Source organism: Brevundimonas sp. UYEF29 (assembly GCF_040546195.1).
Classification (GTDB): Bacteria; Pseudomonadota; Alphaproteobacteria; order Caulobacterales; family Caulobacteraceae; genus Brevundimonas; species Brevundimonas huaxiensis.
In genome coordinates this window covers 1-55,126 of the sequence record NZ_JBEPNH010000003.1, presented here as the reverse complement: position 1 = coordinate 55,126, position 55,126 = coordinate 1, and the positions used below count along the sequence as shown (strand labels likewise).

The window sequence follows — 55,126 nt, the reverse complement described above, 5'->3', positions numbered from 1 at the left end:
TGACAGCGGTTTAGCAAGCGTCGCCGCCGTCGTCGCCTGTGAAGACGCATCACGACGCCTTGATGGCGCCCGCGAAGCAGCAGAAAGAAAGGTTTCGTTCACCATAGTCGGTGAACCTTCGTTAACGACGTTGAGGTCGGAGCCGCCATGCAGACCCGCAATCCCATTCTGGACGAGTTCGCCAAGCTGACGACCGGCGCCATGGGCCTGGCCCAGGCCGCAGGCGAAGAGGCCAAGACCGCCTGGCGCGCCCAGGCCGACCGGATCGCCGCCGAAATGGACCTGGTCCGTCGCGACGAGTTCGATGTTCTGAAGGACGAGATCGCCGCTCTGCGCGCCGAGCTCGCAGAGCTGAAGGCCGTTCAAAAGCCGGCTGCAAAGCCCGTGAAGGGAACGTCCACAGATGGGACTCAACCCGGGGACGCAGCCGGTTGAGCCGAATCTGCGAACAGGCTTACCGTTCTGTTAACGCCCGCGATTCTCGCGGACGCAGCGTGAAAGACACTTGATGGACATCGCCCGGCCCGAGGAAGTGGACGTGCCCTTCGACCCGCTTGAGGTCGTCGAGCATGTGCTCACGGCCGAGAACCTTCCCTTTGACCGCACCGACGACGGCGACCTCGCCTTTGCGCTGGCCGGCGACTGGAAGGACTATGAGCTGTGGTTCGCCTGGCGTCCCGAGGGCGACTGTCTTCAGCTGTGCTGCGCGCTGGATCTGAAGGTGGCCAAGAGCCGCAAGACGGCCGCCTATGAACTGGTCGGCCTGATCAACCAGCGCACCTGGATGGGCCATTTCGAGGTCTGGGCCGAGGATGGCGAGATCGTCTTCCGCCATTCGCTGGCCTTGCCGATGGGCGAGCGCCCGACCCTGGCCCAGGCGGCGTCGATGATCGACGCGGCCATCGAGGCTTCGGATCGCTACTACCCCGCCTTCGACTTCATGGTGCGCGGGAACAAGAAGCCGCAGGAGGCGATCGATGCCTGCCTGTTCGAGACCGTCGGCACCGCTTGATGCCAAGCGCGGCATCTGTGCCGGGTGCCGTCGTCCTGGTCGGCTGCGGCCGACTGGGCTCCGCCATTCTGGAAGGCTGGCTGCTAACCGGGACGGTGGCGGCGTCTGACCTGATTATTCTCACCCCCTCTGAAAAGCCGGCGGCCGAAGTGGCGCGGGCCAAGGGCGCGCGGATCAATCCGCCGCTGGAGGCTCTGACCCAGGCGGCGGCCATTGTGCTGGCGGTGAAGCCGGCGCTGTGGCGCGAGGTCATGGCTCCGCTGGCGCCGTTCCTGAACGACCGGGCCGTCATCCTGTCGGTCATGGCGGGCGTGACGGAGCCGACCCTGGCGGAAGGCCTGGGAGGCTGGCCGATCGTGCGAGTGATGCCGACGACCGGCGTGTCGCGCGGGCGCGGCGTGGCCTCTGTCTGGTCGGCGGACCGGCGCGCTGAGGGCATCGGGCGGGCGTTGTTCGAGCCGATGGCCGAGACGGTCGTGCTGGCCGACGAGGCGCTGATGGATGCGGCGACGGCGGTGGCCGGCTCGGGCGCAGCCTATTTCTACGCCTTCACCGAAGCGCTGGCCCGGGCCGGGGAGGCGGCGGGTCTGGATGCGGCGACGGCGGACGTGCTGGCGCGCGCGACGTTGAGGTCCGCAGCCGACTCCATGGGCGACGATGCGCTGGACACCCTGATCGGGCGCATCGCTTCACCGGGCGGCTCGACCCGCGCCGGGCTTGACGCCATGGCGAAGGACGGCCGCCTGACGACGATGCTGGACGAGACGGTCGCGGCGGCGGTCAGACGCAACCGCGAGATGGGCGCTTAGAAGCGTCCGCGCTCGATCTGATCGCCGAAGCGCTCGAACGCTCGGTTGGCGTCACGCCAGACGCTGTAGCCCCAGACGTCGTTGATGCTGGGCGTGAAGTAGGAATAGTCCACGGGCCGCGTCACGCCGTCCGCCATCACGATCTCGCCCTTGATGGCCGCGCCGCCGACGGACACGCTGCGGATCGGGTCGAGGCCCGGCGTCTGACGGACCTGTTCGAAGGTCGGCCGGTTCGGCTTCAGATCGACCAGGACCAGATTGGCGGTCGCGCCTGGATAACGCTGGGCCAAGGCCTTGCCGACCTCGGCCTGAAGGCCGGCGATCTGTTCGTTGACCTCGCGGTCACCGAGCTTTTCGACCTCGCGCTGAAGCTGCGGCCCGACCGTGACGTTTACCGTCGGCGCCTGAGCCTGAGCCTGAGCCTGAGCCATGGCGGCGACGGCAAGGGTCGCGGCCAGGGGTGCAAAGAAGGCGAGTTTACGCATCGAAATCATCTCCAAGCCCTGTCGCCCTCAAGATGACCCTTGCAGCGCCGTTCCGCCAGACCCTGCCGACGAAAGCTTTCAAGCCTTAAGCGGACTCGGCGACGGTGACCGCGCCGGGGATGCGGATCGTCGCTTTCAACCCGCCCAGTTCGCTGCGATCCAGGGTGACGTCGCCGCCGTGGCCGCGCGCCACATCGCGCGCGATGGCGAGGCCCAGACCGACGCCCTTGCGGTTCTGATTGCGGGACTCGTCCAGGCGCGAGAAGGGCCGGAAGGCCTCATCATACATGGCTTCGGGAATGCCGGGCCCGTCGTCCTCGACGATGATCTCCAGCCCGCCGGACGCCAGGGCGCGGGCCGACAGGCGCACGTGGTCGCCGTGGGATGCGGCATTGCCGGCCAGGTTCACCATGGCGCGCTTGAAGGCGAGGGGGCGGACCGAGGCGGTCAGTCCCTCTGCAACCACCACCTCGACCTCGGCGCCGGCGCGTTTCGCATCCTCGCCGGCGGCGTTCAGTAGGTCGGAAATCGACACCGGCTTCGGCGGCTCTCCAGCTTCGCCGCGGGCGAAGTCGAGGTATTCGTCGATCATATGCTCCATCTCGTCCAGGTCGCCACGCATGGCCGACTGGCGCTTGAAGGGTGGAGCCAGGGCCAGTTCGAGGCGCAGACGGGTCAGGGGGGTGCGCAGGTCGTGGCTGACCGAGGCGAGCAGGGCGGTGCGCTGATCGATGTGGCGCTGAATGCGGTCGCGCATGGCCATGAAGGCCACGGCGGCGGCGCGGACCTCGCGCGCGCCATGCGGCTTGAACCGGGGCACGGTTTCGCCGCGCCCGAAGGCCTCTGCCGCGTCGGCCAGACGCTCGATGGCGCGGACTTGATTGCGGATGAACAGGATGGCGACGCCCATCAACAGGACGGTCGCCACCGCCAACCACAGGACGAAGATATGGGCCTGGGTCGCCACCGCGCGCTCGCGTGGGGCGATGATGCGCAGGACCCCTTGCGGCTCCTGCACCTGGATGTCGACGTAGGCGGGATAGCGGGTGGTGTCGAACCAGTAGGGGCGGTCTAGACGGGCATCCAGGGCCTTGTCCAGCACCCGGTCCACCACGCCGATGGCGCCGCGACGTTCTTCGGTCGGAAGGGTGCGCCCATCCTGAAGCACGATGGACAGGGACATCGACCGCTCGGCGCGATTGGCCAGCTTGTCCAGGTTCGCCGGGCTGGGGTCGTCCTCATAGCTTTCGACGGCCCAGGCGATGTCGCCGGCCAGGCCTTCGGACAGGCGCGCGGTCACGGTCTGCCAGTGGGCGTCGAAGAAGACCCAGGTCACCGCCATCTGCATGACCAGCACAGGCAGGACGATGATCAGCAGCGACCGGCCCCACAGCGAGGTCGGCAGGCGCCGCTTCAGGAAACGCGGCCACAGATAGGCGGGCAGAAGCCGCATCGGCTCAGTCGGGAGCCAGCATATAGCCGACGCCGCGCACCGTCTGGAGATAGCGCGGGTTTTTGGGATCGACCTCCAGCTTGCGGCGCAGGCGCGTCACCTGCACGTCCACGGCGCGGCCGGTGATGTCGGCGGTGTCGGGCGACAGGCTCATCCGCTCGACCGGGGCATGGGCGTGGAGCGCCAGGGTCTTGAGCAACTGGGCTTCGGCCTCGGTCAGACGCTGGGGCGCGCCGTCACGGCTCAGCTCCAGCCGTTCCATGTCGAAGACGGCGGTCCCCAACTTGATCTCCTTGGGACCGATCGGCTTGCCGCCGGTGCGACGCAGGATGGCGTCGATCCGCAGCACCAGTTCGCGCGGCTCGAAGGGCTTGGACATATAGTCGTCGGCGCCACGCGACAGACCCTCGATCCGGTCCTCGGCGTCTCCGCGCGCGGTCAGCAGAAGCACAGGCGTCTTGGACAATTCGGCCTTGTTGCGGACCCAGCTGGTCAGGTCCAGGCCGCTTTCTCCCGGCATCATGACGTCCAGCACGACCAGATCGAACTCGATCAACTCCATCATCCGCTTGGCGGCGGCGGCGTGGGCGGCGCCGGTCACGCGATAGCCCTCGCGCGCCAGGAATTCCTTCAGCAGTTCGCGGATGCGATCGTCGTCGTCGACGATCAGCAGATGGCGGCCGACGCCGGGGCCGGCGATGGGGCCTGAGCGGCCATGCGAACGCGATTCCGTCATGCTCATGCGACGTTTCCCCCGCTTGCGGCGTTGACCTGAGCGATTCGTGCGGCTCTAAGACCGTCAGTTTCGCGGGAGACGTATTTCAATGGCCTTCGTTCCTTTCGACGATCGTGACGGCTTCATCTGGGTGAATGGCGATTTCGTCCCCTGGAGGGAAGCGAAAACGCACGTTCTGACCCATGCCCTTCACTATGGCTCGTCGGTCTTTGAGGGTGAGCGTATGTACGGCGGCGAAATCTTCAAGCTGACGCAACATTCCGAGCGCCTGAAGCGGTCCGCCAACCTGCTCGATTTCGAGATACCCTACAGCGTCGCTGAAATCGACGCCTTCTGTAAGGAAACCTGCGCCAAGAACGGTCTGACGGACTGCTATGTGCGTCCCGTCGCCTACCTCGGCCCGGAACAGACCAGCGTTTCGGCCCTGAACAACAAGGTCCACCTGGCGATCGCCGTGTGGGACTGGCCCAGCTATTTCGACCCCGAGGTCAAGGCGCGCGGCCTGCGTCTGGAATGGTCCAAGTGGCGTCGTCCCGATCCGGCGACGGCGCCGACGACGGCCAAGGCGGCGGGGCTGTACATGATCTGCACCATGTCCAAGAACGCCGCTGAGCGCCGCGGTTTCGCCGACGCCCTGATGCTGGACTGGCGCGGCTATGTCGCCGAGGCGACCGGCGCCAACGTCTTCTTCGTCAAGGACGGCGTCATCCACACGCCGAACGTCGAGCACATCCTAGACGGCATCACCCGCCAGACCGTGATCGAGATCGCCCGCGAGAAAGGCATCGAGGTCGTGGTGCGCGAGATCAAGCCGGAAGAGCTGTCGGACTTCACCGAATGCTTCCTGACCGGCACGGCCGTCGAGGTTACCCCGGTCGCCGAGGTGGGCGAATATCGATTCACTCCCGGCGCCCTGTCGTTGGACCTGATGGATCACTACGGCAAGCTGGTGCGCGGCCAGCTGTAAGCCGAGGCGCGACGACAGGATGAGGGCGGTCCCTTAAGGGGCCGCCCTTTTTCGTTTCGCTTGCCAGCCGCGTCACTTTGTCCTTGAAGCGAATAAAAGCCGGCAGGCGCGCCGGGTGCGGGGATTGTTTTCCATGTTCAGCCTCCTGAACCTCCAGAGCCTTCTGGGTCTGGTCGTAATCGTCGCGGTCTGCTGGGCGATTTCGGAAAACCGCAAGGCCTTCCCCTGGCGGCTGACCATCGGCGCGATCCTGGTGCAGGCCGGGCTGGTGTTGGCCCTGTTCGCCATTCCGGGCTCGCAGGCGGTGCTGGCGGCGGTGACGGGCGCGGTGGATGGTCTGGCGGTGGCGACGACCGAGGGAACGAAGTTTGTCTTCGGCTATCTGGCCGGCGGGGACCAACCCTATACGGTCTCGAACCAGGGCGCGCTGTTCACCTTCGCGTTCCAGGTCCTGCCGCTGATCCTGGTGATTTCCGCCCTGTCGGCCCTGCTGTGGCACTGGAAGATCCTGAAGTGGATCACCCTGGGCTTCGGCTTCCTGTTCCAGAAGACGATGGGTCTGGGCGGCGCCTCGGCCCTGGCGGTCGCGGCCAACATCTTCCTGGGCATGATCGAAAGCCCGATCGTGATCCGCGCCTATCTGGACAAGCTGACGCGGTCCGAGATCTTCCTGATGATGGTGGTGGGCCTGGCGACGGTCGCCGGTTCGACCATGGTGGCCTATGCGACCATCCTGTCGCCGGTGCTGCCCAATGCGGCGGGCCACGTGCTGGTGGCCTCGATCGTGTCGGCACCGGCCGGCGTGCTGCTGGCGCGGATCATCATCCCCGAGAAAGAGGGTATGGGCGGCGCGGTCGCAGATTATGACTCGGCCCTGAAATACGACAGCGCCATCGACGCCATCGTCAAAGGCACGTCCGACGGCCTGATGGTCGTGCTGAACATCTCGGCGGTGCTGATCGTGTTCGTGGCCCTGGTCGCCCTGGTCAACGTGATGCTGGGCGGGTTTGTGGTGTTCGACGCACCCCTGACCGTCGAGCGGATGCTGGGCTGGATCTTCGCGCCGATCGCCTGGCTGATCGGGGTCGAGTGGAAGGACGCCGACGTCGCCGGCTGGCTGCTGGGCGTCAAACTGACCCTGACCGAGTTCGTCGCCTTCATCGACCTGGGCAAGGTGCCGGCCGCAGACATGACCGAGCGCACGCGCATGCTGATGACCTACGCCCTGTGCGGCTTCGCCAATATCGGTTCGGTCGGCATCACCGTCACCGGCCTGTCGGTCCTGATGCCCGAACGCCGCGAGGAGGTGCTGGGCATGGTCTGGAAGGGCCTGTTCGCCGGTTTCCTGGCCACACTGATGACTGCGGCCATCGTCGGCGCGATGCCCAGCGTCGTCTTCGGCTAGGACACGCTCACCGCGGCGTGAATTTGCGGATGACGCCGGAGAAGGTCATCAGCAGGCGCTCGCCGGTGTTGATCTGGCCGCGCACGAAGATCAGGCTCTTGCCCGCCTTGGTGACCTGACCGGTGGCCTCGATCAGTTCGTCGACATAGCCCCCGTCGATGAAGGTGGAGTCCAGCTGGACCGTTACGCCCGAGGCGCCTTCCATCTCCTGGTAGGCGATCTGGAACATGGCGATGTCGGCGAAGGTCATCAGGCAGCCGCCGTGCATCCGCCCGCCTGCGTTCATATGCTTCTGCTCGGCGCGGAAGGCGCAGCGCATGTGCCCGTCGGGGTCTGGCTTGCCGTAGAAAGGACCGACCACTGTGTCGAAGGTGTCGTGCAGATCATAGGTCTGCCAGCCGGCGAACTCGCCTTCGGTGATGGTGATTTTCTTGGGCATGCAGACTCGGCCTTACTTCTGGGCGTGCGTTGCAGCATATAGGCGCAATGAGCGACCCGATCGAAACCGCAATCCTGAACAAAATCGCCGCGCTTGAGCCCGGCAAGAGCATTGAGCCGGCGGAAGTGGCCAAAGAGCTACAGCCTGAGCAGTGGCAGCGCATGCTGCCCAAGGTTCGCGCGACCGCTCTGGGCCTGATGCGCCAGGGCAAGCTGACGATCACCAAGAAGGGCAAGGCGGTCGATCCGGACAATTTCCGTGGCGTCACACGCCTGCGTCAGGCGACCGAGGAAGAAACGGCTCTGGCGTTGAGCCGCCGTCCGCCGGTCGTCGAGGGCGATGACGACTGATCTTCAGGATATCCTGAACGACATCCGCGCCTGTCGCGCCTGCGCGGGCGTCCTGCCGCACACCCCGCGCCCGGTGGTGTGGGTCTTTCCCGAGACGCGGCTGCTGATCTGCGGCCAGGCGCCGGGGCGACGCGTCCATGAGAGCGGCCTGCCGTTCACGGATCCTTCAGGCGATCGTCTTCGTGACTGGATGGGCGTGGACTACGAGACCTTCTACGCCGACCCGCGCATCGGGGTCGCGGCCCAGGCCTTCTGCTATCCGGGAACCGCGCCGAAAGGCGGCGACTATCCGCCGCCGACACGCTGTGCGGAACTGTGGCGATCGCAGTTGCTGGGCGCCCTGCCGCAGATGGAGTTGACCTTGCTGGTCGGCGGCTATGCCCAGACGTGGGCTCTGGGCGACAGGGCCAAGCGGACCATGACCGACACCGTGCGGGCGTGGCGTGAGTATGCGCCGGATCTGCTGGTGCTGCCGCATCCGTCGTGGCGCAATACGGCTTGGCTGAAAAAGAATCCCTGGTTCGAGACGGAGGTGCTTCCCTATCTGCGGGAACGCGTTCGGCGCATTCTGACTTCTGCAAATCCGGCGGCCATTCGCTCCTGCGAGACGGACTTGCCGGTGGTATCGTGAGCGCCGCTTGGGACACATGGCCTTGATCGCCTCCAGACTTACGCCGCTGGCCGCCGCGCTCGTTCTATCAGCCTGCGCCGCACCCCATATTCAGCCGCCGTTGACGCCGCCGCCGGGTTTTGCCGGCGCCCATGTCGAGGATCGGACGCTGGTCATGTCGGATGGCGCGCGCCTGCCGTATCTGCATTGGGGTCCAAAGGATGGGGAGCCTTGGGCGGTGATCGTGGCCCTGCACGGCATGAACGATCACGACGCCAGCTTCCGTCTGGCCGGACCCTGGTGGGCCGAGCAGGGGATCGAGACTTGGTCTTACGATCAGCGTGGCTTCGGCGGGGCGCCGGGGCGGGGCGAATGGGCCGGGCAGCAGCGGATGACCGACGACCTGCGCGAGATCACCGCGATGGCGCGCGCCCGCTATCCCAATGCCGTCATCGCCGTGGTGGGCGAGAGCATGGGCGGGTCGGTGACGGCGGCGGCTTTCGGCTCCGACAATCCGCCGGATGCGGACCGGATCGTGCTGCTGGCGCCCGGCGTGTGGGGCTGGTCGACGCAAGGACCGTTGAACAGCACGGCGCTGAACATTGCGGCGCGGGCGCTGGGCGACGTGGCGCTGGAACCGCCGGAGTTCATCACGCGCGACATCCACGCCTCATCCAATACGCTGGAGCTGATCCGCAACGGGCGCGATCCGATGAGCATCCTCGCGACGCGGTTCGACAGCGTCTATGGGCTGGTCGATCTGATGGAGGCCTCATCGCGCAGCCTGGGCCGCATTAGGGGCGACGCCATCCTGATGTACGGCGCCCACGACGAGGTGGTGAAGAAAGGGCCGATGAAGGCGGCGCTTGAGCGGGCCGAGCGGGAGGGCGGAACGCTGCGGACCGCCTGGTATCCGAACGGCTGGCATCTGCTGAACCGCGATCTGGACGCCGAGATCGTCTATCGCGACGTCGTCTCGTGGTTGAGAGACCCGAAAGCTCCCTTGCCGTCCCGTGCGCCGGCGGTCTTGCCGCAGCTTCAGGCGGGCAGGGCGCGCCCTTAAGCGGGTCTTAACGCGACGTTTACCATCCAGGCGGCATTTTCTGCCTAGCGGGGCGTTCGTGTCTCCCGCGAGTAGGGGGCGGGGACGCGTGGGCGGCTTCACAGCGGCGTTGCAGAAGTTCGGGATCGGCCGTCTGGCTGCGGTCCTCGGCGTCGCCGCAGGCGTGGCCGCCGTGCTGGTCGCCATCATGCTGCGCATGGGCCAGGCGCCCGACGCGCTGCTCTATTCCAACCTGGATCTGCGCGAAGCCAGCGAGATCACCGCCGCCCTGGACCAGGCCGGCATCAAATATTCCTCCAAGGGCGATGGCTCGACCATCATGGTCAACCGCGACGAGGTCGGCACGGCGCGGATGCTGGTCGCGGGCAAGGGTTTGGTCACGTCCGGATCGGTCGGTTACGAGCTGTTCGACAGCCAGTCGGTCCTGGGTCAGACCGAGTTCCAGCAGCAGTTGAACGAACAGCGCGCCCTGCAGGGCGAACTGTCGCGCACCATCATGTCCATGCGCGGCATCACGGCCGCCCGCGTCCACATCACCATGCCGCGCCGCGAGATGTTCACCTCGGCCGCCGGCGAACCGACCGCCGCCGTTCTGGTGGGCCTGGGCGGGCGTGACCTGACGAGCGATCAGGTGCGGGCGATCCGCAACCTGGTGGCCTCGTCCGTGCCGAACCTGAAGCCCGACCGCGTCACCGTGGCGGACCAGACGAACCGCACCCTGGCGGCCGGCAGCGACGACGGAACCTTCACCTCGGCCTCCGCCGCCGAGGCCAAGGGCAATACCGAGAGCCAGCTTCAGGCCCGCATCAAGGACATCGTCGAAGGCGTCGTCGGCGCCGGCGCCGCCCGTGTCCAGGTGACGGCCGACATCGACCAGAGCCGCGCCACGACCCAGGAAGAAAAGTTCGATCCCGATGGTCAGGTCGTTCGCTCGACCACGACCAACGGCTCGCAATCCGCAGACAACAGCGCCCAGCCCGACGGCGGCGTGACCGCGACGAACAACATTCCTGGCGGGGCTGCGCCCGGCGCGACGCCGGCTGGTTCGACTAACTCGGAAAACGCCGAGACGACCAACTACGAAATCTCCAAGACCACCACGACCACGACCAAGGAGCCGGGCGAGGTGAAGAAACTGGCCGTCGCCGTCGCGGTCGACGGCAAATGGACGCCGGCCAAGGACGGCAAGGGCGAGCCGACCTATGCGCCGCGCACGGCCGAGGAGATCGCCCAGATCAAGTCGCTGGTCGCGGCCGCCGCCGGCATCGACGAGGCACGCGGCGACAAGATCGAGGTCATCAACGTCCGCTTCAACCACGACACCGGCATCGAGGGCGGTCTGGACGGCAAGTCGTCGCTGCTGGACTTCTCCAAGAACGACATCATGCGTTTCGTCGAGCTGGGCATTCTGACGGTCGTCGCCCTGCTGCTGATCTTCTTCGTGCTGCGTCCTCTGCTGAAGACGGCGGCGGGCGGCGGGGGCAATCTGCCGACGCTGGCGGGCGCCAACGGCGTGCCGGTCACGACCGTGGCGACCACGGTGATCGGCCCGGACGGCCAGCCTCAGCTGGTTCAGCTGCCGGCGCCCAGCGAGATGGAACAGAAGATCGACATCGCCCGCATCGAGGGTCAGGTGAAGGCGTCGTCGGTCAAGAAGGTCGCCGACTTCGTTCAGTCGCATCCCGATGACGCGGCCGGCATTCTGCGATCCTGGGTGGCCGAAGGCTGATGGCGAAGCTGGTCAACAAGAAGGCCTCGATCGACGATCCCAACAAGCTGTCGGGACCGGAGAAGGCCGCCGTCATCCTGCTGGCGCTGGGCGAAGAACATACCGCCCTGTGGGAGCGGCTGGACGACGACGAGGTCAAGGAAATCTCCCAGGCCATGGCGACCCTGGGCAACGTCAGCGCCGAGGCCGTCGAGGCCCTGATGATCGAGTTCGTCTCGGGCCTGTCCGGTTCGGGCTCGGTCATGGGCAGCTACGAGCAGACGCAAAAGCTGCTGGCCGCCTTCCTGCCCAAGGATCGCGTCGACGGCCTGATGGAGGAAATCCGGGGTCCGGCCGGTCGCACCATGTGGGACAAGCTGGGCAATGTGAACGAGGCCGTTCTCGCCAACTATCTGAAGAACGAATACCCCCAGACCGTCGCCGTGATCCTGTCCAAGGTGCGCTCGGACCACGCCGCCCGCGTCCTGACCAGCCTACCGGAAGACTTCGCCCTGGAATGCGTTCAGCGGATGCTGCGCATGGAGCCCGTGCAGCGCGAGATCCTGGACAAGATTGAGGCCACGCTGCGCACCGAGTTCATGTCCAACCTGGCGCGGACCTCCAAGCGCGACAGCCACGAGATGATGGCGGACATCTTCAACAGCTTCGACCGCCAGACTGAGGCCCGCTTCATCGGCGCCCTGGAAGAGCGCAATCGTGAATCGGCCGAACGCATCCGCGCCCTGATGTTCGTCTTCGAAGACCTGTCCAAGCTGGATCCGGGCGGGGTGCAGACCCTGCTGCGCGCCGTGGACAAGGATTCGCTGGGCCTGGCGATGAAGGGCGCATCCGAAGGTCTGCGCGAGATGTTCTTCTCCAACATGTCCGAACGCGCGTCCAAGATCATGCGCGAGGACATGGAGTCGATGGGGCCGGTGCGTCTGAAGGACGTGGACGCCGCCCAGATGGCCATGGTCCAGGTCGCCAAGGATCTGGCCGCCAAAGGCGACATCATGCTGGCCGGTCAGGGCGCCGACGACGAGTTGATCTACTGACATGACCCAGTCTCCTGAAATCCGGCGCCTCTTCGCCTTCGACACAGAGTTCGACGCGGACGGCACGGTCGTGCGTCCCGGCGCCTGGACGCCGGCCAAACGCTCCTATCTGCCGGCCGAGGTCGAGGCCCTGGTCGCGCAAGGGCGTCTGGAAGCGCGCGAACAGGCGCTCAGCGAGGTCGAAAACATCCGCGCCATGGCCCTGAGCAACATCGCCCAGGCTGTCGCCTCGGCCATCCCGACCCTGAAAGCTGTGGCCCAGGCGCACCGCGAACAGGCCGCTGACCTGGCCCTGGCTGCTGCGCGCACCATCGCCGGGGCCGCTCTAGACCGGTTTCCGCATGCGCCGCTGAAAGCTGCTTTGGAACTGTTGGCGCAGGAGATCGACGCCTCGCCGCGTCTGGTCGTTCGCGCCTCCGGCCTGGATGACGAGGCGCGCGGCCTGATCGAGCGCGCCTGCGCCGACAGCGGCTTTACCGGCGTGGTCGCCTTCCGCGATGAACCGGGCATGGCTCAGGCCGCCTTCCAGTTGGAATGGGCCGACGGGCGCGCCGATCACGATCCGCAAGGTTCGGCCGAGCGTGTCGCCGAGGCCCTGACCGCCGCCCTGGCCGCCGAGGCCGGACACGCCGAAACCCTTCCCGTCGAAAGGAGCATGTTCTGATGGCATCCGACGACCTGGCGCTGGAGGAATTCTCCGGCCTTTCGGGCCTGCCGCCCTTGGACGACGGCGGCGAGAAGAGCGCCGCCGACCTGGCTACCGTCTTCGACGTGCCGGTCAACATCTCGGCGGTTCTGGGCAAGTCCCACATGTCGGTGGCCCAGCTGCTGAAGCTGAACAAGGGCTCGGTGCTGGAGCTGGATCGCAAGGTCGGCGAGGCGATCGACATCTTCGTCAACAACCGCCTGATCGCGCGCGGCGAGGTCGTCGTCGTCGACGACCGGCTGGGCGTGACCATGACGGAAATCATCAAGACCGAGGACTCGGGCGCCTGATTGGCGACCGGCTTTAGAGATTAGAGGAGAAGAACGATGCGTCTTCTGGTGGTAGGCAGACTGAGCGGCCAGCTCGCTTCGGCGGTGAAGATGGCCATGGCGCACGGCGCCAAGGTCAATCACGTCGAGCGCGCCGACCAGGCGACCGAGCAACTGCGCCGGGGGCAGGGCGCCGACCTGCTGATGGTCGACTATCAGCTGGACATCGCCGCCCTGATCGCCGCCAACGAGGCCGAGCGGATCACCATTCCGGTCGTGGCCTTCGGCGTCGACGCCGATGCGCGAGAGGCGGCCGCCGCCATCAAGGCTGGCGCCAAGGAGTTCATTCCGCTTCCGCCCGACGCCGAACTGATCGCCGCCGTCCTGTCGGCCGTCGCCGACGACGAAAAGCCGATGATCTCGGCCGACCCGTCGATGAAGGCGGTGCTGCAACTGGCCGACCAGGTCGCGCGCTCGGAAGCCTCGATCCTGATCACCGGCGAAAGCGGCGTCGGCAAGGAGGTGATGGCGCGGTATCTGCACGAGCATTCGCGCCGGTCCGAGCGCCCCTTCATCAGCGTCAACTGCGCCGCCATTCCCGACAATCTGCTGGAATCCGAACTGTTCGGCCACGAGAAGGGCGCCTTCACCGGCGCCGTCGCGCGCCGCATCGGCAAGTTCGAGGAGGCCGACGGCGGCACGCTTCTGCTAGACGAAATCTCCGAGATGGACGCCCGGCTTCAGGCCAAGCTGCTGCGCGCCATCCAGGAGCGCGTCATCGACCGCGTCGGCGGCTCCAAGCCGGTCTCGGTCAACATCCGCATCATCGCCACCTCGAACCGCGATCTGGCCAAGGCCGTGGCGGAAGGCACATTCCGCGAGGACCTGCTGTATCGCCTGAACGTGGTGAACCTGCGCCTGCCGTCCTTGCGCGAGCGGCCCGGCGACATCGTGGTTCTGGCCGACCACTTCATCAAGAAATACGCCGCCGCCAACGGTGTGCCGGTGCGTCCGATCTCGGCCGCCGCGCGTCAGGCCATTTCGGCCCATCGCTGGCCGGGCAACGTTCGTGAGCTGGAAAACGCGATGCACCGCGCGGTGCTGCTGGCCACCGGCCCCGAGATCGACGTCGACGCCATCCGTTTGCCGGACGGTCAGCCGCTGGGCGGCATGGGCGCGGGCATGATGGCGGGACAGGCCTATGAGGCGCCGCAAGCCGGGGTGGCCGCCCGCGCCGCCCAGGCGGCCGACGCCGTGACCCGCAGCTTCGTGGGTCAGACCGTGGCGGCGATGGAAAAGACGCTTATCCTGGACACCCTGACCCACTGCCTGGGCAACCGCACCCACGCAGCTAATATCCTGGGCATCTCGATCCGCACCCTGCGCAACAAGCTGAACGAATACGCCGACGAGGGCACGGCCATTCCGGCGCCGATGAGCGGCGTCTCCGCATCGGGCTACGCGGCCTGAACCCATGCGCGCACCCGTGGAGCGCCGACGCGTCCTGACGGGGCTGGCCGCCTTGAGCGCGGTCGGCTGTTCGCCGCGCGCGGAATCACGCCCTGCGGCGCCCGCCTCTGTGTCAGACGAGGTCATTGACCTGTCCGACCTGGAAGCGCGCAATGGCGGCCGTCTCGGCTTCGTCGTTCAGGACGCGGCGACGGGCCGTAAGCTTGGTTGGCGCGGCGACGAACGCTTCGTCTATTGCTCGACCTTTAAGATGTATCTGGCCGCCGCGACCTTCCTGCGAGTGCAGGCGGGACAGGAGCGACTGGATCGTCGCATTCCCATCACCGCGGCGGACATGATCAATCATGCCCCGGTCACAGAGCCCGCCGTCGGCGCCAGCCTGACGGTCGAGCAGTTGATGAAGGGCGCGGTGGAGGTCAGCGACAACCCCGCCGCCAATCTGTTGCTGAAGGCCATGGGCGGGCCGTCGGCGATGCAGACCTTCTATCGCGGCATCGGCGACGACAGCACTCGCTCGGACCGCTTCGAACCGGAGATGAATCGTATGAACGGCGATAAGGACACGATCCTGCCGTCCCAGTCGGTCGCCAATCTCCAACGACTGTTCCTTGATCCGGCCTCGCCCCTGACCGCGGCGTCACGCGACCTGTTGCTGCAGTGGATGACCGATACGCCCACGGGTCAGAATCGTCTTAGGGCTGGGGCGCCTGCGGATTGGCGGGTGGCGCACAAGACGGGGACAGGGGGCTATGGGCCGACCAATGACATCGGCCTATTGTATCCGCCGAACGGCCAACCCGTGATCGTCGCCGCCTATTACCATGCGACCGGGGCGACGTCGGACGACGCCAATGCGGCCGTGATCGTCGAGGCGACTCGTCGCGCACTGAAGGTCTTGGGTCTTGGCTGATGCGCCGATCCTGATGAAGGACGGCATGGCGCGCCCGACGGGACGCGACGTGATCGGCTGGCTGAACCGCGGCGAAGTGCTGATGGCGGTGGGCGTGATCGGCGTGATCATGCTGCTGATCCTGCCGGTGCCCAAGTTTCTGCTGGATCTGCTGCTGGCCTTCTCGCTGGTGTCCAGCGTGCTGATCCTGATGACCGCCGTGATGATGAAGCGGCCTCTGGACTTTGCCATCTTCCCGACGGTGTTGCTGGTCTCGACCCTGTTCCGTCTCGGTCTGAACCTGGCCTCGACACGCCTGATCCTGACCCACGGCCAGGAAGGCCACGATGCGGCGGGTCAGGTCATCAACGCCTTCGGCCAGCTGATGATGGGCGGCAACTTCATCATCGGGGTGATCATCTTTGCGATCATTCTGGTGGTGAACTTCGTCGTCATCACCAAGGGCTCGACCCGGATTGCTGAAGTGTCCGCCCGCTTCACCCTGGACTCCATGCCGGGCAAGCAGATGGCCATCGACGCCGATCTGTCGTCGGGCCTGATCACCGAGGACCAGGCCAAGCTGCGTCGCAAGGAGCTGGAGCAGGAATCGACCTTCTTCGGCGCCATGGACGGCGCCTCCAAGTTCGTGCGCGGCGACGCCGTCGCCGGGCTGATCATCACCTTCATCAACGCCATCGGCGGCATACTGATCGGCACGCTGCAACACGGCATGCCGGCGATGGAGGCCGCCAACACCTATGTGCAACTGACCATCGGCGACGGTCTGGTGACGCAGGTGCCGGCTATCATCATCTCGATCGCCGCGGGTTTCCTGGTGTCCAAGGCGGGCGTCGAGGGCACGGCGGACAAGGCCATGGTCACCCAGCTGGCGACCAATCCCGTGTCGCTGGGCGTGGTGTCGGGCGCCGCCGGTCTGATCGGCCTGATCCCCGGGATGCCGCTGATCCCGTTCGCGGCCCTGGCCATCGGATCGGGCTTCATGGCCTGGCGGCTGGGTCGCAATCGCCTGAAGCCTCAGCCGACAGAGGCGGAGGTCGCGGCGGCGGCCGCGGCCGCAAAACCCAAGGAAGATGTCGAAGAGCCCATCGCCAATGTGCTCACCATCGACGAGGTGAAGATCGAACTCGGCTATTCGCTTCTCAGCCTGATCAACGATCTGGAGGGCCGCCGCCTGACCGACCAAATCCGCGCCCTGCGCCGATCGCTGGCCCAGGAATACGGCTTCGTCATTCCCCAGGTGCGCATCCTCGACAACATGCGCCTGCCGACCCAGGGCTACGCCATTCGCATCAAGGAGATGGAGACGGGCGCGGGCGAGGTGCGGCTGGGCCACCTGATGGCGATGGATCCGGCCGGTCGTCAGGTCGAGCTTCCGGGCGAGCATATGCGCGAACCCGCCTTCGGCCTGCCGGCGACCTGGATCGAGGAAGGTCTGCGCGAGGAGGCGACGTTCCGGGGCTATACGCTGGTCGATCCGTCGACGGTGCTGACGACCCATCTAACCGAGATCCTGAAAGACAATATGGCCGATCTGCTATCCTACGCAGAGGTGCAGAAGCTGCTGAAGGAACTGGGCGCCGAAGAGAAGAAGCTGGTCGAGGAACTGGTGCCCAGCGTGGTCACCGTCACGACGCTGCAACGGGTGTTGCAGTCTCTCCTGCGCGAGAAGGTGTCGATCCGCGACCTGCCGGCGATCCTGGAAGGCCTGGCCGAGGCTGCGCCGCACAGCTCCAGCGTCACGACCCTGGTCGAACACGTTCGTGCGCGCCTGGGCCGGCAACTGTGCTGGCAGAATAAGGACGCCGAAGGGGCCCTGCCTATCGTCACCCTGTCGCCGGAATGGGAAAACGCCTTCGCCGAAAGCTTGATCGGCAATGGCGAGGACAAGCAGCTGGCCATGGCGCCGTCCCGCCTCCAGGACTTCATCCGCGCCGTGCGCGACACCTTCGAGCGGATCGCCATGACGGGTGAGAATCCAGTGCTGCTGACCGGCCCGATGACGCGGCCCTATGTGCGATCGATCATCGAACGTTTCCGCGGCCAGACCGTCGTGATGAGCCAGAACGAGATCCATCCCAAGGCCCGGCTGCGGACCCTGGGTCAGGTCTGATCCCGCCGACTTGGCAGTTTGGCGTTTGACGCGACGACGCGCCCCGCTAAAGCTCCGCCGTCATGAGTCCGAACCTCCGATCCCAATGGTCGCGCCTGCGCGACTTCATGCGTACGCCGTCGTTGGCCCGGTCCATGTCGGCGATGCTGGTCCTGGTGTTCGGGCTGCTGATCCTGGTCAATGCGACGACGTTCGTGATGATCCAGCGCACGGCGTCAGTGAATCAGAGCATCGAACACGCTCAGCAGATGCGCCGGGCGGCGCGCACCACCTTGATCGCCATGCTGAACGCCGAGACGGCCCAGCGGGGTTTTCTGCTGACCGGACGCAGCGACTTTCTCGAACCCTATCGAAGCGCGCGGGCGGACATGGCGCCGGCGTTGGCCTTCCTGGATGAGGGGGCGGCGCTCGACCCGACCCTGAAGTCGACCGTCGACCCCATTCATCGCCTCGCCGATCGCAAATGGGCGGAGATGGAGCGCACCGTGTCGCTGGCTCAGCAGGGACGGATCGGTCAGTCGATCCAGGCCGTGCGCTCGGGCGAGGGCAAGCGCTACATGGACGAACTGCGCGCGGCTGTGGACACGTTCGACGCCCTGAAATCCAAGCGGATCGAAGACCGACGCATCGCGTCGGAACGGTCTGGTGTTTTGACGGTGGTCATGAACGCCATCGCGGGGCTTCTGGTCATCGTTCTGGCCTTGCTGTCGGCTTGGCTTGTGCGGCGTTACGTGGCCGAGATTCAGGCGGCTCGCGCGACGCTCGACGCCGCCAACGCCAGCCTGGAGGACAAGGTTCGCGAACGCACCGGCGACCTGATGCGCGCGAACGAGGAAATCCAGCGCTTCGCCTATATCGTCAGCCACGACCTGCGCGCGCCGCTGGTCAACGTGATGGGCTACACCTCCGAACTGGAGCAGGCGGGCAAGATCGTCGACAAGGCGATCTATGAGGCGGAAAAGACGCGCGTGGTCGATCCCGAGATCGTCACCGCCGTGCGCGAGGAAATGCCCGAAGCCATCGGCTTCATCCGCGCCTCGACCGAGAAGATGGACCGGCTGATTAACGCCATCCTGAAGCTGTCGCGCGAAGGTCGTCGCAACCTGCTTCCAGAGCCGCTGGATATGACGACGATGGCCCAGAACATCGCCAACAGCGTTCACCACCAGACCGAAGCCTCTGGCGCGCGCATCGAGGTGCAGTCGCTGCCGGAGATCGAGAGCGACCGGATTTCGATGGAGCAGATCGTCGGCAATCTGATCGACAACGCCGTCAAATATCTGGATCACGACCGACCGGGCGAGATCGTCGTATCGGGCGAGGACGTGCCGGGCGGCTGGGTAGTCTACCGGATCGTGGACAACGGTCGGGGCATCGCGCCGCGCGACCACGAGCGGATCTTCGAACTGTTCCGTCGTTCCGGAAAACAGGACCGTTCGGGCGAAGGTTTGGGGCTGGCGTTCGTCAGAAACAGCGTGCGCCGCCTAGGCGGCACGATCGACGTGGAGTCCGAGCTGGGTAAAGGCTCGACTTTCCTGCTCAAATTCCCCAAACGACTGATCCTGTCTGAACCCGGAGGCGCGCTGTGACGCAACCCGTCAAAATCATCATGGTCGAAGACGACCACGGCCACGCCAAACTGATCGAAAAGAACATCCGCCGGGCCAACATCAACAACGAGATCAAGCATTTCGATGACGGCGGTTCGGCGCTCGATTATTTGTTCAGCGATGAAATCCTGACCAATGGTCCGCTGCTGATCCTGCTGGACCTCAACCTGCCGGATATGTCGGGCACGGACATTCTGGAAAAGGTGAAGGCCAACGAGCGCCTTCGCCGCGCGCCGGTGGTGGTGCTGACGACGACCGACGACAAGGTCGAAATCCAGCGCTGCTATGACCTGGGGTGCAACGTCTACATCACCAAGCCGGTGGACTATGAATCCTTCGCCGGCGCCATCCGTCAGCTGGGCCTGTTCCTGTCGGTGATCCAGGCGCCGGAGATCTGACGATCGACGCGTCCCAGCCCATCCGCCTGCTCTACATCGACGACGATCGGGGTCTGTCCCGGCTGGTCGAAAAGGAGCTGGGGCGTCACGGCTACGCCGTCACCTGCGCGCCAGACGGCGATGCGGGTCTGGAGCTGTTGCAGCAGAGCGAGTACGACATCTGTGCGCTGGATCATTACATGCCGACGCGAGATGGGCTGGACGTCCTGCCGGATATCCTGGCCCTGACCACGCCGCCTCCGGTCGTCTATGTGACGGGCGCGCAGGATGGTCGGATCGCCGTCGCGGCCCTTCGCGCGGGCGCGGCGGACTATGTCATCAAGGATGTGACGGAGGACTTCACCTCCCTGTTGCGTTCGGCGCTCGAGGACGCCCTGTCGCGCCGTCGACTAGAGCGCGAGAATCAACTGGCGCAGGAAGAAATCCGCCTGGCGCGGGATCGGGCCGAGGCGATGCTGCGCGAGGTCAACCACCGGGTCGGCAACTCGCTGCAACTGGTGTCCAGCTTCATGTCCTTGCAGATGCGCCACGTCACCGATCAGGGGGCCAAGGACGCGTTGCGCGAATCGCAGGCGAGGATCGAGGCCGTCGCCCATGTTCACCGCCGCCTCTACACGTCCGGCGACATGAGCCACGTGGCGATGGACGAATATCTGGTCGGGCTGATGGACGAACTGTCCAAGTCCATCGGACCGGACGAAGGATCGCCCAAACTGACGCTGGACGCCGAGCCGTTGTCGGTCACGACCGACCAGGCCGTGTCGATCGGCGTCATCGTCACCGAGCTGGTCACCAACGCGGTCAAATATGCCTATGCCCCCGGGCAGGGGGGCGAGATTCGCATTCATATGCGCCGCGAGAGCGAGCATCGCGTGATGCTGACGGTCGAGGACGACGGTCCCGGTATGGGCGACGGCACGCCCAAGGGCACCGGTCTGGGCGCCAAGATCATCTCCGCAATGGCGTCCGGCCTGCGGTCGGCGGTCGAGTTCGACGGCGCCCACAAGGGCGTGCGCGCCAGGTTGTCGTTCGACCTCTAGGGTCGGTTGTCGTCATGTTGCAGTTCGGCGTTCGCAAACCCGCTTCGGATTATCGTCACCGCGCCACCGCGTTCGGCATCGTCGAGCGCGACGGCCTGATCGCCTGTGTGCGCGTCGAGCGCGAGACAGGTCCCTATTTCGACCTGCCTGGCGGCGGCGTGGATTTGGAAGAAACCGAGGTCCAGGCCCTGATCCGCGAATTTATCGAGGAAACCGGCCTGACGGTCACGCCGCTGAACCGCATCGCCGAGGCCAGCCAATATTTCGTGCGGTCCACGCGCGAGCCGGTGAATAACGTCGGGGGCTTCTGGACGGCGACCGTGGCGGCGGAAAATCCCGATGCGAAATGTGAGGACGATCACACGCTGGTCTGGCTTGATCCGACCTTCGCCATCTCGCGCTTGCGACACGATTCCCACGCCTGGGCTGTCGCCGTCTGGCTGCGCCGTCCAAGCTGAGCCTTACGGAACGGGCCATTAGCGAAGTCGTTTATTTTCCGAACCGCAACGCCATGTCGCGGCGATGAAAACAGGAGATTTCCATGGCTGATCATGACCGTATCGAAGGCGCCGCCAAGAACATCGGCGGCAAGATCAAGGAAGGCGTCGGCAAGCTGACCGGCGACACCAAGCTGCAAGCCGAAGGCAAGGCCGATCAGGTCGAAGGCAAGGTTCAGAATGCCGTCGGCGGGGCCAAGGACAGCCTGCGCGATAAGGCCTAAGCCTCACTAGAAATGCGCGAAGATGCGAAGCGCCGTCCACGAAAGCGGGCGGCGCTTTTCTGTTTCGATCAATCCTTGTCGCCCCACAGGGTCAGCGACAGCCCCTTCTTGTCGGCGCCATCGACCGGGCGACACTCAGAGCTGAACCCGCCCTCCACCGGACGCGGACGACAATCCATTTCGCGCAGGCTCGAGGGCGCGGCCGCCGTGCGTGACTGCGGGCCGCACTGGACCGCATAGTCCGAGCCCGCGGCGCTGGCCCGGATCATCTGGCAGTCGCCGGCCATGCCGCTGGGGCGTAGAGCTTCCGGCAGGTCCGGTCCCATGGCGATGGCCAGCTGTTCGCGCACCTCGGTCTGGCATTCGGCCATGGACTTCCGGCCGCGCACCAGCGGGCTGCACCGTGCGCGCTCGAAGCCGAAGGGATCGGCCAGGCCCCAGGCAGGCACATCGTGCTCGGGCGGCGGCGCTGGCGTTTCGACGACCGCCTCCGGCGCGGGCGCATTCCACACGACGGTCGGCGTAGTCTGTTGGAGGATCAGCAAGGCGAAGGCGGCGGCGATCATGGTCGGACCCTTCGTAAAGGTTCAGGCGGTTCGCCCGAACGTCCTCTACCTTGTCAGGGCGCGCATCGCCTTGTCGAGGCCTTCGAGGGTCAGCGGGAACATTCGCTGCTCCATTACCTCACGCAACAGGCCGACGGAGGCGGTGTAGTCCCAGTACCGCTCCTGAACGGGGTTGAGCCAGACCGACTTCTCCCACTGCTGGCGCGCCCGCTTCATCCAGACGGCGCCGGCCTCCTCGTTCCAGTGCTCGACGGAGCCGCCGGGCATGGTGATCTCATAAGGGCTCATCGTCGCATCGCCGACGAAGATGGCGCGCCAGTCGCCAGGGTATTTGTGCAGCAGATCCCACGTCGGGATACGCTCGGTGTGCCGACGACGATTGTCCTTCCAGACGCCTTCGTACAGGCAGTTGTGGAAGTAGAAGAACTCCAAGTTCTTGAACTCGGTCTTGGCCGCCGAGAACAACTCCTCGACCAGCTTGATATGACCGTCCATCGAACCGCCAATGTCCAGGAACAGCAGCACCTTGATCGTATTGCGTCGCTCGGGCCGCATCTGGATGTCCAGCCAGCCCTGACGCGCGGTGCCGTCGATGGTGCCGTCGATATCCAGTTCGTCCGGCGCGCCCTGTCGGGCGAAACGGCGCAGACGACGCAGCGCCACCTTGATGTTGCGGGTGCCCAACTCGACCGTGTCGTCCAGGTTCTTGAACTCGCGCTTCTCCCACACCTTGACCGCCCGGCCATGCTTGCCCGGACCGCCGATGCGAACGCCTTCGGGATTATAGCCGCCGTGTCCGAAGGGGCTGGTCCCGCCCGTGCCGATCCACTTTGAGCCGCCGGAGTGACGCTCCTTCTGCTCTTCCAGACGCTGCCTCAGCGTCTCCATCAGCTTGTCGAATCCGCCCAGAGCCTCGATCTGAGCCTTCTCCTCGTCGGTCAGATATTTTTCGTTCAGCAGCCGCAGCCAGTCCTCGGGAATGTCGGTGGTCGGGTCTTCGCCCGTTCCGACCGACTCGACGCCCTTGAATACCGTGCCGAATACCTGATCGAACCGATCATAGTGTTTCTCGTCCTTGACCAGGACCGCGCGCGACAGGTGATAAAAGGCCTCGATCTCGCGCCCCGCCACGTCGCGATCCATGGCCTCCATCAGATGGAGCCATTCCTTCATCGACACCGGAACCTTGGCGTCGCGCAGCGCGGTGAAGAAGGGCAGGAGCATGAGAGGGATGTGAACCCGGATCAGTCGCGCCGCAAGATGAACTCGTGGTCGCGCCAGGCGCCGACGGGATAGTCGTATTCGCCCGCCTTCTCGAAGCCGTAGGCGGCGTAGAGGCGCTGGGCCTTGTCGTTGCCGCTCCAGACGCCGATCCACAGCGGTCCGTCTGTGTGGGTCTCCATCCAGTCCAGAGACAGCTTCAGCAGTCGGGTTCCCAGCCCCAGACCTTGCGCCGCCTTTGACACATAGAGCCGGCGCAGTTCCATGTGCGATGGTCGGGCCTCGGGGTGGGGCAGGCCGTTGGGGCCGGCGTTGGCGAAGGCCAGCAGTTCGCCGTCCCGGTCAGCCACCCACCAGGCGCAGTCGGGCTCTGCCAACTTCTTCAGCGTCGGCTCCAGATCGAAACTGGCGTCCAGAAACGCGTTCAGGTCCGCCTCGGGATAGGGGATGCCGAACCCCTCGACGAAGGTGTCGATGAAGGTCTGGCGCCCCAGGGCGCCCAGGGCGGCGGCGTCTTCGGGGCGGGCAGGGCGGATCACGGTCTCGGTCATGCCTTGGCTCTAGCGCGCGCCTTGGTGCGCGTCACGGGCGACAAGTCCGAAAGCCCGGCGTATCGTCGCTTCAATGTCTCTGCCGATCTTCACCCATCCGTCCATGTTGTCCCACACCCCGGGCGCGGGCCATCCCGAAAGTCCCGAGCGACTGAAGGCTGTGCTGGACGCGCTGGAAGATGCAGGCTTGGCCCGCGACCGGCGCGCCGCGACCCAGGCCGAGGTTGCGGATCTGGAGCGAGTGCATCCCGCCGCCTATGTCGCACGCCTGCTGGACGCCTCGCCGGTCGCCGGCATGGTCCAGCTGGATGCCGACACCGTCCTGTCACCCGGCAGCGTGCCGGCGGCGCGGCTGGCGGCGGGGGCGGCGATCGATGCGGTGCGAGCCGTGGCGCGTGGCGAGATGGATCGCGCCTTCGCCGCCGTGCGCCCGCCTGGCCACCACGCCGAGCCGGACCGCGCGATGGGGTTTTGCCTCTTCTCCTCCGTCGCCGTTGCGGCGCGAGCAGCTCAGGCCGAAGGGTTGGCGCGGGTGGCGGTCGTCGATTTCGACGTTCACCACGGTAATGGCACCCAGGCGGCGTTCGAAGACGACGACAGCCTGTTCCTGGCCTCCATCCACCAGATGCCGCTCTATCCCGGCACGGGCGCGGCGTCCGAGACGGGCGTCGGCAATATCGTCAACGCCCCGGTGGCGCCCCATGCGGCGCGCGAGAACTGGCGCGCGACTTTCGCCGGCGGGTTGATGCCGGCGCTGGAATCGTTCCGGCCGGACCTGATCCTGATCTCGGCCGGTTTCGACGCCCACCGGCGCGATCCACTGGCGCATCAGTCGCTGGAAGCCGAGGATTTCGCCTGGGCGACGCGCGCGATTCTGGAGGTCGCGCGTCGGACCTGTTCGGGCAAGGTTGTGTCCGCGCTTGAGGGCGGTTACGACCTTGAAGGGCTAGGCCGCTCTGCGGTCGCCCACGTCGCTGCGCTCGGGGAGGACTGAGGACGCTTAACGCCTTGAAACCAAAGGCCCGTCCGCTTGTCATGTCAGCCCCCGCCCTGTCCCTCGATTCGACCGAACTGTCCGTGTCCCCGCCTGACGCCGCGCCATCTGTCGGCGCGCTTGTCGCTGTTCGTCCCGGCGCCATCATCCTGACGCGTCACGGCGAGCCGGCCCTGTCGCGCAAATGCCTGATTTCGGCGCGCCAGTACGGCGACTGGTGGGCGAAGTATGAGATCGGCGGCCTGCTGGCCGGTCAGACGCCGCCGCCCGAACTGGTTGCGGCGGCGCAGGGCGCTGGGGCCATTTACGCCTCGACCCGTCAGCGCGCTCAGGAAACCGCCGCTGCGGTCGCCGCCGGGCGCGAGGTCATGGCTGACGTCATGTTCATCGAGGCGCCCCTGCCGCCGCCGCCGATTCCGGAATGGATCAAGCTGTCGCCCAAATGGTGGGGCGTGGTGTCGCGCTTCTGGTGGCACGCTTTCGATCACCACGGCGGCCAGGAAACCCGCGCCCAGGCCGAGGCGCGAGCCGATCAGGCGGCGCAAAAGTTGATTGCGCGCGCCGAAAGCGGGCAGGACGTGCTGGTTTTCGCCCACGGCTATTTCAACCACATGGTCGGCCGCGCGCTGAAGGCCGACGGCTGGAAACTGGTCCAGAACCAGGGCTTCAAATACTGGTCGCAGCGTCGCTACGAGAAGCGATAGCCGCTTCTGACGTTGATGCGCCCCGCGCGCGCCTCTAGGGTCCGCGCCATGACCGATACCGCCGCCGCCATCCCCGCCGATCTCAGCTTCGAAGACGCCCTGAAGCGCCTGGAGACCATCGTGTCTCGCCTGGAATCCGGCCAAGCGCCGCTGGAGGAATCGATCGCCCTCTATGAAGAGGGCGCCAAGCTGAAGGCCCACTGCGAGGCGCGGCTGAAGGCGGCTCAACTGCGTGTTGAAAAGATCGTGGTCGGCCCTGACGGTCAGGCCAAAGGCGTCGAGGCGGCGTCCTTCGAATGATCCCTGCATCGTTTTCGATCCTGGTCTGGAGCCGGTTCTCGTGAACCGCGTCATCGCCGCGAACTCGCCGGAACAGGCGGTGATCGATCGCGTGGCCGAGGTCGCCGATCTGGTCACGGTCGCGCTGGATGAACTGCTGCCACGCGCCGAGGGCCCCGAATCCCGTCTGACCGAGGCGATGCGTTATGCGGCGCTGGGCCCTGGCAAACGCTTGCGGCCGTTCTTCGCGTTGGAGGCCGCACGCCTGTTCGACATCGATGAGCGGTCGGTATTGCGCGCCGCCTGCGCGCTGGAATGCGTGCACGCCTACAGCCTGGTTCACGACGACCTGCCGTGCATGGACGACGACGACGTGCGCCGGGGGCGGCCGACCGTTCACCGGGCCTATGACGAGGCGACGGCGGTACTGGCCGGCGATGCGCTGCAGACGGCCGCCTTCGACATCATCCTGCACGAAGACACCCACGAAGATGCGGCCGTGCGCTGCGAACTGGCGGCGCGGCTGTCGCTGGCGTCCGGCGCGCGCGGCATGGCGGGCGGTCAGATGATCGATCTGCTGGGCGTGCGCGACGACCTGGGCGGCGTCGCGCGGATGCAGCGACTGAAGACCGGCGCCCTGTTCGCCTACGCCTTCGAAATTCCCCTGATCATCGCCGACGCCTCGACATCGCAGCAGCACGCCCTGATCAGCTTCGCCCACGATGTCGGTCTGGCCTATCAGATCGTCGACGACCTGCTGGACGCCGAAGGCTCGGCCGAAGAAATGGGCAAGGCCGCCGGGGGCAAGGACGCGGCTCTTGGCAAAACCAACTTCGTCACCCTGCTGGGTCTGGAGGCGGCGCGGCAAAGGGTCGCGCATCTCGCAAACCAGGCCCGGTCGCACCTGGAGCCGTTCGGCGACGAGGCCGAAATCCTCAGGGCCAGCGTGGACTTTGTGCTAAAGCGCCGGTCCTGATACGAAACGTTGAACCGACCTGCGGGTTGATCGACCAGACTTTCCAAGGTTTTACGGCTGATGCCCGACACCCCGCTACTCGACACCGTCAAGACGCCCGCCGACACGCGGGACTTCGATATCGCCCAGCTGAAACAGCTGGCACAGGAGGTACGGGCCGAAACGATCGACGCCGTGTCCGTCACCGGCGGCCACCTTGGCGCGGGTCTGGGTGTGGTCGAGCTGACCACTGCGCTGCACCATGTGTTTGAGACGCCCAAGGACATACTGATCTGGGACGTCGGTCATCAGTGCTATCCGCATAAGATCCTGACCGGGCGGCGCGACCGCATCCGTACACTGCGCCAGGGCGGCGGCCTGTCGGGCTTCACCAAGCGCAGCGAGAGCGAATACGATCCGTTTGGCGCGGCGCACGCTTCGACCTCCATCAGCGCCGCCCTGGGCTTCGCCGCCGCGCGTGACCAGAAGGGCGAGAAGAACCGCGTGGTGGCCGTCATCGGCGACGGCTCCATGTCTGCGGGCATGGCCTATGAAGCGATGAACAACGCCGCCGAGGCGACCAGCGGCCAGCTGATGGTCATCCTGAACGACAACGATATGTCGATCGCGCCGCCGGTCGGCGGGATGAGCGCCTATCTCGCCGGCCTGGTGTCGGGCGGCGCCTATCAGAACGTCCGCCGCCTGGGCAAGACTGTGGCTCAGCACCTGCCGCGCCCGTTCCGCAAGGCGGCCAAGAAGGCCGAGGAATACGCTCGCGGCATGGTCACCGGCGGCACCTTCTTCGAAGAGTTGGGCTTCTATTACGTCGGTCCGATCGACGGCCACGACATGGACAATCTGGTGCCGATCCTGAAGAAGGCGGCCGCCATCGAGGACCGTCCGGTATTGGTTCACGTCGTGACGCAGAAGGGCAAGGGCTACGCCCCCGCCGAAAGCAGCGCCGACAAACTGCATGCGGTCGTCAAGTTCGACGTGGTTTCGGGCAAGCAGGCCAAGGCCATCTCCAACGCCCCCAGCTACACCAAGGTGTTCGGCACCGAGCTGATCAAACACGCCAAGGTCGATCCGTCGATCGTGGCGATCACGGCGGCCATGCCGTCGGGCACGGGGCTGGACCTGTTCGGTCAGGCCTTCCCTGAGCGGACCTATGACGTGGGCATCGCCGAGCAGCACGCGGTGACCTTCGCGGCCGGTCTGGCGGCGGACGGCATGAAGCCAGTCTGCGCCATCTATTCGACCTTCCTTCAGCGCGGTTACGACCAGGTGGTCCACGACGTGGCGATCCAGTCGCTGCCGGTGCGCTTCGCCATGGACCGGGCGGGTCTTGTCGGATCGGACGGCGCGACGCACGCCGGATCGTTCGACATCGGCTTCATGGGCGCGCTGCCCGGCATGGTGCTGATGGCCGCCGCCGACGAGGCCGAACTGGCGGCGATGATCTCGACCAGCCTGGCCATCGACGATCGGCCCAGCGCCTTCCGCTATCCGCGCGGCGACGGCGTGGGCGTGGAGATCCCGGAACTGGCCGCGCCGCTTGAGATCGGCAAGGGCCGGATCGTGCGCGAGGGGACTTCGGTCGCCATCCTCAGCCTGGGCACGCGTCTGCAGGAATCGCTGAAGGCGGCGGATATGCTGGCCGCCAAGGGCGTGTCGGCCACCGTCGCCGACGCCCGCTTCGCCAAGCCGCTGGACGCCGATCTGATCCTGCGTCTGGCGCGCGAGCATGAAGCTCTGATCACGGTTGAAGAGGGCGCCATGGGCGGTTTCGGCGCCTTCGTGCTCCAACTGCTGGCCGAGAAGGGCGCATTGGACGGCGGGCTGAAGATCCGCACCCTGAACCTGCCCGACGTCTTCCAGGACCAGGATGCGCCGATGGCCATGTACGCCCAGGCCGGCCTGAATGCCGAACACATCACCGCCGCCGCGCTTCAGGCCTTGGGCGTGTCCGCCAGTCAGGCCGTCAGAGCCTAAATTTCGGGCCTAGAGCTGGCCCATCGTATTGTCGTGATCCACGGCCTGTTTCTTCAACCAGCCGACGAAGGCGGTCGCGCTGGGCGAGGGCGGCCGGTCGCGGGGCTGAACGACGTAGTAGGCGAAGCCGACCGCTTCTGATCCGTCAGGGAAGGGCGCGACCAGTCGCCCTGACGCCAGGTCCGCCTGGGCCAGGGTGCGTTTGGCCAGGGCTACGCCGCGCCCCGATATGGCGGCCTCGATCAACAGACCCGACTGGTTGAAACGCGAGCCGCGACGCGGGTCGGGGTGACGAATACCGCGCGCCTTCAGCCACATGGCCCAGTCCGGGCGGCTGGGGTCGCCGTCGTTGGACATGTCATGCAGCAGCGTGTGTCCGATCAGGTCGGCGGGTTTGCGGATCGGCTTGTCGCCATCCATCAGCGATGGGGCGCAGACCGGCAGAACCGTCTCGGTCATCAGCCGATCGACCGTCAGGCCGGGATAGTCACCGGGACCGTAACGGACGGCCAGATCGACCTTGCCCTCGCTCAGGTCCGCCGGCTCCATGTCTGCCGAGATCCACAGTTCGATCTCGGGATGGGCGGTGTGAAAGTCGTCCATGCGCGGCATCAGCCATTTGGAGGCGAAGCCGGGCGCCACGCTGATCGACACCTGTTTGCGACGCGGCGGTTCGCGCAACAGGGCCGAGGCGTCCATCAGCCGCTCGAACCCTTCGCGCAGCAGCGGCACGGACGAGCGGCCCAGATCGGTCAGTTGCAGGCCCCGCGCCTCGCGCACGAACAGCGGTCCGCCGACAATGTCTTCCAAGAGGCGGATCTGCTGGCTGACGGCGCCGGGCGTCACCGACAGTTCGTCGGCGGCGCGCGAGAAGTTCAGATGCCGCGCGGCGGCCTCGAAGGCGCGCAGGGCGTTGAGCGGGAGCAGGGGACGGGCCATCGCGGATAGAAATCCTATCAGCGAGACAAAGGCAATCTGGTTTGCGGCTCTGGGCGGGGAAGACGAAGGTTCGCGCCCTGCCGTCGTCCCTGTTTCCTCTCCCGACGGCCCTGAAAGCAAGACGATGCGTGTATTCCTCGCCTCCATTCCGCTGGAGGCCGCAAAGATCGTGATCATCGGCGGCGGCGAGCCGGCGCTGGCGAAGCTGCGACTGTTTCTGAATACGCCCGCTGAGGTGATATGGTTCGCGCCCGACGGCGCGCCCCCCAAGATCGAGACGCCGTTGACGGCGCCGGAACCGGTGCTGCGTGCGCCAGAGGCTGACGAACTCGCCGGCGCACGGCTGGTGTTCATGGCGCTGGACGATGCCGACGAGCTGACGCGGCTGGGCCATCTCGCACGGGCGGCGGGTGCTCAGGTCAATGTGGTGGACAAGCCGCATCTGAGCGATTTCCAGACCCCGGCCCTGATCGACCGCGACGAGGTCGTGATCGGCGTGGCGACCGGCGGATCGGCGCCCATTCTGGCGCGGGATATCCGCACGGCCATCGAGGGCGTGCTGCCCGCCGGACTGGCCAATGTGGCGCGGCTGGCGCGCGAGTTGCGTGATACGGTCAAGGCCAGCGTGCCGGACTTCATGGCGCGCCGCAGGTTCTGGGAAAAGGCGTTCCGGGGTCCGGCCGCGACCCTGGCGGCGGAAGGTCGGACGGCCGAGGCGCGGCGCGAGATGCTGCGCCTGCTGAACGTCACCGCGCCGGAACAGGGCGTCGTCCATATCGTCGGCGCCGGGCCGGGCGACCCGGAACTGCTGACGCTGAAGGCGTTGCGCGTGTTGCAAGACGCCGACGTCATCATCCACGACCGACTGGTGCCGGATGCGGTGCTGGAGCGGGCGCGGCGCGACGCCAAGCGGCTGTATGTGGGCAAGGCGCGTGGCGAGCATTCGGTGCCTCAGGACCAGATCGAGGCCCTGATGATCGAAGAGGCCCGCGCCGGTCATCGGGTCGTGCGACTGAAGGGTGGCGATCCCTTCGTCTTCGGTCGCGGCGGCGAGGAGATGGAGGCCATGCGGGCGGCCGGCGTGCCGGTCTTCGTGGTGCCCGGTGTGACGGCGGCCTTGGCCTGCGCGGCCTCGGCGGGCATCCCTCTGACCCACCGAGACCACGCCCAGGCGGTGACCTTTGTGACGGCCCAGGCCAAGCCGGGCGGCGTCGAGGCCGACTGGACGCGGCTGGCCGGAACGAACCACACCCTGGCCATCTATATGGGCACGGACCGAGCCGAGGAGACGGCTGCGCGCCTGATTGCGGCGGGTCGCTCACCCTCGACCCCCGTGGCCGTCGTCGAGAATGGCAGCCGACCGGACGAACGGGTTCTGACCGGGCGACTGGACGGGCTGGGCGCCCTGGTGCGCGGCGCCGACCTGATCGGCCCGGCTCTGTTGTTCGTCGGCGAGACGGCGGCCTTCTCGGCGGCCCGACTGGATGTTCGAGCGGAGGTCGCGGCGTGAAGATCGTCACTGCAAACCGCCTGTCGGACGGCCGCGTCATCTATGCAGGCGTCGACAACCAGCCGGTCGAGCACATCGATAAGGCTTCGGTGCTGGACGATACGGCGGCCGAGGTCGTGCTGGCTGATGTCGCTGGGCGGCCGGACGTCTTCGTGAACCCCTATCTGTTCGAGGTTCAGGACCACGCGCCGTCAGGCCGCGATCGACTGAAGGAACGCATCCGCTCGGCCGGGCCGACCGTGGGTCACAACGTCGTCGGAGGCGTGGGCTGATGTATCGCTATGACGAATTCGACCATGCCCTGGTGCGCGAACGGGTTGAGGAATTTTCGGACCAGGTGACGCGCCGCGCATCCGGCGCCCTGACCGAAGATGAGTTCAAGCCGCTGCGGCTGATGAACGGCGTCTATCTGCAACTTCACGCCTATATGCTGCGCGTCGCCATTCCCTATGGCGTGATGAGCAGTCGTCAGATGCGCCGGCTGGGCCATATCGCGCGGACCTACGACAAGGGTTACGGTCACTTCACCACGCGGTGCAACATCCAGTACAACTGGCCGGCCCTGACCGACTTGCCGGCGATCCTGAGCGATCTGGCCGATGTCGAGATGCACGCCATCCAGACCTCGGGCAACTGCATCCGCAACACCACGACCGACGTCTTGGCCGGCGCGGCCGAGGACGAGATCGAGGACCCGCGTCCCTGGTGCGAGATCATCCGTCAGTGGTCGACCATCCACCCGGAGTTCAGTTTCCTGCCGCGCAAGTTCAAGATCGCGGTGAGCGGCGCCGAGAAGGACCGGGCGGCGATCCGCACCCACGATGTCGGCCTGCGGATCGTGAAGGGCGAGGACGGCGGCACGGCTTTCCGCGTCTTCGTCGGCGGCGGGCAGGGGCGTCTGCCCCATATCGGTCAGGAGATCGCGGCGGCGGTCCCGGCGGCGGACCTGCTGGCCTATCTGACCGCCATTCTGCGGGCCTGGAACCTGCTGGGGCGGCGAGACAACATCCACAAGGCGCGGATCAAGATCCTGGTGGCCTCGCTGGGCATCGACGCCTTCCGCGAGGAGGTGGACAAACACTACGCCACCCTGCGCCGCGAGGATTTGCAGATCCCGCAGGACGAGGCCGCACGCATCCAGGCCTATTTCGCCCCGCCGCCGTTCGAAGCCCTGCCCAAGACCAGCGCCCCGTTCGAGCGCGCCCTGCTGGCCGATCCCGATTTCGCCCAGTTCGCGCGTAACAACGTCCGCCGCCACCGTCAGCCGGGCTATGCCTCGGTGGTGGTGTCGCTAAAGCCGGTCGGCGGCGTGCCCGGCGACATCACGGCGGACCAGATGGACGCGGTGGCGGATCTGGCCTTGCGTTATTCGTTCGACGAACTGCGCGCCGCCTATGAGCAAAACCTGGTCCTGCCCCATGTGAAGCTGGACGACGTGCCGACTCTGTGGCGAGCTCTGCGAGAGGCGGGGCTGGCGACGGCCAACGCCGATCTGGCGACCGACGTGATCGCCTGCCCGGGCCTGGATTATTGCAGCCTGGCCAACGCCCGCTCGATCCCGGTGGCGCAGGCTCTGTCCAAGCGTGTGGCGGACATGGACTATCAGGAGACGCTGGGGCCGGTCCGCATCAACATGAGCGGCTGCATCAACGCCTGCGGCCACCACCACGTCGGCCACATCGGCGTCCTGGGCGTCGATCGAAAGGGCGAGGAATACTATCAGATCACCGTTGGCGGTTCGCCCGACGAACAGGCGGCGCTGGGCGATATTGTCGGCAAGAGCCTGCCGGCAGACGAGGTCGCGCCCGCCATCCAGCGGACTCTGGACCGCTATCTGCAAATCCGCACGGACGGCGAGCGGTTCATCGACACGGTGCGCCGCGTCGGACCCGATCCCTTCCGCGACGCCATCTATGAGACGCTCGATGCAACGGTTTGAGGGCATACAAAACGGGTTGCGCCTGTCGGTGACGACCCCGCTGGAGGAGGTTGAGACGGCCGCCGCGAGCGAAGACACGCTGGTGCTGGAGTTCGGCGCCTTCCGCGACGGGCGCGGCTTCTCGCTGGCGGCGGTGTTGCGAGAGCGGGGTTACGCCGGGCGGCTGATCGCGGCGGGCAAGGTCCTGCCGGATCAGGCGCGACACCTGCGGCGTTCGGGCTTCGATGCGGTGGAACTGGCCGAGGGCGCGGACAAGGCGGCCTGGGACCGGATGGACCGGGCGTTCAGCGGCGCCTATCAGCCGGCGGCCGATCCTGCGCCGACGATCTGGCAGCGTCGGCGTGCGGTGTCCAACGACCGCGATCTGGACGCCCTGGCCGATCGGCTGAACCGCAAGACCGAGGGCAAGGACGCGTCCGAAATCCTGAAGGCGGCGCTGGATCCGGCGCTGGGCCTGCGGGTCGGCGCCATCTCGTCGTTCGGGGCCGAGTCCGCCGCATTGCTGGACATCATCGCCGGCGAGGACAAGACCGTGCCGGTGGTCTTTCTGGAGACTGGCCACCATTTCCTCCAGACCCTGTCCTATCGCACCCAACTGACCAAGGCGCTGGGCCTGACCGACGTGCGGCTGGTCGCGCCGGATGCAGGCGAGAAGGCGACGTTGGATGCGCGCGACGACCTGTGGAAGACCGACGCCGACGCCTGCTGCGACCTGCGGAAAGTGCGGCCGCTGGCGCGGGCGACGGCCGGGTTCAATGCGCTCATCACCGGGCGCAAACGCTATCAGGCCGCGACGCGGGCAAAGCTGAAGCCGTTCGAGGTGCTGGACGGGGTGCTGCGGATCAATCCCCTGGCGAACTGGGACGCCGACGACGTTGAAGCCTGGCTGGAGGAGAACGATCTGCCGCGCCACCCGCTGGTCGAACAAGGCTACCGATCCATCGGCTGCTGGCCCTGCACCCGCGCGGTCCAGGACGGCGAACACACCCGCGCCGGACGTTGGTCGGGCATGGACAAGGTCGAGTGCGGCATCCACTTAGGGCGCCGCCAGGCCGCCGCCTGATCGGTACTGTTTCGACCTTCGCCTGAAAGCCTGACCTTGTCCGCTACGTCATCCGTCATCGACCTGATCGGCAATACGCCGCTGGTACGCCTGAACCGCCTGTCCGACGCGACGGGCTGCGAAATCCTGGGCAAGGCCGAGTTTCTGAATCCCGGCGGTTCGATCAAGGATCGCGCGGCCCTGTCGATCGTGCAGGGCGCGCGGGCGTCGGGCGCGCTGAAACCCGGCGGGACGATCGTCGAGGGCACGGCCGGCAACACCGGCATCGGCCTGGCCCTGGTCGGGGCGGCCTTGGGTCATCCGGTCGTCATCGTCATTCCGCGCACCCAGTCGGAAGAGAAGAAATCCGCGATCCGTTCGCTGGGCGCACGGCTGGTCGAGGTCGACGCCGCGCCCTTTTCCAGCCCGAACCACTTCGTCCACTATTCCGGGCGTCTGGCCGCCGAGATGAACGACAGCGAAGAGGCTGGCGCCATCTGGGCCAATCAGTTCGACAACACCGCAAACCGCGAGGCCCACTACAACACGACCGGCCCCGAAATCTGGACGCAGACAAACGGTCAGGTCGACGCCTTCGTCTCGGCCGTCGGCTCGGGCGGGACCATCGCCGGCGTCGGCGCCTATCTGCGCGAACAGAAGCCGGATGTGACTATCGCCCTGGCCGATCCAGCAGGCGCGGCCATGTTCAACTGGTTCACCAAGGGCGAGATGACCGGCGAGGGATCGTCGATCACCGAGGGGATCGGCTTGGCGCGCATCACCGGCAATCTGGAAGGCTTCAAACCCGATTACGCCTATCGGATCGAGGACGCGGAGTTCCTGCCGATCCTGTTCGACTTGGTGAAGCACGAAGGCCTGTCGTTGGGCGGATCGGCGGGGGTGAATATCGCCGGTGCGGCGCGGCTGGCGCGCGAGCTTGGGCCCGGCAAGACCATCGTCACCTGCCTGTGCGATCCCGGCTCGCGCTATGCGTCCAAGCTGTTCAACCCGGAATTCCTGCGATCGAAGGGTTTGCCGGAGCCGGACTGGGCGTAAGCCGCACAGCCTATTTCGCCTTCTGCTCCGCGATCCAGGCGTCCATCCGCTGGTCCAGCAGCGCCAGCGGCAGCGGGCCTTCGACCAGCAGGGCGTCGTGGAAGGTGCGGACGTTGAATTGCGGCCCCAGTTCTCGCTCGGCCCGCGCGCGGATTTCGCGCAGGCGGATTTCGCCGATCTTGTAGGCCGTGGCCTGGCCGGGCCAGCCGATGTAGCGCTGAAGCTCGGTCTCGATGTTGTGGGGCGCGAGGGCCGAGTTGTCGCGGAAACAGGCGCGGGCCTGTTCTTCGGTCCATCCCATCCAGTGCAGGCCAGTGTCCGCGACCAGCCGGCAGGCGCGCCACATCTCATAGGACAGCCGGCCGAACCGCTCGTAAGGCGTGCGATAGAAGCCCATCTCCTCGCCCAGATATTCGGCATACAGGCCCCAGCCCTCGGTATAGGCGCTGACATTGGCCTGACGACGGAAATACGGTTGGCCGGGCGCCTCCTGTTGCAAGGCGATCTGGAGGTGGTGGCCCGGAACGGCCTCATGCAGGGTCAGGGCGGGCAACTCGTACAGCGGCCGCTGATCCAGCTTGGACGTGTTGACGATGTAATGGGCCGAAACGCCGTTCTGCATAGAACCGCCGTTGTAACGGCCGGTGGTGTAGTTTTCCTCGATCTGCGGCGGCACGGGCTGCACGTCGTAGGTCAGCCGGGGCAGGGTGGCGAACAGGGGCGGCAGGCCGCCGTCCGCGCGCTTGGCCATTTCCGACGCCTGCTGCAACAGGGCCTCGCGGCTGGTCGCATAGAACTGAGGATCCGTGCGCAGGAAGTTCAGGAAGCCGGCGAAGTCGCCGGTCCAGCCCGACGCCTTCATTTCCACATCCATGCGGGCGCGGATGCGCGCGACCTCGTCCAGACCGATCTGATGGATCTGATCCGGCGTCAGGTCGGTCGTCGTGTGGCCGCGCACCAGATAGGCGTACAGTGCCTTGCCGCCGGGCCGATTGCCGATGCCCGGCTCGACCGGCGCCTTGGGCAGATAGTCGCTCTCGAGGAAGGCCAGCCAGGCCCGGCGCGCCGGAAGGATCACTTCCGAAACCGCAGTCGTAGCCGCTGCGGTCAGGCGATCCTTATCCGCCTGAGACACGGTCGAGGGCAGGGTCGACAGGGGTTTCAGCAGCGGCTCGGCGTCCGGCTTGATCGCCACGTCGTTTCGCGCCAGCGTCAGGGCGCTTTCTGTCACGGACCGCGCCTGCACCAGGCCGGTGTCCAGGCCGCGCCGGGCGTTGGCGGTCGTCTGTGCGTAGATTTGGCCGAAGCCCCGGATACGTTTGATATAGGCCTCGGCCTCCGCGACCGAGTTCAGTCGCGTGCTGCCGCCGACATAGAGCGCCCAGGTTCCAGGGCCGCCTTCGGAGTCGAACGCCAGACGGCTGGTGTCGTAGTCCAGGCCTTCCAGGCTGCGGTTGAGCGTATAGAGCAGGAAGGCGTGGTTGATGCCGCCGGCGTGGGAAAGACTTGCCGGGTCGATAGCCGTCAGCCGCCGCACGAACCCTTCCAGCGGCGCGCGCTGGGCCAGTTCGAACTCTCGCGACAGGTCAGGCACCCGGCCCATCGCCTCCACATCGCCCTCTCCGCCGGCCGAGATCGGATCGACCGACTTCAGATAGGTCTCGTAGTCGGCGATGACGGCGTTCAGCGCGGCGTCGGCCGGCGAGGCGGCGACGGCGGCAGGTGGCGTTTGCGCAACGGCCATGATCGGCGATCCGGCCGCAAGCATGGCCGCGATAGCCAGATAAGAAATCTTCATGACGCCCCTCCTGTCAGGAGGGGCACGCAAGCCGAGCAGAGCCGATGCGTCAACCGCAGACGGTGAAGAACCGCTCGATTTGCACCTTTGCGGCGGGATGGGCGGCGTAGACGTGACGTTCGTCGTCAGCCCAGGCGGCGATCCAGCCCAGACGGCGGAAGCGCTGGAAGACCGGATCCTTGGTCTTGGCCTGCGCCGTCAGCAGTTCGCCGTCATGCACGACGGCCGGCTCAGATGCGGCGCGATAGCGCTCGGTGTCGCCGCCGGATTCCAGGTAGATTTCGCGGCCCGGCTTGTCGCTGGAGGCCGTTAGTTCCAGCGCGCTCGACCCCATCTGGCAGGCGAGCCGCAGTTTGACATCGTCGCTGTTGGCGACGCCATAGGCCAGCATGGCCTCCTGTCCATCGGTGTTCAGGAACCAGTCGTAACCGGGCGTGGGCGCGGGCGCCGATGCAGTCGCCGCAGAGCCGACTGCGGGCATCGGGGCCTGGGTCGCGCAAGCCGCAAGGGCCGAGACGGCGATCAAGGCTGATATCAATCGAAGACGCATGCGTGAGTTCCTCAACCGGCGCAGCGATCGGCGAAGCGACGCAGCTTGGACATGTGCGGACGTTCGACGGTGATCGTGCTAGCGTCGTCGCCGACGGCGATCGTCATCCGGCCGTTCGACACGAAGGCGGAAAAGGCGGGGTGATCGACGGGGATCGCCGTCTCCAGCTTGCCGCCACGCCCGACGCGGGCCTCGCTGGTGGCCGTCGACCCGCCTGAGGTGATGCGGGCAAAGCCGGCGGACGCATCCGCGCCATAGACCGCGACCGAGACCGCGCCCGAACCCGGCAGGCATTGCAACGTGGCGCGCAGGCTGGCGGTGTCGGGGATGTCGTTGGCCAGCACCATCGGCCCTTCGCCTTCGTACAGGCTCCAGGTCCAGCCTGCGCCGGGCGCAGTCTGTATCGCGGCCGCCATCAGGGCGGAGAGTATCAGCATCATGTGTCAGCCCCCGCCGACGACGCGCAGCGTCGCGTCGCCTTCAATGTCGTCAGACGCGGCTGTGACCGCAAGAGATCGGACGACCGCATTTCCCTTGAACGCGGTTATTCGTCAGCAGTTCAACTCGCAGGGTCAGCGCGCGTCAGAACGGGCTGAAGCGTTCAGCCAGCGCCTGACCGACGGGCGGGGCCTGGACGCGGCTGACGTCGCCACGACCGCCGTAGGAGATGCGCGCCTCGGCGATCTGGGTGTGGTTGATGGCGTTGGCGGACGAGATGTCCTCGGGGCGGACGATGCCGGCGACGGTCAGTTCGCGGACCTCGCGGTTGGTGCGCACTTCCTGCCGACCCTGGATCACCAGGTTGCCGTTGGCCAGGACGTCGGTGACGACGGCGGCGATGGTCAGCGACACCTTCTCGGCGCGGGTGACCGAACCATTGCCTGACGACTTCAGATCGCCTTCCATGCCGACCATCTTCGACGGATCGAAGCCGCCGGGGAAGGCGCGGCCCAGGCTGCTTTCCAGGCCGAACAGGTTGCTGACGCCGGCGTTGATCTCGTTGGAGCGGGAGCGCTGGGTCGAGTTCTGGGTCTGGGCGCGATCGTCAATGTCGATCTTGACCGTCAGGATGTCGCCGATATGACGCGCGCGCTGGTCGCCGAAAAAGGTGCGGGCGCCCGTGCGCCACAGGCTGTTGGCGCTGGCCGGCGTGGTCTCGCGCGCGGGCAGATAGGCTTGCTGCGCCGGGATCAGGGCGGCGGGATAGCCGATGGGGGCCAGTTCCGGGCCGCGCACCGTTTCGGCGACGGTCGAGCAGGCAGCGAGCGGGGCGAGGGCGGCGAGGATCAGGACGGCTTTACGCATGACTGGGATTCCCTAGCGGGCGGCGAACTGTTGGGGATTGGCGCGGGCCATGTCGGCGCCGGGGCCGGCGATGGCCTGGCCGGGACCGGAGGCGACCGCATCGATGACGCGGTTGGAGGCGGTGTTCATGATGGCGACCGGCTCGCCCAGACCGGCGCTGCGCATGGCCTTGCCCATGACGGCCAGGTTCACGCCGCCGACCTGATAGGTGACGCGCACCATATCGTTGCGGGCGATGACCTGCGGCGCGGCGCCGGGGCGATAGGCGGCGCGGGCGATAGGTTGTGCAGTCTGGATGGCGTCTGTTGGCGCGGCTTCGGCCACGGTCTGAACGGGTCCGGCCGAACGGCGCACGGCGACGCGGCGCAGCCCGTTCGGATTGCTCCAGTCCAAGCCCGCCTGACGCGCTTGGGCCTGAAGTTGACCGGCGTCCAGCACGACCGAGGGACCGACGCGTTCGGCGACGGCGACATTGGCCGCAGCGCCCGCGCCCTCGAAAATGTCGCCCAGGGTGACGCGGCCGTCGTCGTCCACGGGGTTGGCGCGCAACACGACCGGGTTTGCGAGGGCGGCGCCGGCGAAGGCGCTGACGGCGGCGGCGAGCAGCAGTGAACGGATCATGGTCATGGCCCTAGCCCTTCACTTGCGAGGCGACGGACAGCATCTGGTCGGCGGTGCTGATGACCTTGGAGTTCATTTCATAGGCGCGCTGGGCCACGATCAGGGCGCTGATTTCCGCCACCGCATCGACGTTCGACGCCTCGGTGTAGTTCTGCATGATCTGGCCATAACCGGCGTCGCCGGGCGTGCCGACGATCGCCGGGCCGGACGCGGCGGTCTCCAGCAGCAGGTTGTCGCCGATGGCTTCCAGTCCGGCCTCGTTGAAGAAGCTGGCCAGTTCGATCTGCCCGACCGTGGTCGGGGCGGGCTGTCCGGCCTGGGTCACCTGCACCAGGCCGGTCTTGGAGATGGACACCTTGGTCGCGTCCTGCGGGATGGTGATCGCCGGCTCCAGCGGATAGCCGTCGTCGGTCACCATCTGGCCTTCCGGATTGACCTGCAGATTGCCGGCGCGGGTGTAGGCCTTTTCGCCAGACGGCAGGCTGATCTGGAAATAGCCCTTGCCGTCGATGGCCATGTCATAGGGGTTGCCGGTCATCTGCGGCGTGCCCTGTTCGGTGACGCGGTAGACGGCCCCCGCCTTGACGCCTGCGCCGATCTGGATGCCGGTTGGAACCACGGTGCCGGCGGCCGAGGACTGAGCCCCCATGCGTTCAACGTTCTGGTACAGCAGGTCCTGGAACTCGGCGCGCTGCTTCTTGAAGCCCACCGTGTTCATGTTGGCGATGTTGTTGGAGATGACCTCCACGTTCAGCTGTTGGGCGGCCATGCCCGAGGCTGCAGTGCGAAGTGCGCGCATCTTGAGGGGCTCCCTTAAGCGGCCTTGCCGAGGCGCTCGACGGCGCGACGGCTCAGGTCGTTGGTGTTGTCGATCATGCGCGATACGCTCTCGTAGGCGCGGCTGATCTCGACGAGATTGGTGATTTCGATCAACGGATTGACGTTGGAGGATTCCAGCGAGCCCTGATGAACCTGGGCGTCGGCGGCCTCGATCGGCTGGGCGTTGGACTTATTGCGGTAGAGGCTGTCGCCGCCCTTTTCGAGCACGCCCAGCGTATCGAAACGCACGACCGACAGCCGGCCGGTGACCTGTCCGTTCTGGGTGATCGTGCCGTCGGCGCCGACGCTGGGCGCGCCGAGCGCCGGGTCCAGCACGATCTCCGCGCCGCCGCCAAGGACGGCCTGACCCTGTTTGGTGGTCAAACGCCCCTCCGGGTCCAGGGTGAAGGCGCCGTCGCGGGTGTAGGCCTCGCCGTTGGCGCCGTCCCGCACGGTGAAGAAGGCGCCCTCGCCGGAAATGGCGAAGTCCAGCGAGCGGCCCGTCTGCTGCATCGAGCCTTGGCCGAAGTCGCGACCGACGCCATTGTCCAGCACGAAGCTGGCAGACGGGCGGATCGAGTCGTTGCGCGCCCGCTGGCCGATCTCGGCGCTCAGCATCAGCTGCTCGACCTTGAAGCCAGTGGTGTTGGCGTTGGCGACGTTGTTGGCCACGATGTCCAGTTCGCGACGCAGCGTCATCTGGCGTGACAGTCCGATATAGGCGGCGTTTTCCACGAGAGGCGTGCTCCTTCGCCTCAGCCTCTCGCAACGGCCGTGCCAACAGTGTTAATTCAGGCGGAGTGCGGGTTTGAGCGGGATCGGGCCGCTTTTGACCCGGCAAATCCTGCCCATTGTAAACGTCGCGTTAACCAAACCGGACGATCCTCGTCATGAGAGAGTCTCTGGGGCGCGCGCATGTTCAAGTTCGGCAAGAAGAAGGGTGCGCCTGCGGCCGACGCCGACGCCGATCTGCCGGCTGTGACCGAAGGCGAGGCCGCCGAGGGCGACGCCGCCGCGCCCAAGAAGAAGAAAATCCCGCTGTTGTTCATCATCGCGCCGGTCGCCCTGTTGGTGCTGGGCGGCGGGGGGGCGGCCGCCTTCTTCATGCTGAAGCCCAAGCCCGCCGAAGCGCACGGCGCCGAGGCCGAAGCCGGCCACGGAGAAGAGAAGGCTGATAAGGCCGAAAAAAAGGAAGAGAAGAAGGAAGGCGGCGGTCACGGCGGCGGCAAGGAAGGCGAGGCCGATCCTGCGCTGGGCGTTATTTCTGAAGGGCCGGATGGCGTCACCTTCTACACCCTGCCCGACATGGTCATGAACATTCAGTCGCCCGACGGCCGTCCGACCTTCTTGAAGCTGAAGCTGACGCTGGAAATGCAGGACGCCGAGGTGGCGACCCATCTGCAGGAAGAGATGCCGCGTCTGCAGGACATGTTCACCGGCTTCGTGCGCGAACTGCGCCCTGAGGACCTCAGCGGCTCGGCCGGCACCTATCAGCTGCGCGCCGAGATTCTGCGCCGCGTCAATCTGATCGCCGCTCCGGGCAAGGTCGACGCCGTGCTGATCGAAGAAATGCTGGTGCAATAGGCATGACGGACGCGGCGCAACTCGATCCGTTCGGCGGTCTGGGCGATCCTGGCGACGCCCTGTCCGAACGCGTCCTGAACCAGGATGAGATCGACAGCCTGCTGGGCTTCGATCTGGGCGACGACGACGGTTCCGAACGCTCGGGCATCCGCGCCATCATCAACTCCGCGCTCGTCAGCTACGAGCGTTTGCCGATGCTGGAGATCGTGTTCGACCGCCTGGTGCGGTTGATGACGACCAGCCTTCGCAACTTCACCTCCGACAACGTCGAAGTCAGCCTGGACAACATCTCGTCGATCCGGTTCGGCGACTATCTGAACTCGATCCCGCTGCCGGCCATCCTTGCGGTGTTTCGCGCCGAGGAGTTGGACAACTACGGTCTACTGACCGTCGATTCCAACCTGATCTATTCGATCGTCGATGTGCTGCTGGGCGGTCGTCGCGGCACGGCGGCGCTGCGCATCGAAGGCCGGCCCTACACCACCATCGAGCGAGTGCTGGTGCAGCGGATGGTCGAGGTGGTGCTGAACGACGCCCGCCAGGCGTTCGAGCCGCTGACCCCGGTCCACTTCAACCTGGACCGGCTGGAGACCAACCCGCGCTTCGCCGCCATCGCGCGTCCCGCCAACGCCGCCATCCTGATCAAGCTGCGGATCGACATGGAGGATCGCGGCGGTCGTATCGAGCTGCTGCTGCCCTATGCGACGCTGGAGCCGATCCGCAAGATGCTGCTGCAGCAGTTCATGGGCGAGAAGTTCGGCCGCGACAACATCTGGGAAGGCCACTTGGCCACCGAGATATGGACCACCGAGACCGAAGTCCGCGCGGTCCTGGACGAACAGCAGATGCCCCTGTCCAGCGTGCTGAACCTCAAGGTCGGCGACACGATGATGCTGAACGCCACGCCGGATTCCGAGGTTTCGATCCGCGCCGGCTCCATTCCGCTGACCACAGGCCGCATGGGTCGCAAGGGCCAGCACATCGCCATACGCGTCGAAGGACCGGTCAATCCGGAAGTCGCCGCCCGCCTGGGAGGGAACGTCTGATGGCCGGGATGATCATGGACGGCGTGCTGATGGTGCTGCTGATCGCGGCGGTCGGCTACGGCATCAAGCTGGAACGCAAGTTGGCCGCCCTGCGCGCTGGACAGCTGGCCTTCGCTCAGGCCGTCACCGAACTGAACGCCGCTGCGGGCCGCGCCGAAAACGCGCTCGCCACCCTTCGGGCCTCGGGTCAGGAAACGGATCTGCTGCACGACCGGATCATCAAGGCGCGTGAGGTCAAGGCCCAGCTGGAGACCCTGATCGCCCGCGCCCCGGCCATGGCGCCGGCCCGTGTCGTCGAGGACGAACCCGTCCGTCGCGCGCCCCAGCCCGCCCTCGCTCCGGCGCCGGCCGCGACTGAAGACGAGGAGCGGGCCGAGCGTATGGCCGCCCTGGCGCAACGCATCCAGGGACTGGCCAGTCCCGCTTCGAACCGTCGCAATGAAGCGGCGGCGTCTGCCGGGCGCGACAATGTCGCCGCCATCGTTCAGGCCCTGACGGCCGGACGCACCGCTAACCATTCCGCCAAACAAAGCCTCAACGCCGCGCGTCGTAATCTCGACGACGACCTGTTCGCCGCCTGAGTTCGGAACCCCATTTTATGGCCCGCCTTCCCCGCATCCTGCCCCTGATCGCCATCGCCATCGGCGGGGTCGTCGCCGTGCGCGCCGTCGGTGTCGCGCCTGGCCTGTTCGACGGGGCCAAGGCCTGGGCCGAGGAGGCGGTTCCCGCTGCCGCCGGCGCGCCGCCCAAACCCGCCCTGCCGGGAACCTGTTCCGCCCTGTCTCCCGAACAGCTGGCCCAGCAGGCCGGGATTTCGCCGGCCGAGCTGAAGATCATCCAATCGTTGTCGCAGCGCCGCGCGGCGCTGGACGCGCGGGATCAGGACTTCGCCACCACCCTGCCGCTGATGGTCGCCGCTGAGCAGAAGCTGGACGCCAAGGTCAAGGCGCTGGAAGCCCTCAAGGTCGAGATGAAGCAAATGCTCGGCCAGGTGGACGAGCGCGAGAAGGCCGAGATCGACCGTCTGGTTCAGGTCTATTCGGCCATGCGTCCCAAGGAGGCCGCCCCGGTCATGGCCGCGCTGGAGGACCGGGTGCGCCTGCCGGTCGCCGCCGCCATGCGTCCGCGCACCCTGGCCGCCATCATGGCCCAAATGAGCGCGCCGCAGGCCAAGGAACTGACCGAGAAGCTCGCTGCCCGCTTCCAGGCCCAACAGATGGCGGCCCGCGCCGCCGCCGCCGAGGCTGCGACGCCTCCGGCCGCCGCGCCCGCCGCTGCTGCGCCCGCCGCCACGACCCCGCCCGCCACACCGACGGCTCAGCCCGCCGCCGCCCCGACGACCCGTCCGACGCCGCGCCCGGCCGCCAACCGTCCCGCTGCGCGACCGGCGGCCCGCCCGACCGCGACTCCGGCGCGCCGTCCCGCCACCACGCCTGCGGCGGCTCCCGCCGCGACCGGCCCGCAGGCCTATCAGCCGTCAGCCGCCCCTAACGCCCAGCCCCGTCAAACTGTGCAGTAACCTTAAGTGTGATCGGTGGACGGACGTTTCGTCTCGACAGTGAAAAGACTTTGACCAATGATCTTCGAACGCTCCGTCAGAGAGCGATTGCATCGAGGATCTGCGCCATGATCGGCGAACTGCTATACATCGCGCATCGCATGCGCCGGGCCATCATACTCGCCGTGCCGGCGGTCGGAACCGTGATGATGGCCGCCGTCGCCCAGCACTATCACCTGCTGCCCTAAGGTCGTCGAACCCGGTTTCCGCCCGGTTTCGGATTGGCAGGGCGCGCCTGCGCGTCTATCACCGCGCCTTCCCGAGATCTGAGCCCGATCAACGCCATGTCCGACACGTCCCCCGATCGTCTTTCGGTCGATCCGTCCAGCCCGCATCACGACGCCGAGGTGCTGCAACGCGGCGTCGGCATTCGCTTCAAGGGCGAAGAGAAGACCAATGTCGAGGAATATTGCGTGTCCGAGGGCTGGGTGCGTCTGGCGCTCGGCAACCGGGTGGATCGCAAGGGCAAGGCTCTGACCGTGAAACTGCAGGGTCCGGTCGAACCCTATTTCCAGAACGACTGAACCTACCTAGGGTCCGGCTCTCATCTGAGTCCGGAGCCTGCCTATGTCCATCCGTCTGCTGACCGCCAGCGCCGTCGCCCTGGGTCTTGTCGCCGTGACCCCGGCGGCCCATGCACAGGATGCGGCGACGGTGCAGCAGGCGATTGTGGTGCGCGACGCCGCGATGCGCTCGAACATCGCCATGGACTATGTCACCCAGCTGACGACGCGGTTCGGCGCGCGCCCGGCGGGTTCGCGCTCCGAGCAGCAGGCCGCCGCCTGGGCCGCCGACTATCTGCGCGCCAACGGCTTCCAGAACGTCCGCATCGAAGAGTTCCCGCTGGTCGGCTGGGAGCGGGGCGAAAGCTCGGCCGCCATCGTCGGCGACAACGCCCAGGCCCTGGTCGCTGCGGCGCTCGGACACTCTCCCGCCACGCCGAGGGGTGGGGTCGAGGCGGAGATCGTGCGCTTCTCGACCTTCGAAGACCTGCAGGCCGCGCCCGAGGCCGCCGTCCGCGGCAAGATCGTCTATGTCGACCTGGGCCAGATGCACCCGATGCAGGACGGCTCCGGCTATGGTCCCCAAACCCGCGTGCGCGGCGCCGGTCCCGGCGTGGCGGCGGCCAAGGGCGCAGTGGCCTTCGTCATGCGCTCGGTGGGTTCTGACGAGGACCGGATGCCTCACACCGGCACGACCCGCTATGTCGACGGCAAGCCGACCATTCCCGCCTTCGCCCTGGCCGCGCCCGACGCCGATCAGGTCAGCCGCCTGGTCGCCCTGGGTCAGCCGGTGCGCCTGCGCCTGACCTCGACCGCCCGCACCTATCGCACCACCAGCCAGAACGTGATCGGCGATCTGCCGGGCGCCACGCGCCCCGACGAGATCATCGTCCTGGGCTCCCACATGGACAGCTGGGACCTGGGCACCGGCGCCATCGACGACGGGGCGGGGGGCGCCATCACCGTCGCCGCCGCCAAGGCCATCGCAGACAGCGGCCGTCGTCCGGCCCGCACCCTGCGCGTCATCTTCTACGGTTCGGAAGAAGTGGCCCAGCCGACCGCCCAGACCGGCAACGGCGGCGGCGTCTACGCGCGCGGCCAGGGCGCGGCGCTTGACAAGCACATCATCGCCGGCGAGAGCGATTTCGGCGCCGACCGCGTCTATGCCCTGCGCCTGCCCGCCGGCGCGCAAGGCTCGGACTTTCAGAAGGCCGCGACCCGCGTCCTCTATCCGATCGGCGTCCTGGCCTCGGATCGGGTCGAGACCGAAGGCGGCGTCGATGTGGGGCCGATGGGCCCGCTGGGCGTCCCCTTCTTCGGCCTGGCTCAGGACGGAACCCGTTATTTCGACCTGCACCACACCGCCAACGACACCCTGGACAAGATCGACCCGGCGCAACTGAATCAGAACGTCGCCGCCTGGGCCGGCCTGCTGTGGCTGATCGCCGACTCCGACGTCGACTTCCGGGCGATGAAGCCTGCGACCACGCCGGCGACCCCGACACGCTGACGACTTGGAGACCCGGCCTGGTTCCGTCTATAGGAGCCGGACCGGGCCAGACCGGGCTGCGGGCGTGGCGAAACTGGTAGACGCAGCAGACTTAAAACCCACTACCGTAGATTTACGTATCTAAATCAATCGGTTAGAGCGGGTACTGACTTACACATGCCTTACACAGTTGCCGTTCGCGGCAGGAAGGTCATGTCGTGGAGTCTCACACGCTCATGGACGGTCGGCTGCACGTCTACCGACGCGAGAACAGCCGGTACTGGCAGTGCGCGACCTATCTCAGTGGTCGCAATCATCGCCAGTCGACGAAAGAAACCAACATCGCCTACGCGCGCGAGTTCGCGCAGGATTGGTATCTTGACCGAGTCGCTGAAGACCGACTGCGGCGGCGTGGCGCTCTTCCCGCGGCGCCGAACACACCGATCGTCATCCCCGAGCGGACTTCACCGAAGCGGCCCGGTGAGAAGACGTTCCGCGAGGCCGCCGCAGCGTTCGAGAAAGAGTACGAGGCGATGACGCTCGGCGAGCGGAACGCCCAGTACGTCGCCAGCAAGGGGAGGGTGATCCGCATCTACCTCAACCCCTTCTTCGGCGACTTGCCGATTTCGGAGGTCTCGGCTGGTCGCATTCAGGACTACAGGCTTCATCGGGTCACGCCGCCGGAGGAGCCGGAGCGCGTGCGCTATGTCTCCGGTGGCCGCGAGCGCATCGGCAAAGCCAAGGCATGGAAACGGCCGAGCCGCCAGACTCTCCACAACGAGATGGTCTGCCTGCGACAGATCCTGAAGTCCGCCAACCGCAAGGGCTGGATCACGGCGCTCCCGGACATGAGCAATCCCTACCGGGCATCCGGCAAGGTCAGCCACCGCGCCTGGTTCTCGCCGGAAGAGTACAAGCGCCTTTACGAAGCGACGCGCGAACGCGCGAAGAACCCGAAGAAGGAGCGCTGGCGCGAGGAGTGCGAGCAGTTCCACGACTTCGTGCTCTTCATGGTCAACACCGGTCTGCGTCCCGACGAGGCGCAACGGCTCGAATTCAGGGACGTGTCCATCGTCGAGGATGAGGCGACCGGCGAGCGGATCCTGGAGATCGAAGTCCGTGGAAAGCGCGGGGTGGGGTTCTGCAAGAGCATGCCCGGCGCCGTTCGGCCGTTCGAACGGGTGCTCAAGCGCAAGAACGGCCAGCCGACCGACCTCGTCTTCGGCCTCGTGCAGCGCGAGCTGTTGAACGCCATCCTCGACGAGCTCGGCCTGAAGAAGGATCGGGATGGACGGCCCCGCACGGCCTACAGTCTGCGGCACACCTATATCTCAATGCGGCTCATGGAGGGCGCGGACATCTATCAGGTCGCCAAAAACTGCAGGACCAGCGTGGAGATGATCGAGAAGTTCTACGCCTCGCACATCAAGAACGTGCTGGACGCCTCCGCGATCAACGTCCGCAAGCCCAAGCTGGCGAAGCGGAAGGCCGCGGGCGCGGATGCCGTTTGACACCGGCCCCCGCCGCAGGTCCAAACGTTTCAGTGAAAGCGTTCGTTTCAGCGCTGCGATGAAATCGGATGAAGGAGTGAATTCGACCCGAGGTCGCGGATAGCAGCAGTCTCGGACAGGAACACGCCGTCGCGGCCACAGTTGAAACGTCGGTCCGCCTTGGCGAGGCGGCACGAACGCGGGTATAGACGCGGCGCAGCTGGCGGGCGTGGCGAAACTGGTAGACGCAACGGACTTAAGCTGAGGATTGAGTGCGCCGGGGGAAATCCCGGACGTAGAACCGCTCAAAGTCGGGGAACCCTGTCAGATGGCGATCCCGAGCCAAGCCCGCCTTCGGACGGGAAGGTGTAGAGACTAGACGGGCGGCGTCTAAGGCCTTCGGGCTATGACGAAGGGATAGTCCAGACCACGAACGGCTCCATTCCGGGGCCGGCGGCGAAAGTCGAAGTGGTACGAAAATCCGTCGGGCATTGCCCATGCCGGTTCGACCCCGGCCGCCCGCACCATCGACCGAGGTCTCAGCTTCAGGGCGAGCCCTCGAGCGCAGCATTTGCCTAGGGCCGTAGTGCGATGAGCCCCGTGACCCGCTCCACCTTATCTAGCCAGGTTGCCGCCTCTGGCCGCCTGTATTCGACCAATTCCCGGATCGAGGCATAGTCGCCGGCAAGGTTGCGAGCGAAGATCGGCTCATGATGCGCGATCCGGTTCCGGAATTTCCGGATCCTTTCCAGATCGGAGAAGATTTTGGCGCGCGCTTGGGCCACCGTCAGGCCTGCTGGCAATCCAGGAAGAACAGCTTGCAGATGCTGATCCCAGATCCTGCTGTCCTGCCCGCGGGTAAATACCTTCTCCCAGAAAGCAAAGTTGAGCTCTGAAACGACCTTGCCCACGGTCGGCTGGCGTGCCGCGACCTGCTGGAGGTTGCGCTGGGGGTCGTAATCGAACTGCCGTCTCGGAACGGGGAGGCTTCTGATGAAGCCATTCACCCACGGCCAGTTCGCGCCGTGAACCGACTCGATCCCATCCGCAGCCGCATTGCGGATGGCGACCTCACAAAGGTGAAGAGGGACCATGAAGGCAGAAGAGACCTCCATGTTCCAGGCGTAAAGCTCCAGCGCCTGGTCGATGTGACCCTGTTTTGCCTGAAGATAGGTCGCGAAGCGCGGCGCCGAAATGACGTCCGGAAGATCTGTGATTTCCTGAGGCGTGAACGGCATAGTGCTAACCTATGCGGTAAGAATCGAGACTGTCGATGGGGTGACGGACTTTCACTTTCGAGTTGACACTCTCACCCTTAAGCACCATCTGTTCGTCACTGGCTTTGAGACACGCGGGCGCAAGCCTCCCCTCATCGTCGATGGATTACGGAAAGCCCGCCAGAGATGGCGGGCTTTTTGTTGGCTGACGCGGACCCTGCATCGATGATGTCAGCCATCCCCGATTGCGGAGGGTCAACGCGCTCAGTCAGTGAATCGACGGGCCCGGCGCTGGCAAAGGCGGTTCAGTCATGACGATGCTGGCCACCATCGCGTCGATCTCAGCGAGCAGCTCGGTCAAATCATGGCCGTCGAACCGCTTTTGCGCGGCTTCGCGCCAAGCGGCCCGCAGCAGATTCCGCGCTGCTTCTGGCGCCATGTCCTCAAGGTAGATAAGGCCACGGTCGGCTAGAAGCCTTCTGGCGACGACACCGGCCTGTTCGGCCAGATCATCGTAGATCGCCATCTCTTCGGCGGTGAGCTCTTCTGCCAAGGCGATCCTCTCAGGTCGCAAAAAGGGGACGGGCCTGGAACTTCTGCGAGGAAGCCCGGGGTTTCGGAGCCGACCGCCGCCGACGTCAAGGACGTCCCCCGGCTCTCGGTCGGCCCCTATCTTGCCGGAACCCGTCGCGACTAGCCTAACGCCTCTCCAACGGGACGCAATCAGGACCGCTGGCCGGTGGAGCGCGTCGCGGATTACAGAAAGCGCTAAGGGCTCCGCCCTCGCGCGGGCCAGGGTGAAGCGGCTACGCCGCCGGATCGGCCGGTCTCCCCGACCTTCCGCGCCGGCGATGGTCGCCATGTTTCGATTTCCAGAGAGGCTTGTGCAGGTCGGGCGATCCCCCTCCGGCCGATCCGCCCTGGCCCTTGCTACCCCGGTCTCGCCGACGGGCAGGGTTTCAGGCGCGCCTTCCGCGTGCCTGCAACCCTTGCCCAAAGGAGGCAGACATGACTGCTCAATCCACCCAAGCCCGTACCCCTGCGGCGGCTGACGCCGCCGCGACCGGAGCGGATCAGGAGCCGGTGCACGGCGCGGAAATCTTCGTGCCGCTCAATCTGTTGAAGGCGTCGGATAAGAACGCCCGGAAGGTGAAGCACTCGGAGGCGTCCATCGAGGCGCTGGCCGCGTCGATCAAGGCAAAGGGGGTGTTGCAGCCGCCCGTGGTCGAAATCGAGCGGGGAGAGGCCGGGGCGCCGACCGGGAAGTACCTGGTCACCATCGGGGAGGGGCGGCGTCAGGCCCTGCGGCTGCTGGTCAAGCGCAAGGCCATCAAGCGGAACCATCCGGTTCGCGTGACGGTGGATACCGAGAACGACGCCCATGAAATCAGCCTCGACGAGAACGTCACCCGCGAGGCCATGCATCCGGCCGATCAGTTTGAGGCCTTCAAGCGGCTGTCCGACGAGAAGGGCTATGGCGCCGAGGACATCGGTGCCCGGTTCGGCGTGACCGCGACCGTGGTGCGCCAACGGCTGCGGCTCGGGGCTGCGGCGCCGGAGTTGATGACGGCCTATCGAGAAGGCGCTCTGGCGCTGGATCAGCTGATGGCCTTCTGCGTCAGCGCCGATCAGGACCGGCAGCGGCAGGTGTTCGAACAGTTGGGCGAGTACCGGCCTGTCCACGCCATCCGTCGCGCCATGACCGAGGCCAAGGTCCGCGCCGACGACAAGCGGGCCCGCTTCGTCGGCGTCGAGGCCTATGAGGCCGAGGGGGGAACGGTGCTGCGCGACCTGTTCACCGAGGACGGCGGCGGCTGGCTGGAGGACCCGGCCCGGCTGGACCGGATGGTCGGCGACAAGCTGGCCGGTCTGGCGGACGAGGCGCGCCAGCGTGAGGGCTGGAAGTGGGCCGAGGCGGCGACCGACTATGCGGAGGTCAACGCCCTGGGCCGGGTCTATCCGGTCGAGGTCGTCCGGTCGGAAGAGGATGCGGCGCAGATCGCGGCCCTGTCGGAAGAGTATGACGCGCTCGTTTCCGGAATCGACGCGGCGGACGCCCTGTCGCCCGAGGCGGACGCCCGGCTCGAGGAAATCGACAAGGCCCTGCAAGCGTTCGGTCCGGACTTCGACTATCCCGCCGAGGTCAAGGCGCGCGCAGGGGTTCTGGTTCTGCTCGGCCATGACGGTCTGGCCCGTTTCGAGCGCGGGCTGGTGCGGGCCGAGGATGTGGTCAGCGACCGTCCCGCCGATGCGGAGCCGCCGGACGGCTGGACCGCAGAAGGCGAAGGCGACGGGGACGCGCCCTCCGCGTCGGACCCGGAAGCGGACGAGGGCCTGACGCCCCTGTCCGAACGTCTGGTCATCGACCTGACGGCCCACCGCACCATGGGCCTTCGCGACGCGGTTCAGGCCGACGAAAACATCGCCCTGACCGTCGTGGTCCATGCGCTGGCCTTGCAGGTCTTCTATCCGGCGTGGGGAACGTGGACGCCGCTGCAACTGCGGTTGAGCGTGACCGGGCTGGAGGGGCTGGCGCCGGGCGTCAGTGACGGCCCGGCGGGACGGCGCGTGGCCGACCGGCTGGAGGCGTGGGGCGCGCGGCTTCCGGAGGAAGCCCGCGATCTGTGGGCCGTGCTGGCAGTCATGCCGCCGTCCGACCTGCTGGACCTGATGGCCTGCTGCGCGGGTGTTGGCCTCTACGCCGTGCGCGATCCGCATGACCGGAAGCCCGACGCTCTGGCTCACGCCGAGACGCTGGCGACCGTGATCGGTCTGGACATGGCCGGGACGTGGTCCGCGACGGCCGCGTCCTACTTCTCGCGGGTCGCCAAGGCGAGGGTGCTGGAAGCCGTGACCGAGGCGACGACCCCCGAGGAAGCCGGGCGGATCGCCGGGTTCAGGAAGGGCGACATGGTCGAGGCCGCCGAACGACTGGTCGAGGGCAAGGGCTGGCTGCCGCCCATCCTGCGGACCGCCCCGGCGCTTGGTCCGGACGCACCGGAGCCGGAAGGCGAGGCGACCGAGCCGCCGCCGTCCGATGACGACGCCTATCGGTTCGCCGCCGAATAGACGGCGACAGGTCCGAAAACTCGCCGCGCGCCCTTTGGGGGCGCGCGGCTTTTTTGTCGTGAGCGCCGACTAGCCGGCGAAGGTGAAGTAGATCGTGGCCACGAGGACCAGGACCACCACCACGGCGAGGCCGAGGCCGCTGGCGGAAAGTCGCCAACCGGGGCCTTCGAAGTCGAAGCGGTGCTTTTCGGGATCGTTGGTCGTCATTCGAACTCTAGCCTTTCTAAAAAGGCCTCGGCTCTGTCGCGTGTTGCAGATGCAGCAGCAGGCAGAGATCCGAGACCGGTTGGGTCTCTGCCGTTCCAACCGATCTGCGCCGGGGACGAACGGATATCTCGCGGAACCCGTTACTTGAGGGGGTTCCTTTACCTGCCGCAGTAGTCACACTCAGACGTTCTTGCGCGGCGTCACCAGATGATTTCGAGGTGAGAGCGTTGATACCATAACGCGGTGCGGCCACGCGGGTTGCACACTGCGGGCTTACGGCTATCCCCGGAGAACAGTTCATCCACGGAGGATTCGTGAGCGCGATATCCGAACGCACCAAGCACAAGGCGCAGGTCTACGACGTGGCCTTGAACGCCTTCTTTCGCACCCGCGATCTCGACGCCGAAAGCCTCGGAACGCCGAAGGCCGATATTGGCTGGGATATCGCCGAGGCTATGGTCGCGGCAGCTATCAGCGGCGTCACCTACAAGACCCGCAACCAGGCTACGCTCACCGACGCCGCGATGCTGCTGCGGGGTCTTGCCGACAAGGTTGAGCAGGATGGACTCGCCGGTCTGGACTGGGGCTACAAGGGGGGCATGCTCTCCCGCCACGCTTGGCGCCCGAACATCCGGACGTCCGACGGCCGCGATCAGCTCGACAAGCGCACGGCCGCACTCATCGACGGGTTGATGGGCACGACCCGGTCGCGCACGGTTGCGGACAAGCGCGCGATCGTCTGCCTGTCTTTCGCTCGCATGGCGTTCGATCAGGTGTGCGACCTCATCGATCAGGAACCGGAGAGCGCCGAGGGCATCCGGAGCGCGGCCGTCGCCATTGTCGAGAACCGCCTCGAAGACCTGAAGACCACGTCGGCCCTGTAAGGGGGGAGGGTGCAAGTAGACCCCGCCGACCTGTGCAGAAGATACAATCATGCCTTGCCCGGACGCAGGTCATCGGGGAGACTCGCGCCGTGAAGAAAACCCTCGATCATTTGCCGCTGCCCAAGCAGACCGAGCTGCGTCACGTCATCGACGTGATCCGCGCCTCCTTCGAGGAAGCGATAGCCACGCGACGTGCCGAGCGCCTGAAGAACGGCAAGATCCTCAAGCTCATCCTTTATGGATCGTATGCGCGGGGCGATTGGGTTCACGACCCCGTCGGCCGCTATTTCTCCGATTTCGACCTTCTGATCGTCGTCGACCACGAAGACCTGACAGACGGCGAGTTCTGGTACGACGCCAACAACCGGACCATGCCGGGCGAGGGCGAAGTACGGACGCCCGTCAGCATCATCGTTCACAGTCTGAACGACGTGAACGACCAGCTGGATCGCGGGCGCTACTTCTTCGCCGACATTCTGCGCGACGGCGTCATCCTCTACGACACTCCCGGCGCGAAGCTGCATAAGCCGGCGAACATCAAGGCCAAGGCTGCACTAGCCGAAGCGGAGGATTTCTTCGCCGAATGGATGGCCAGCTCGAAGGACTTCTCTGAAGTCGCTGCTTTCTGCGTTGCCCAAGACAAGCCAAAACTGGCGGCCTTCAACCTGCATCAAGCGACTGAACACCTCTACCACTGCGTTCTGTTGGTGGTGACGCTCTACAGCGGCAAGGTCCACAATATCGCCTTCCTCCGCAAGAAGGCCGAGGCCATCGACGCGCGCCTCGCCGATGCCTGGCCGCGAGAAACCAAGTTCGAGCGCCGTTGCTTCGAGCTTCTGCGGGAAGCCTACGTCAAGGCGCGCTACTCGAAGCACTACAAGATCAGCAGCGACGAGCTGGCGTGGTTGACCGAACGAGTGGACGCTCTGCGAATGCTGGCTACAAACGTGTGCCAGGAACGCCTGCGTGTGCTCCGTACGAAAGCGGCTGATCAAGCGTAGATCATCGTCTACTCGCTCCTGTCGAAGCAAAGTCCAGCTCAATCATGACTAGTTCTAGCGACGAAGCTGCCTTTGCCCAGCCATGCTGGCAGGAAGATCACTTTCCGTTCAGCCTCCGTGCGGAGCCAGCAATGCTGGACACGGCCTACGGCTTCGTTCGAACAAGCTCGCACCAGTGGGATGGCGGCGGCGGTCGGACAGATCTCCACGACATGCTAGGCTTGCTTTGGGCGGGCGTCCTTCGGGCCAATGGCGTCGCATCCGCTCACGTCGCAGGCGAACAAGGTTGGTGTGGTGCCCCCGAGATCGCCGCTCGGACGCTGTTCTTCGATCAACTGCAACGTCCAAACCTCTCCACAAATGGCCCTTCGGAATTAGAGCGGCTGGTAGCCCATACTGGATGGGCAGCTCACGCAATCCACACCGCAATTGGAATGGAGGAGCCACAGCTGAAAGAACCGACCTATCAGTGGGATGTAGCCCCCTCCTGGCTTGATGGCATCGGAAAGCATTATGCCATCGACAAGGGCATCTTCGTCAGTCGGAGGAACCCTGACTGGGAGTACTTCGTCAATCGCCAGAACACCGCTTCGATTATCCGACTGACCGGGGAGAATGCGGTAGAACTCCGATCTTGCTTTTCATTCTTCGAACCGCGCGTTGCAATGCTCGGTGAGGACTTTGCGGTGCTGGCGGGCGGGATTCGCAACGTCGTAGCCGCAAGCAGCGCAAACCGTGCGGTGAAGCTGCTTCATATCGTCGAAGGCAAGTCTGCGCTCCCCTGGATAGGAGCCGGCGCGACCGTGCGAGACTATGTGACGTGACCCCCATTTCTCATCCAGCCATAACGAGAGTCCTTTGGTGATCTGAGCTGGGGTTGTCGGGGTTGGCAAGAGGCCGGTCAGCGCAGC

At 66.2% G+C, this 55,126-nt stretch carries 60 protein-coding genes; 41 read left to right on the top strand and 19 right to left on the bottom strand.

The genetic code is table 11. The features are described from left to right. The first annotated feature begins 147 nt into the window (after positions 1-147). The 3 genes from ABIB58_RS05925 to ABIB58_RS05915 all read left to right on the top strand — a co-directional run bounded on the left by ABIB58_RS05925 (position 148) and on the right by ABIB58_RS05915 (position 1,821). A complete protein-coding gene (locus ABIB58_RS05925; protein WP_045810408.1) occupies positions 148-435 on the top strand; it encodes an accessory factor UbiK family protein in 288 nt (95 codons plus the stop codon). 73 nt (positions 436-508) lie between these two features. Continuing rightward, positions 509-1,012 carry a type III secretion system chaperone family protein gene (locus ABIB58_RS05920; RefSeq protein WP_017504503.1) on the top strand — a complete coding sequence of 168 codons (504 nt, stop codon included), beginning with the start codon at positions 509-511 and terminating at the stop codon, positions 1,010-1,012. A 17-nt stretch (positions 1,013-1,029) separates the two neighbouring features. Beyond that, the gene (locus tag ABIB58_RS05915; RefSeq protein ID WP_231576587.1) at positions 1,030-1,821 is read left to right on the top strand and encodes a pyrroline-5-carboxylate reductase family protein; all 792 of its coding nucleotides are present in this window, start codon (positions 1,030-1,032) and stop codon (positions 1,819-1,821) included. Here the strand turns inward: ABIB58_RS05915 and ABIB58_RS05910 are convergent. The 3 genes from ABIB58_RS05910 to ABIB58_RS05900 all read right to left on the bottom strand — a co-directional run bounded on the left by ABIB58_RS05910 (position 1,818) and on the right by ABIB58_RS05900 (position 4,495). Continuing rightward, positions 1,818-2,306 (bottom strand): hypothetical protein, encoded by a 489-nt coding sequence (locus ABIB58_RS05910; RefSeq protein ID WP_354039628.1) that lies wholly within the window; start codon positions 2,304-2,306, stop codon positions 1,818-1,820. The two genes, ABIB58_RS05915 and ABIB58_RS05910, sit on opposite strands and share 4 nt — an antisense overlap. 85 nt (positions 2,307-2,391) lie before the next feature. Further along, positions 2,392-3,759: an ATP-binding protein gene (locus ABIB58_RS05905; RefSeq protein WP_045810406.1), complete on the bottom strand. Its 1,368-nt coding sequence runs from the start codon at positions 3,757-3,759 to the stop codon at positions 2,392-2,394. A 4-nt stretch (positions 3,760-3,763) separates the two neighbouring features. After that, positions 3,764-4,495: a response regulator gene (locus ABIB58_RS05900; protein ID WP_369796268.1), complete on the bottom strand. Its 732-nt coding sequence runs from the start codon at positions 4,493-4,495 to the stop codon at positions 3,764-3,766. 88 nt (positions 4,496-4,583) lie between these two features. Between ABIB58_RS05900 and ABIB58_RS05895 the strand changes: the two genes are divergently transcribed. Together ABIB58_RS05895 and ABIB58_RS05890 are read left to right on the top strand one after the other, a co-directional pair. Beyond that, positions 4,584-5,462 carry a branched-chain amino acid aminotransferase gene (locus tag ABIB58_RS05895; protein ID WP_045810405.1) on the top strand — a complete coding sequence of 293 codons (879 nt, stop codon included), beginning with the start codon at positions 4,584-4,586 and terminating at the stop codon, positions 5,460-5,462. A 133-nt stretch (positions 5,463-5,595) separates the two neighbouring features. Then, positions 5,596-6,867: a NupC/NupG family nucleoside CNT transporter gene (locus tag ABIB58_RS05890; RefSeq protein WP_045810404.1), complete on the top strand. Its 1,272-nt coding sequence runs from the start codon at positions 5,596-5,598 to the stop codon at positions 6,865-6,867. 7 nt (positions 6,868-6,874) lie between these two features. On the opposite strand, the gene ABIB58_RS05885 is transcribed toward ABIB58_RS05890, so the two are convergent. After that, positions 6,875-7,306, bottom strand: a complete 432-nt coding sequence (locus tag ABIB58_RS05885) for a PaaI family thioesterase (RefSeq protein WP_045810403.1) — start codon at positions 7,304-7,306, stop codon at positions 6,875-6,877. 47 nt (positions 7,307-7,353) lie between these two features. Here ABIB58_RS05885 and ABIB58_RS05880 point away from each other — a divergent pair, with 47 nt between their 5' ends. The 12 genes from ABIB58_RS05880 to ABIB58_RS05825 all read left to right on the top strand — a co-directional run bounded on the left by ABIB58_RS05880 (position 7,354) and on the right by ABIB58_RS05825 (position 19,565). Continuing rightward, positions 7,354-7,656 (top strand): DUF3253 domain-containing protein, encoded by a 303-nt coding sequence (locus ABIB58_RS05880; protein ID WP_017504494.1) that lies wholly within the window; start codon positions 7,354-7,356, stop codon positions 7,654-7,656. Continuing rightward, positions 7,646-8,287: a uracil-DNA glycosylase family protein gene (locus ABIB58_RS05875; RefSeq protein WP_045810402.1), complete on the top strand. Its 642-nt coding sequence runs from the start codon at positions 7,646-7,648 to the stop codon at positions 8,285-8,287. The genes ABIB58_RS05880 and ABIB58_RS05875 overlap by 11 nt, the downstream gene beginning before the upstream one ends. Positions 8,288-8,303: 16 nt before the next feature. Then, positions 8,304-9,329 carry an alpha/beta fold hydrolase gene (locus tag ABIB58_RS05870; protein ID WP_354039623.1) on the top strand — a complete coding sequence of 342 codons (1,026 nt, stop codon included), beginning with the start codon at positions 8,304-8,306 and terminating at the stop codon, positions 9,327-9,329. Between the two features lie 88 nt (positions 9,330-9,417). Further along, positions 9,418-11,058: a flagellar basal-body MS-ring/collar protein FliF gene (fliF, locus tag ABIB58_RS05865; protein WP_354039621.1), complete on the top strand. Its 1,641-nt coding sequence runs from the start codon at positions 9,418-9,420 to the stop codon at positions 11,056-11,058. Then, positions 11,058-12,092 carry a flagellar motor switch protein FliG gene (gene fliG, locus ABIB58_RS05860; RefSeq protein WP_039246914.1) on the top strand — a complete coding sequence of 345 codons (1,035 nt, stop codon included), beginning with the start codon at positions 11,058-11,060 and terminating at the stop codon, positions 12,090-12,092. Before fliF ends, fliG begins: the two co-directional genes overlap by 1 nt. A gap of 1 nt (position 12,093) precedes the next feature. Beyond that, positions 12,094-12,756: a FliH/SctL family protein gene (locus ABIB58_RS05855; RefSeq protein ID WP_045810399.1), complete on the top strand. Its 663-nt coding sequence runs from the start codon at positions 12,094-12,096 to the stop codon at positions 12,754-12,756. Next, a complete protein-coding gene (gene fliN, locus ABIB58_RS05850) occupies positions 12,756-13,088 on the top strand; it encodes a flagellar motor switch protein FliN (protein WP_045810398.1) in 333 nt (110 codons plus the stop codon). The genes ABIB58_RS05855 and fliN overlap by 1 nt, the downstream gene beginning before the upstream one ends. 36 nt (positions 13,089-13,124) lie before the next feature. Then, positions 13,125-14,537, top strand: coding sequence for a sigma-54-dependent transcriptional regulator FlbD (flbD, locus tag ABIB58_RS05845; protein ID WP_055803826.1), 1,413 nt, complete (start codon positions 13,125-13,127; stop codon positions 14,535-14,537). Between the two features lie 4 nt (positions 14,538-14,541). After that, on the top strand, positions 14,542-15,447 hold the full coding sequence (gene bla, locus ABIB58_RS05840) for a class A beta-lactamase (protein WP_354039617.1): 906 nt from the start codon (positions 14,542-14,544) through the stop codon (positions 15,445-15,447). Positions 15,448-15,460: 13 nt separating this feature from the next. Further along, positions 15,461-17,557 carry a flagellar biosynthesis protein FlhA gene (gene flhA, locus ABIB58_RS05835; protein WP_354040137.1) on the top strand — a complete coding sequence of 699 codons (2,097 nt, stop codon included), beginning with the start codon at positions 15,461-15,463 and terminating at the stop codon, positions 17,555-17,557. 62 nt (positions 17,558-17,619) lie between these two features. Then, complete coding sequence (locus ABIB58_RS05830) at positions 17,620-19,146, top strand: sensor histidine kinase (protein WP_052689506.1); 1,527 nt, start codon at positions 17,620-17,622, stop codon at positions 19,144-19,146. Beyond that, entirely contained in the window at positions 19,143-19,565 is a 423-nt protein-coding gene (locus ABIB58_RS05825; protein ID WP_231576585.1) for a response regulator, read from the top strand. Before ABIB58_RS05830 ends, ABIB58_RS05825 begins: the two co-directional genes overlap by 4 nt. On the opposite strand, the gene ABIB58_RS05820 is transcribed toward ABIB58_RS05825, so the two are convergent. After that, positions 19,520-19,741: a hypothetical protein gene (locus ABIB58_RS05820; RefSeq protein ID WP_231576584.1), complete on the bottom strand. Its 222-nt coding sequence runs from the start codon at positions 19,739-19,741 to the stop codon at positions 19,520-19,522. The two genes, ABIB58_RS05825 and ABIB58_RS05820, sit on opposite strands and share 46 nt — an antisense overlap. Between ABIB58_RS05820 and ABIB58_RS05815 the strand changes: the two genes are divergently transcribed. From ABIB58_RS05815 to ABIB58_RS05805, 3 genes are all read left to right on the top strand, one after another. Beyond that, positions 19,643-20,605: a histidine kinase dimerization/phosphoacceptor domain -containing protein gene (locus tag ABIB58_RS05815; RefSeq protein WP_231576603.1), complete on the top strand. Its 963-nt coding sequence runs from the start codon at positions 19,643-19,645 to the stop codon at positions 20,603-20,605. The two genes, ABIB58_RS05820 and ABIB58_RS05815, sit on opposite strands and share 99 nt — an antisense overlap. A gap of 14 nt (positions 20,606-20,619) precedes the next feature. After that, positions 20,620-21,063 carry an NUDIX domain-containing protein gene (locus ABIB58_RS05810; RefSeq protein ID WP_039246924.1) on the top strand — a complete coding sequence of 148 codons (444 nt, stop codon included), beginning with the start codon at positions 20,620-20,622 and terminating at the stop codon, positions 21,061-21,063. An 83-nt stretch (positions 21,064-21,146) separates the two neighbouring features. Continuing rightward, complete coding sequence (locus ABIB58_RS05805; RefSeq protein WP_039246925.1) at positions 21,147-21,326, top strand: CsbD family protein; 180 nt, start codon at positions 21,147-21,149, stop codon at positions 21,324-21,326. Between the two features lie 68 nt (positions 21,327-21,394). Here the strand turns inward: ABIB58_RS05805 and ABIB58_RS05800 are convergent, their stop codons facing one another. Genes ABIB58_RS05800 through ABIB58_RS05790 form a run of 3 tightly spaced genes read right to left on the bottom strand, consistent with a single transcriptional unit; the run spans position 21,395 to position 23,664 of the window. Beyond that, the gene (locus ABIB58_RS05800; protein WP_039246927.1) at positions 21,395-21,892 is read right to left on the bottom strand and encodes a hypothetical protein; all 498 of its coding nucleotides are present in this window, start codon (positions 21,890-21,892) and stop codon (positions 21,395-21,397) included. 45 nt (positions 21,893-21,937) lie between these two features. Further along, a complete protein-coding gene (locus ABIB58_RS05795) occupies positions 21,938-23,116 on the bottom strand; it encodes a vWA domain-containing protein (RefSeq protein ID WP_039246928.1) in 1,179 nt (392 codons plus the stop codon). Between the two features lie 20 nt (positions 23,117-23,136). Beyond that, the gene (locus ABIB58_RS05790) at positions 23,137-23,664 is read right to left on the bottom strand and encodes a GNAT family N-acetyltransferase (protein WP_039246930.1); all 528 of its coding nucleotides are present in this window, start codon (positions 23,662-23,664) and stop codon (positions 23,137-23,139) included. Positions 23,665-23,737: 73 nt separating this feature from the next. On the opposite strand from ABIB58_RS05790, the gene ABIB58_RS05785 reads away from it, so the two are divergent. From ABIB58_RS05785 to dxs, 5 genes are all read left to right on the top strand, one after another. Further along, positions 23,738-24,658: a histone deacetylase family protein gene (locus tag ABIB58_RS05785; RefSeq protein WP_045810394.1), complete on the top strand. Its 921-nt coding sequence runs from the start codon at positions 23,738-23,740 to the stop codon at positions 24,656-24,658. 41 nt (positions 24,659-24,699) lie between these two features. Beyond that, entirely contained in the window at positions 24,700-25,362 is a 663-nt protein-coding gene (locus ABIB58_RS05780) for a histidine phosphatase family protein (RefSeq protein ID WP_052689504.1), read from the top strand. A gap of 48 nt (positions 25,363-25,410) precedes the next feature. After that, the gene (locus tag ABIB58_RS05775) at positions 25,411-25,662 is read left to right on the top strand and encodes an exodeoxyribonuclease VII small subunit (protein WP_017504472.1); all 252 of its coding nucleotides are present in this window, start codon (positions 25,411-25,413) and stop codon (positions 25,660-25,662) included. A gap of 79 nt (positions 25,663-25,741) precedes the next feature. Further along, on the top strand, positions 25,742-26,617 hold the full coding sequence (locus ABIB58_RS05770) for a polyprenyl synthetase family protein (RefSeq protein ID WP_039247080.1): 876 nt from the start codon (positions 25,742-25,744) through the stop codon (positions 26,615-26,617). Between the two features lie 57 nt (positions 26,618-26,674). Then, on the top strand, positions 26,675-28,588 hold the full coding sequence (gene dxs, locus ABIB58_RS05765; protein WP_156146763.1) for a 1-deoxy-D-xylulose-5-phosphate synthase: 1,914 nt from the start codon (positions 26,675-26,677) through the stop codon (positions 28,586-28,588). Between the two features lie 9 nt (positions 28,589-28,597). Here dxs and gcvA read toward each other — a convergent pair whose 3' ends face one another. Beyond that, a complete protein-coding gene (gene gcvA / locus ABIB58_RS05760; RefSeq protein ID WP_017504469.1) occupies positions 28,598-29,527 on the bottom strand; it encodes a transcriptional regulator GcvA in 930 nt (309 codons plus the stop codon). A gap of 124 nt (positions 29,528-29,651) precedes the next feature. On the opposite strand from gcvA, the gene cysG reads away from it, so the two are divergent. From cysG to ABIB58_RS05735, 5 genes are read left to right on the top strand one after another with little or no spacing between them, the layout of a single operon-like run. Beyond that, a complete protein-coding gene (cysG, locus tag ABIB58_RS05755) occupies positions 29,652-31,037 on the top strand; it encodes a siroheme synthase CysG (protein WP_045810392.1) in 1,386 nt (461 codons plus the stop codon). Continuing rightward, a complete protein-coding gene (locus ABIB58_RS05750; RefSeq protein WP_045810391.1) occupies positions 31,034-31,309 on the top strand; it encodes a DUF2849 domain-containing protein in 276 nt (91 codons plus the stop codon). Before cysG ends, ABIB58_RS05750 begins: the two co-directional genes overlap by 4 nt. Then, complete coding sequence (locus ABIB58_RS05745; protein ID WP_045810390.1) at positions 31,309-32,976, top strand: nitrite/sulfite reductase; 1,668 nt, start codon at positions 31,309-31,311, stop codon at positions 32,974-32,976. The genes ABIB58_RS05750 and ABIB58_RS05745 overlap by 1 nt, the downstream gene beginning before the upstream one ends. Beyond that, positions 32,963-34,039, top strand: a complete 1,077-nt coding sequence (locus ABIB58_RS05740) for a phosphoadenylyl-sulfate reductase (RefSeq protein WP_354039610.1) — start codon at positions 32,963-32,965, stop codon at positions 34,037-34,039. Before ABIB58_RS05745 ends, ABIB58_RS05740 begins: the two co-directional genes overlap by 14 nt. A 36-nt stretch (positions 34,040-34,075) precedes the next feature. Further along, the gene (locus tag ABIB58_RS05735) at positions 34,076-35,074 is read left to right on the top strand and encodes a cysteine synthase A (protein ID WP_354039608.1); all 999 of its coding nucleotides are present in this window, start codon (positions 34,076-34,078) and stop codon (positions 35,072-35,074) included. 10 nt (positions 35,075-35,084) lie between these two features. Here ABIB58_RS05735 and ABIB58_RS05730 read toward each other — a convergent pair whose 3' ends face one another. The 7 genes from ABIB58_RS05730 to flgF form a co-directional block, all read right to left on the bottom strand. After that, positions 35,085-36,872 carry a DUF885 domain-containing protein gene (locus ABIB58_RS05730; protein WP_354039606.1) on the bottom strand — a complete coding sequence of 596 codons (1,788 nt, stop codon included), beginning with the start codon at positions 36,870-36,872 and terminating at the stop codon, positions 35,085-35,087. Between the two features lie 49 nt (positions 36,873-36,921). After that, a complete protein-coding gene (locus ABIB58_RS05725) occupies positions 36,922-37,422 on the bottom strand; it encodes a hypothetical protein (protein WP_354039604.1) in 501 nt (166 codons plus the stop codon). Between the two features lie 11 nt (positions 37,423-37,433). Continuing rightward, positions 37,434-37,862: a hypothetical protein gene (locus ABIB58_RS05720; protein WP_354039602.1), complete on the bottom strand. Its 429-nt coding sequence runs from the start codon at positions 37,860-37,862 to the stop codon at positions 37,434-37,436. Positions 37,863-38,004: 142 nt separating this feature from the next. Further along, the gene (flgH, locus tag ABIB58_RS05715; protein ID WP_045810385.1) at positions 38,005-38,727 is read right to left on the bottom strand and encodes a flagellar basal body L-ring protein FlgH; all 723 of its coding nucleotides are present in this window, start codon (positions 38,725-38,727) and stop codon (positions 38,005-38,007) included. Between the two features lie 12 nt (positions 38,728-38,739). Beyond that, entirely contained in the window at positions 38,740-39,348 is a 609-nt protein-coding gene (locus ABIB58_RS05710) for a flagella basal body P-ring formation protein FlgA (RefSeq protein WP_369796263.1), read from the bottom strand. 10 nt (positions 39,349-39,358) lie between these two features. After that, positions 39,359-40,147, bottom strand: a complete 789-nt coding sequence (gene flgG, locus ABIB58_RS05705; protein WP_045810383.1) for a flagellar basal-body rod protein FlgG — start codon at positions 40,145-40,147, stop codon at positions 39,359-39,361. A 14-nt stretch (positions 40,148-40,161) separates the two neighbouring features. Further along, positions 40,162-40,902, bottom strand: coding sequence for a flagellar basal-body rod protein FlgF (gene flgF / locus ABIB58_RS05700; RefSeq protein ID WP_045810382.1), 741 nt, complete (start codon positions 40,900-40,902; stop codon positions 40,162-40,164). 180 nt (positions 40,903-41,082) lie between these two features. Between flgF and ABIB58_RS05695 the strand changes: the two genes are divergently transcribed. From ABIB58_RS05695 to ABIB58_RS05665, 7 genes are all read left to right on the top strand, one after another. Then, entirely contained in the window at positions 41,083-41,751 is a 669-nt protein-coding gene (locus ABIB58_RS05695; RefSeq protein ID WP_045810381.1) for a flagellar basal body-associated FliL family protein, read from the top strand. A 2-nt stretch (positions 41,752-41,753) separates the two neighbouring features. After that, a complete protein-coding gene (gene fliM, locus ABIB58_RS05690) occupies positions 41,754-42,797 on the top strand; it encodes a flagellar motor switch protein FliM (RefSeq protein WP_295185390.1) in 1,044 nt (347 codons plus the stop codon). Next, entirely contained in the window at positions 42,797-43,378 is a 582-nt protein-coding gene (locus tag ABIB58_RS05685; RefSeq protein WP_354039598.1) for a DUF6468 domain-containing protein, read from the top strand. The genes fliM and ABIB58_RS05685 overlap by 1 nt, the downstream gene beginning before the upstream one ends. 17 nt (positions 43,379-43,395) lie before the next feature. Further along, entirely contained in the window at positions 43,396-44,316 is a 921-nt protein-coding gene (locus tag ABIB58_RS05680; protein WP_354039596.1) for a MotE family protein, read from the top strand. Positions 44,317-44,639: 323 nt separating this feature from the next. Beyond that, positions 44,640-44,879, top strand: a complete 240-nt coding sequence (locus ABIB58_RS05675; protein WP_354039594.1) for a DUF3297 family protein — start codon at positions 44,640-44,642, stop codon at positions 44,877-44,879. 43 nt (positions 44,880-44,922) lie between these two features. Further along, a complete protein-coding gene (locus ABIB58_RS05670; protein WP_354039592.1) occupies positions 44,923-46,368 on the top strand; it encodes a M20/M25/M40 family metallo-hydrolase in 1,446 nt (481 codons plus the stop codon). Between the two features lie 215 nt (positions 46,369-46,583). After that, positions 46,584-47,858, top strand: coding sequence for a tyrosine-type recombinase/integrase (locus tag ABIB58_RS05665; RefSeq protein WP_354039590.1), 1,275 nt, complete (start codon positions 46,584-46,586; stop codon positions 47,856-47,858). A 554-nt stretch (positions 47,859-48,412) separates the two neighbouring features. Here ABIB58_RS05665 and ABIB58_RS05660 read toward each other — a convergent pair. Beyond that, a complete protein-coding gene (locus tag ABIB58_RS05660) occupies positions 48,413-49,075 on the bottom strand; it encodes a hypothetical protein (RefSeq protein ID WP_354039588.1) in 663 nt (220 codons plus the stop codon). 247 nt (positions 49,076-49,322) lie between these two features. Next, positions 49,323-49,607 carry a hypothetical protein gene (locus ABIB58_RS05655; RefSeq protein WP_354039586.1) on the bottom strand — a complete coding sequence of 95 codons (285 nt, stop codon included), beginning with the start codon at positions 49,605-49,607 and terminating at the stop codon, positions 49,323-49,325. Between the two features lie 455 nt (positions 49,608-50,062). Here ABIB58_RS05655 and ABIB58_RS05650 point away from each other — a divergent pair, with 455 nt between their 5' ends. After that, positions 50,063-52,123 (top strand): ParB/RepB/Spo0J family partition protein, encoded by a 2,061-nt coding sequence (locus ABIB58_RS05650; protein ID WP_354039584.1) that lies wholly within the window; start codon positions 50,063-50,065, stop codon positions 52,121-52,123. A 69-nt stretch (positions 52,124-52,192) separates the two neighbouring features. Here ABIB58_RS05650 and ABIB58_RS05645 read toward each other — a convergent pair whose 3' ends face one another. After that, on the bottom strand, positions 52,193-52,330 hold the full coding sequence (locus tag ABIB58_RS05645; protein ID WP_354039582.1) for a hypothetical protein: 138 nt from the start codon (positions 52,328-52,330) through the stop codon (positions 52,193-52,195). A 314-nt stretch (positions 52,331-52,644) separates the two neighbouring features. On the opposite strand from ABIB58_RS05645, the gene ABIB58_RS05640 reads away from it, so the two are divergent. The 3 genes from ABIB58_RS05640 (at position 52,645) to ABIB58_RS05630 (ending at position 55,039) form a co-directional block, all read left to right on the top strand. Beyond that, a complete protein-coding gene (locus tag ABIB58_RS05640; RefSeq protein ID WP_354039580.1) occupies positions 52,645-53,214 on the top strand; it encodes a hypothetical protein in 570 nt (189 codons plus the stop codon). A gap of 89 nt (positions 53,215-53,303) precedes the next feature. Further along, positions 53,304-54,215 carry a HEPN domain-containing protein gene (locus tag ABIB58_RS05635; protein WP_354039579.1) on the top strand — a complete coding sequence of 304 codons (912 nt, stop codon included), beginning with the start codon at positions 53,304-53,306 and terminating at the stop codon, positions 54,213-54,215. A gap of 131 nt (positions 54,216-54,346) precedes the next feature. Further along, entirely contained in the window at positions 54,347-55,039 is a 693-nt protein-coding gene (locus tag ABIB58_RS05630; RefSeq protein WP_354039577.1) for a hypothetical protein, read from the top strand. The last annotated feature ends 87 nt before the right edge of the window (positions 55,040-55,126 follow it).

Bases quoted from the DNA above. Each gene is read 5' to 3' on its own strand.
- ABIB58_RS05925 (WP_045810408.1), top strand. From the start codon at position 148: ATGCAGACCCGCAATCCCATTCTGGACGAGTTCGCCAAGCTGACGACC.
- ABIB58_RS05920 (WP_017504503.1), top strand. From the start codon at position 509: ATGGACATCGCCCGGCCCGAGGAAGTGGACGTGCCCTTCGACCCGCTT.
- ABIB58_RS05910 (WP_354039628.1), bottom strand. From the start codon at position 2,306: ATGCGTAAACTCGCCTTCTTTGCACCCCTGGCCGCGACCCTTGCCGTC.
- ABIB58_RS05905 (WP_045810406.1), bottom strand. From the start codon at position 3,759: ATGCGGCTTCTGCCCGCCTATCTGTGGCCGCGTTTCCTGAAGCGGCGC.
- ABIB58_RS05900 (WP_369796268.1), bottom strand. From the start codon at position 4,495: ATGACGGAATCGCGTTCGCATGGCCGCTCAGGCCCCATCGCCGGCCCC.
- ABIB58_RS05895 (WP_045810405.1), top strand. From the start codon at position 4,584: ATGGCCTTCGTTCCTTTCGACGATCGTGACGGCTTCATCTGGGTGAAT.
- ABIB58_RS05890 (WP_045810404.1), top strand. From the start codon at position 5,596: ATGTTCAGCCTCCTGAACCTCCAGAGCCTTCTGGGTCTGGTCGTAATC.
- ABIB58_RS05885 (WP_045810403.1), bottom strand. From the start codon at position 7,306: ATGCCCAAGAAAATCACCATCACCGAAGGCGAGTTCGCCGGCTGGCAG.
- ABIB58_RS05880 (WP_017504494.1), top strand. From the start codon at position 7,354: ATGAGCGACCCGATCGAAACCGCAATCCTGAACAAAATCGCCGCGCTT.
- ABIB58_RS05875 (WP_045810402.1), top strand. From the start codon at position 7,646: ATGACGACTGATCTTCAGGATATCCTGAACGACATCCGCGCCTGTCGC.
- ABIB58_RS05870 (WP_354039623.1), top strand. From the start codon at position 8,304: ATGGCCTTGATCGCCTCCAGACTTACGCCGCTGGCCGCCGCGCTCGTT.
- fliG (WP_039246914.1), top strand. From the start codon at position 11,058: ATGGCGAAGCTGGTCAACAAGAAGGCCTCGATCGACGATCCCAACAAG.
- ABIB58_RS05855 (WP_045810399.1), top strand. From the start codon at position 12,094: ATGACCCAGTCTCCTGAAATCCGGCGCCTCTTCGCCTTCGACACAGAG.
- fliN (WP_045810398.1), top strand. From the start codon at position 12,756: ATGGCATCCGACGACCTGGCGCTGGAGGAATTCTCCGGCCTTTCGGGC.
- flbD (WP_055803826.1), top strand. From the start codon at position 13,125: ATGCGTCTTCTGGTGGTAGGCAGACTGAGCGGCCAGCTCGCTTCGGCG.
- bla (WP_354039617.1), top strand. From the start codon at position 14,542: ATGCGCGCACCCGTGGAGCGCCGACGCGTCCTGACGGGGCTGGCCGCC.
- flhA (WP_354040137.1), top strand. From the start codon at position 15,461: ATGAAGGACGGCATGGCGCGCCCGACGGGACGCGACGTGATCGGCTGG.
- ABIB58_RS05830 (WP_052689506.1), top strand. From the start codon at position 17,620: ATGAGTCCGAACCTCCGATCCCAATGGTCGCGCCTGCGCGACTTCATG.
- ABIB58_RS05820 (WP_231576584.1), bottom strand. From the start codon at position 19,741: ATGATCCAGCGCACAGATGTCGTACTCGCTCTGCTGCAACAGCTCCAG.
- ABIB58_RS05810 (WP_039246924.1), top strand. From the start codon at position 20,620: ATGTTGCAGTTCGGCGTTCGCAAACCCGCTTCGGATTATCGTCACCGC.
- ABIB58_RS05805 (WP_039246925.1), top strand. From the start codon at position 21,147: ATGGCTGATCATGACCGTATCGAAGGCGCCGCCAAGAACATCGGCGGC.
- ABIB58_RS05800 (WP_039246927.1), bottom strand. From the start codon at position 21,892: ATGATCGCCGCCGCCTTCGCCTTGCTGATCCTCCAACAGACTACGCCG.
- ABIB58_RS05795 (WP_039246928.1), bottom strand. From the start codon at position 23,116: ATGCTCCTGCCCTTCTTCACCGCGCTGCGCGACGCCAAGGTTCCGGTG.
- ABIB58_RS05790 (WP_039246930.1), bottom strand. From the start codon at position 23,664: ATGACCGAGACCGTGATCCGCCCTGCCCGCCCCGAAGACGCCGCCGCC.
- ABIB58_RS05785 (WP_045810394.1), top strand. From the start codon at position 23,738: ATGTCTCTGCCGATCTTCACCCATCCGTCCATGTTGTCCCACACCCCG.
- ABIB58_RS05780 (WP_052689504.1), top strand. From the start codon at position 24,700: ATGTCAGCCCCCGCCCTGTCCCTCGATTCGACCGAACTGTCCGTGTCC.
- ABIB58_RS05775 (WP_017504472.1), top strand. From the start codon at position 25,411: ATGACCGATACCGCCGCCGCCATCCCCGCCGATCTCAGCTTCGAAGAC.
- gcvA (WP_017504469.1), bottom strand. From the start codon at position 29,527: ATGGCCCGTCCCCTGCTCCCGCTCAACGCCCTGCGCGCCTTCGAGGCC.
- cysG (WP_045810392.1), top strand. From the start codon at position 29,652: ATGCGTGTATTCCTCGCCTCCATTCCGCTGGAGGCCGCAAAGATCGTG.
- ABIB58_RS05745 (WP_045810390.1), top strand. From the start codon at position 31,309: ATGTATCGCTATGACGAATTCGACCATGCCCTGGTGCGCGAACGGGTT.
- ABIB58_RS05740 (WP_354039610.1), top strand. From the start codon at position 32,963: ATGCAACGGTTTGAGGGCATACAAAACGGGTTGCGCCTGTCGGTGACG.
- ABIB58_RS05730 (WP_354039606.1), bottom strand. From the start codon at position 36,872: ATGAAGATTTCTTATCTGGCTATCGCGGCCATGCTTGCGGCCGGATCG.
- ABIB58_RS05725 (WP_354039604.1), bottom strand. From the start codon at position 37,422: ATGCGTCTTCGATTGATATCAGCCTTGATCGCCGTCTCGGCCCTTGCG.
- ABIB58_RS05720 (WP_354039602.1), bottom strand. From the start codon at position 37,862: ATGATGCTGATACTCTCCGCCCTGATGGCGGCCGCGATACAGACTGCG.
- flgH (WP_045810385.1), bottom strand. From the start codon at position 38,727: ATGCGTAAAGCCGTCCTGATCCTCGCCGCCCTCGCCCCGCTCGCTGCC.
- ABIB58_RS05710 (WP_369796263.1), bottom strand. From the start codon at position 39,348: ATGATCCGTTCACTGCTGCTCGCCGCCGCCGTCAGCGCCTTCGCCGGC.
- flgG (WP_045810383.1), bottom strand. From the start codon at position 40,147: ATGCGCGCACTTCGCACTGCAGCCTCGGGCATGGCCGCCCAACAGCTG.
- ABIB58_RS05695 (WP_045810381.1), top strand. From the start codon at position 41,083: ATGTTCAAGTTCGGCAAGAAGAAGGGTGCGCCTGCGGCCGACGCCGAC.
- fliM (WP_295185390.1), top strand. From the start codon at position 41,754: ATGACGGACGCGGCGCAACTCGATCCGTTCGGCGGTCTGGGCGATCCT.
- ABIB58_RS05685 (WP_354039598.1), top strand. From the start codon at position 42,797: ATGGCCGGGATGATCATGGACGGCGTGCTGATGGTGCTGCTGATCGCG.
- ABIB58_RS05680 (WP_354039596.1), top strand. From the start codon at position 43,396: ATGGCCCGCCTTCCCCGCATCCTGCCCCTGATCGCCATCGCCATCGGC.
- ABIB58_RS05675 (WP_354039594.1), top strand. From the start codon at position 44,640: ATGTCCGACACGTCCCCCGATCGTCTTTCGGTCGATCCGTCCAGCCCG.
- ABIB58_RS05670 (WP_354039592.1), top strand. From the start codon at position 44,923: ATGTCCATCCGTCTGCTGACCGCCAGCGCCGTCGCCCTGGGTCTTGTC.
- ABIB58_RS05665 (WP_354039590.1), top strand. From the start codon at position 46,584: ATGGACGGTCGGCTGCACGTCTACCGACGCGAGAACAGCCGGTACTGG.
- ABIB58_RS05660 (WP_354039588.1), bottom strand. From the start codon at position 49,075: ATGCCGTTCACGCCTCAGGAAATCACAGATCTTCCGGACGTCATTTCG.
- ABIB58_RS05650 (WP_354039584.1), top strand. From the start codon at position 50,063: ATGACTGCTCAATCCACCCAAGCCCGTACCCCTGCGGCGGCTGACGCC.
- ABIB58_RS05645 (WP_354039582.1), bottom strand. From the start codon at position 52,330: ATGACGACCAACGATCCCGAAAAGCACCGCTTCGACTTCGAAGGCCCC.
- ABIB58_RS05630 (WP_354039577.1), top strand. From the start codon at position 54,347: ATGCTGGACACGGCCTACGGCTTCGTTCGAACAAGCTCGCACCAGTGG.